A 55378-nucleotide genomic window follows, 5' to 3' on the forward strand; every position below is an offset into this window, starting at 1 on the left:
ACGTCGTCGGCGAGGCGGCCAGTCAGTTCCGCCATGTGGTCGAAGCTCGCCTGGTAGCTGGCTACACCGGCCGTCGCCGAGCGCAACTCGATGATCAGGTCGCCAATCTCCGCTTGCGGCATGGTTGCCTCCACGACGTCCCAGCCGGGCCAGTCAGCGCGAGCGTCGTAGCCGAGGATCTGGCCGCGCCTTTGTGGAATGAGCGCGATGATCCTGGCCGTCGCGTCGGAGGGTGTCACGATTTCCACCTTCATGATCGGCTCCAGCAGCACGGGTGAACAGGTCGCCATGCCTTCCCTCATCGCGAGCTTCGCAGCCATCTGGAACGCCATGTCGGAGGAATCGACGCTGTGATAGGAGCCGTCGGAAAGATTGACTGCGACGTCGACGACCGGGAAACCGAGCGGTCCGCATTTCAAGTAATCGCGCGCGCCGGTTTCGACCGACTGGATGTAGGTCTTAGGCACGACACCGCCGGTGATGGTGTCGGTGAACTGGAAGCCGCTGCCACGCGGCAATGGCTTGATCTCCAGCACCACGTCGCCGAACTGGCCGTGGCCGCCTGACTGTTTTTTGTGGCGCCCGCGCTGCTGAACCGATTTGCGGATGGTTTCGCGATAGGGCACCGCGGGTGCATGCCCCTCGACTGCGATCTGGTTCTTGCCTTCCAGCCGCTCGCGCACCACGCGCAGATGCATCTCGCCATGGCCGGACAGGACCGTCTCGGCCGAGTCCTGGTTGTGGCTCAGGCTCAGTGAAGGGTCCTCTTCGGCAAGGCGCTGGATGGCTGCCGACATCTTGACGTCATCCTTGCGCTCTTTCGGCCGCAAGGCAAAAGCAAAGACCGGCTGGGGCGGGGCGAGGTCGACGAGCGGTTTCATGCCGCCTTTTGCCGAAGTCAGGGTCTGGCCCGTGTGGGCCTCGTCGAGCTTGCCGATGGCCACAGTCTCACCAGCCTTGGCGGTGGCAAGCTTCGACTGATCCTTGCCCAGCATGCGATAGATGCCGGAAACCTTTGTCGTGTTGCCGTCCGAAAGAAAGAGTTCGGCGCCGTCGTTGATCTGCCCTGACAGGATGCGCGAGATCGAAAGCTTGCCGCCATGCGGCGTATGGACGGTCTTCATCACCTGCACGACGGTTGCCGCACCATCCGGCGCGCCAAGGCGCTTGCGGGTGGCCTCGACGTCGGGCGCATCGTGACGGATTGTCTTCAGGAGCCGCAGCACACCGTTGCCTTTTTCGGCCGTGCCGATCAGCACCGGCGTGACAGTGCCGGCACGCAGATCGGCGGCGAGGTCGTCGAAGACGGCGTCCTTCGGCGGTTCGATCTCTTCCAGCAACTGTTCCATGAGCTGGTCGTCGTGATCGGCGAGGGTTTCCAGCATGGAGAACCGCGCCTCGATCTCGCGCGCCTTGTCGTCATCTGGGATTTCGGCGACTTCGCTCTCGGCATATTCGCGGTAGATGTAGGCTCGCTCGAGCGCAAGGTCGATCGAACCAATGACGACACCGTCCTTGCGCAACGGAATCTGGCGCAGCAGCAGCGGCACGGAACTGGTCGGCTGCAGCATCTTCAGCGTCTCGCGCACACCGGCGATCGCCTTGTCGACCTTGTTCAGGAACAGGATGCGCGGCACGCCAAGATCGTCCAGCTTGCGCATGATGAGCTGCAGTGCCGGGATCTTCTTCTCATCCGCCTCGGCTACCACGACGGCGATGTCGCAACCTGCCAGGACGGGCTCGGCCTCGAAGGCGAATTCGATAGAGCCGGGACAATCGATGAAGGTGAACTCGTCACCCATGAATTCGGTGGTGGCAATGCTCGCCTCGACGCTCATGGCGTGGGCGCGGGCTTCCGCGGAATGGTCCGATACGGTGTTGCCGGACGAAACCGGGTTCTGGCGAGGAATGGCGCCCGTTCGGGCGAGAATGGCTTCGAGAAGTGTCGTCTTACCGCTTGCGAAGGGACCGACTATGGCTATGCATTTCGGTCCCGAGCGTCGTCCTCCGGCGCGATTACCCATGCTGACCTCCACTCAGGCATTCCGCTGAGAGCGGCGGCCGGCCTGTCGGCCGTCGCGGATCGAAAGCGTTTGCCAGCGACCCGGAAACATCGAAACATGGGTTCGAAAGCAGGGCAAGGAAAATAGAGCAATTCCAGCAAAAGTGGGCAGCGGTTTTGCGTCCGGAATTGCGTGAAAAAAGATAGAGCAATCCGCGCTTCAGAGAAAAGTGGAATTGCTCTAGATGACGGGCGGCTAAGCTTGGTCGACAAAGAGCCTGATTCAGAGACCTGGAAGGAGAAACCGATGAAGATCATCGCTTGCGGCAGCGTGCCGACAATCGTTGCCTCGAACGCTTATTTCACTGGAAGGGTGACACAGAATCCCATCATCGAGGCAGAGGCACCGGCACGGCTGAGGGCCACTTCGGTAAGTTTCGAGACGGGCGCGCGAACGCACTGGCACACACATCCTCTCGGCCAGACGATCCATGTCGTCTCGGGTGCCGGGCTGGCGCAAAGCTGGGGTGGGCCGATCCGGGAGATCAAGGCTGGCGACACCGTCTGGTTCGAGCCCGGTGAGAAGCATTGGCATGGCGCCGGACCGAAGACGGCCATGACCCATCTCGCCATGCAGGAGGCGCTCAACGGGTCGCCCGTCGACTGGCTGGAGCCGGTCAGCGACGAACAGTATCAGGGATAATGCAGCGCCGCTGCCGAAAAAAAGCCCGGTCATGAGCCGGGCTTTTTGCGAGTCTTCTGAATCCCTTAATGGGATCAGCTGAGGCTTCCCGTGAAGCGCTGGATGCGCGTGCAAGCCTCCTCCAGCAGCTTCTCGGACGTCGCATAGGAAATGCGGAAGTTCGGACCGAGGCCGAAGGCCGAACCGAACACCACGGCCACGCCTTCGGCTTCCAGCAGTTCAGAACAGAAGGTCTCGTCGGAATCGATCAGCTTTCCGCCTTGCGTCTTTTTTCCGATCAGCTGGGCGCAGGACGGATAGACGTAGAAGGCCCCTTCGGGTGACGGGCAGGAAATGCCACGCGCCTGGTTCAGCATCGACACCACGAGATCGCGGCGCGCCTGGAAGATCGCCTTATTCTTCTTCACGAAATCCTGCGGGCCGTTCAGCGCTTCCACCGAGGCCCATTGCGCGATCGTGCAGGCGCCCGAGGTCTGCTGGCCCTGGATCATGTCCATGGCTTTGATCAGTGGCAGCGGGCCCGCTGCGTAGCCGATGCGCCAGCCGGTCATGGCATAGGCCTTGGAAACGCCGTTCATGGTCAGCGTGCGCTCATAGAGGCGCGGCTCGACCTCGGCGATCGTCTTGAAGACGAAATCGCCGTAGGTGAGGTGCTCATACATGTCGTCGGTCAGGATCCAGACCTGGGGATGCTTCAAAAGCACCTCGGCCAGCGCCTTGAGCTCGGTCTCGGTATAGGCGGCACCGGACGGGTTGGACGGCGAGTTCATCACCAGCCATTTCGTCTTCGGCGTGATGACCTTTTCCAGACCTTCGGCCGTCAGCTTGAAACCGTTGTCGATGCTGGTCTCGGCAAAGGTCGCGGTGCCGCCGCAGATCGCGACCATCTCGGGATAGCTCACCCAATAGGGACGTGGAATGACGACTTCGTCACCAGGATTCAGCGTCGCCATGAAAGCGTTGAACAGGATCTGCTTGCCGCCGGTTCCGACGATGGTCTGCTCCGGCTTGTAGTCGAGATTGTTCTCGCGCTTGAACTTCTTGGCGATCGCGTCACGCAGCGGGACGATGCCGGAAACCGGCGGATATTTCGTCTCGCCACGGCGGATCGCTTCGATAGCGGCGTTCTTGACATTGTCCGGCGTGTCGAAATCGGGTTCTCCCGCACCGAGACCGATGATGTCACGGCCGGCGTTTTTCAACTCGCGCGCTTTCTGCGTGACCGCGATGGTCGCGGAGGGCTTTACGCGGGAAAGTGCGTCGGCGAGGAAGGCCATGACAGGATCTCCATAGAAAGCGGCCAAAGGCGGCAGCGGGGTCTCTATTGTCGTATCGGCAAAACAAGCGCAAGCTTCGTTTGCTGAGCCAGTGGCTCGGTTTTGGCTTCGCAAGGCCAATCGGGATCATTAACGCGCGGTAAAACCTTGGCCGATAGATTTGCCTGGTTTTGGCACGCGGCTAAGCGAGGAACAGTGTCGCGCAGCATCGGGCTCGCCCACATCATTCGTCACGATGATGGCACCTCGACCGGGGTGTGGGGCCTGTATACCCTCAAGAGCGCGTTCCAGCCGATCTTTGCTTTCGAGGATGGCAAGCTCTCCATTGCGGCCTTCGAAGGACTGATCCGGCCGTTCCGCGACGGCGAACCGCAATCGCCAGGCAAGTTCTTCGCCACCTGCTCACCGGCTGACCGGCTGCATGTCGAGGCCTTGACGCGAACCCTGCATCTCCTCAATGCGGGCACATGCCTGCCGGACGATGCCAATATCTTCATCAATTTCGACCCGTCCGTTTTCATCGACAGGGCCGTTTCGGACAATGCACTGCGCGAAATGCGTCTGGTGCTGCACGAAGCGGGCATCGATCCGAAGCGGGTCGTCTGTGAGGTGACGGAGCAACGCTCCGCCTCCAAGGTTGCGCTGGGCGACTTCGTCGAGGCCCTCAGGGCAAACGGATTCCGTATCGCTGTCGATGACTACGGCGCCGATGATTCCGACATCAACCGGATCAAGGAGCTGAAGCCTGACATCGTGAAGTTCGATGCGCACTGGATCACCCAGTTGATGGACTCCGGTGCCGGGTTTGCATTGCTGATGACGATGGTGGCGGCATTCGAGGGTCGCGGCATCCGGACGGTTTTCGAAGGCATAGAGGAAAGCTGGCAGCTTGATCTCGCCGAAAAATCCGGCGCGTCCATGGTGCAGGGCTTTGTTCTGGCCAAGCCTGAAATCGCGCCGACCAGTTTCCGCAGCTATGCCAAGGCCGTGCATATGCCCGAACCCGGGCCGCTGGCCGGTGGAGAACCTGGCGGCGGCATTTCCGCCCAGTCGGGGCGCCCGGCTAGAAGCTTCGGAAAGCGGATCGTTCAATGAGTGCGTGACCAGCGCACAAGCTCGCCGGCCGGATGGTCATCCAGCCGTGTTCCCGGTTCTTCCTTCATTCGTCCTTGTTTCGGGTGGCAACGCAATAGTGCTGTCTGTAACCGAAACACCTTGCTCCACGGACATATCAGCGGCGCTGATTGATATTCACCAAAAGAAATCGCTGGATGCTGGAGGTCGGCTCAGGCAAACCGCTGCTTTGAAGGGAAACGCGATGACCATTCTCTACAGCATGATCGACAGCGGCAATTGTTATAAGCCGCGCCTGCTGATGGCCAAGCTTGGCCAGCCCTTCACCAATGTCGAGGTTTCTTCCCATACGGGCGCAACACGCACGCCCGAATATATGGCCAAGAACCCGAACGCCATGGTGCCCATGCTGGAGCTGGATGACGGCAGACGGATCGCCGAATCCAACGCCATCCTGCTTTATCTCGCCGAAGGCACGCGTTTCCTGCCTGCCGACCGCTACGAGCGGGGGCTGGTCTATCAGTGGCTGTTCTTCGAGCAGTACAGTCACGAGCCCTACATCGCCGTGCGCAAGGCGCTGATCACTTTCCCCGAAAGGGCCAGGGATGCCACGCCGGAACGTCTCGCGACGACGCTGGAGCGTGGCAACAAGGCGCTCGGCGTCATGGAGCAGAGGCTCGGGCAGAGCCCGTTTCTTGCAGGTAATGCCTACAGTGTCGCCGACATAGCACTCTACGCCTATACGCACACGGCCGAACTCGGCGGCTTCGATCTCAGTGCGTTTCCGGCAATTGGTGCGTGGCTGAAGCGGGTGGAAGCGGATCCCGGCCATGTGCCTATCGAATGGCTTCCGTAACATGTGTCACTGACAGCCAGCGGAAACGGCCATCGGCGCGCGTGCGGAGGCTGGCGGCAGGACATTTCAGGAACCTTCTCGCCTCGATGTGGTTGATTGGAAATTCGAGGAGGCTTCCGTGGCCCGCGAACCCGTACCCGACCAAACCCAGAAGGATCCTTCTCCGAAGCCTCCAGGCTCCGAGCCCCATGATCAGCCTGTGAGGGATACGAGAGAAGATCCTGCTCCCAATCCCAATCAGAAAATCAAGAAGAAGCGACCGGAGCGGCGGCCCTGAGCCGTCCGGAATGCCTTCCGATTCCGACCGATCTGCAGGCACGCGCGAGCTGAGGATCTTCTGAACCTTTTGGATTTTGGGCCGTTGAGCGCGATGTCCAGAGCCGAACAGAGCCCCGCTGATGCCGTCAAACCACGTGGCTCCGCCAAGCCGCGCCGGGCCAAGCCGCGCCGGAAGGCGCACTCCACCAAGAAACCGAGCCGGAAGTCCTCACGGCAAGCAAAATCGCGGCATGAGGTTTCGCCTGTCAGCAACGCACGCGAGACGCAGTCAGGTCCGGAGCCTACCGAAGAGGTGGTTGCCGACAGGGAGCCGGAAGCTGTCGGGGAAGACGTTCCACCTCCACCCGAAGGGGATGAACCCAGTCCGGAGCTAACGCCCGAGCAGGCTGAGCGGGCGCGCAAGAAATACCTGTTCAGGCGTTTCTGGATCAGCGCGCGGGGCTACTGGAGCCTTCGCGGCGACAAGCTCGCCTGGGCGTTCACGATCGGGCTTCTGCTCCTGATCTGCATCAATGTCGGCTTTCAGTATGGGATCAACCTCTGGAATCGCTGGATCTTCGATGCCATTGAGCAACGCAATGCCCGTACCGTCTATCTGCTGAGTGCGGTCTTCATCCCCCTGGTGATGGCGAGCGGGAGCCTTGTGGTGGCGCAGGTTTATCTGCGCATGACGATTCAACGGCGCTGGCGGTCCTGGCTCACGACGGCGGTCATCGCGCGCTGGCTGGCCAACGGTCGCTACTACCAGCTGAACCTGGTCGGCGGCGATCATCAAAATCCGGAAGCCCGTCTGACGGAAGATCTGCGCATCGCCACGGAATCGCCGGTCGATTTCCTTTCCGGTGTCCTCAACGCGTTTTTGTCGGCCTCCACCTTCATCGTGGTGTTGTGGACGATCGGCGGCGCGCTGACCCTGCCATTCGGCACGTCGACCATCACCATTCCCGGCTTCCTCGTTGTTGCCGCCGTGATTTATGCTGCCATCACGTCCATCTCGATGGTCGTCATCGGCCGCAACTTCGTTCGGCTTTCCGAACAGAAGAACCAGGTAGAGGCCGAATTCCGCTATACGCTGACGCGCGTGCGTGAGAACGGCGAGAGCATCGCCCTGCTCGGCGGCGAGGAGGAGGAGCGCAGTGGCATCGACAGGACCTTCGCCGGCGTACTCGCGCGATGGGCGCAGCTAACCGGCCAGCACATGCGCACGGCACTGGTCTCGCAAGGATCAAGCTTGTTCGCTCCAGTCGTGCCGATACTGCTGTGTGCGCCCAAATTTCTCGAGGGCTCCATGACGCTCGGAGAGGTGATGCAGGCGGCCTCGGCCTTCGCCATCGTACAGGGCGCGTTTGGCTGGCTTGTCGACAACTATCCGCGCCTGGCCGACTGGAACGCATCTGCCCATCGTATCGCCTCGCTGATGATGTCGCTCGACGGTCTGGAGCGCGCCGAACAGAGCGAAAAGCTCGGGCGCATCGAACACGGCGAGACGACGGGCAACGCGATGCTCACCCTTAACGATCTCTCAGTGACGCTTGACGACGGCACCGCGGTGGTCAGGGAGACCGAAGTTGCGATAGAGCAGGGCGAGCGGGTTCTCGTCTCGGGCGATTCCGGCTCCGGTAAATCCACCCTCGTGCGGGCCATCGCCGGCCTTTGGCCATGGGGCAGCGGCAGCGTCAACTTCCATCCCGACAAGCGGCTGTTCATGTTGCCGCAGCGTCCTTACATCCCGACAGGGACGTTGCGTCGCGCCGTCGCCTATCCCGGCGCCGCCGACGATTGGACGCCAAAAACGATCAAGGCGACCTTGGAGAAGGTCGGGCTTGGCCATCTGAAAGACAGGATCGAGGAGGAGGCGCCCTGGGACCAGACCCTGTCAGGCGGTGAAAAGCAGCGCCTTGCCTTCGCGCGCCTGTTCCTGCATCGGCCCGATGTCCTGGTGCTGGACGAAGCGACGGCAGCGCTGGATGAGAAGAGCCAGGACAGGATGATGGAGGCGGTGATCCGTGAGCTGCCGAAGGTGACCATCATCAGCGTGGCGCATCGCACGGAGCTGGAAGCCTACCACACCCGCAAGATCACGTTGGAGCGGCGCAAGGGCGGCGCAAAGCTCGTCAGTGACATCGATCTTCTCCCACGCAAGGGGAGGCGGAATCTGTTCCAGCGTGCTTTGTGGGGCAGTGGGAAGCGAGGGCGACGCTAGAGCATGTCCCCCCGCTTTCTAAATCGCGGAAACGCCCCGGCTCTTTTCTTTACGCAATTCCAGACTTTTGCCCGAATGCTCCGGAGAAAAACAAAAAGGCGGGAAAAATCCCGCCTTTCGTTAAGTCTGCTAGCCTGACCCGGAGCGTTCCTGGTGGTGCCGGCGGCAATCCGCCGCTTCGACTGTCCTGCCATTTCCGCTCCGGCGCGCTTCTCGCGCGACCGTCAGTACATCCGTGACTTGCCGCGCGCCCCGGGCAGATGCCCGGCGCGCGCCTTGCGCCAAATCAGGCTGCCGACAGAGACCCAGCGGACGACTTGCCGGTACGGCGGTCCTGCTCGATCTCGTAGCTGATCTTCTGGCCATCATTGAGGGTGGTCAGACCAGCGCGCTGCACGGCGGAGATGTGGACGAAAACGTCCGCGCCGCCGGCATCAGGCTGGATGAAACCGAAGCCCTTGGTGGCGTTGAACCACTTGACCGTTCCAGTTGCCATTATCGATGTTCCTTCACATTCACTTGCGTTTTCTTCAGACCGGACCACGCCGGCCTTTGGTATCGAGATTTTGGAGAAAGACGGGAGCAAACGCGAAGATCGCGAGGCATGGGGTCAATCGGCCCAAATATCAACGTCACGCATATAAGCGACTTTTTCACCGAAAACAAGGCGGTGTTGTTTGGCACTCAATGCAAACACTGCACGACTGGCAAGCCGCAAAGCATCGGCGTAGTTTGGCCGATACGATACTTCATGCCGGAGGAGGCCATGAAAAAAACGATCCTGCTTGCCGCGTGTCTTTCGCTTGTTGCGGCCGAGGCGCAGGCGATTTCGCGCTATGATCCGAGCCGCATGAGCTGCGACCGGGTGCAGAGGCTGGTCGACCGCGAGGGCGCGGTGATCCTGCGCTACCGCTCTCCGCGCAATCCGCGCCTCACGCTCTATGACCGTTATGTTGCAAGTGTTGAATTCTGCGACATGGGCGAGTTGCGCAGCCGTGCGTCCGTGCCGAGCGCCGATACCGGCTCCTGCCCGGTGTTCAAATGCAAGCGTCCGGATTTCGACCGGCGCCGCTTCATCGTGCCGTTCGATTAGAGCAATCCAGGAAAAAAGGAAGCGCTCTAAAATTCGGGCGAGGTTCGCCCGAATTCCGACCTGAGCCTGCGAGCTTAAAAACCGAACGAAGTCTGGGCCGAGGGCGGCGGGCCGACGCGCACGCCTTCCATGGCCAGCATCTTTTCCTTGGTCGCCGAGCCGCCGGGCGCGGAGAAGCCACCTATCTTGCCGCCGACCGCGGTGATGCGGTGGCAAGGAATCACCAGCGGCACCGGGTTGGCGCCGAGGGCCGCGCCCGTCTCGCGGGCAAGCCCGGAGTGGCCGGCACGTTTGGCGAGTTCGCCATAGGTGGTGGTTTCCCCAAAGGCCAGCTTGCGCGCGGCGTCGTAGATGGCGAGGCGGAAGTCATCGATGCCGTCGAGATCGACCGGCACATCGGAGAAATCGATGGTTTCGCCAGCGGCATAGGCCTTGATCGCCTCGATCAGCTCGCCCACCCAGCCAGGAGCGGAACCGTCCTCGAAACGCTTGCCTGGCACGCTTTCCAATCGCAGCAGGCGCCGCTCGAGACTCTCGGCGCTGGATTGCGGCAGGCAGAGGCGAGTGAGCCCGCGCTCGTTCCAGGCGATGCCCATGAAGCCGAGCGCCGTGGAGAAGATGGCGTGGCCGGGCGTGACGGCGAGATTTTTTTCGACACTTTTTTCAATGGCGGTCTGCATGGTCAGGCTCCTTCCATTCCGGCGCCGGTTTCCAGGAAAGGCAACGGCGCCTTCAAGTACAAATCATGAACGATTCTGCATGTTTCGCAGCTTTCCGCCACCCGAAAACCGACAGCCGGCCATGTTGCCCGACCAAAAGTGGTGGTGTAAGGAGCATTTAACGATTTGCACGAACAGAGCGCGGCTTGCGAACAACAACCCACACCCTGTCGATCGGCATTCTCCTGGCTGCGGCCGGTGTCTCCGGTTGTACATCGACGACTGCCGTCAAGCCATCGCTGGCGCCCGCCACGACCACTGTGAGCGAGGCTGACGCTGGCTTTGCATTGGCGCTGCCCGAGGAAGTCTCGGTGCTGCCGGAACCCTCAGGTCTCACACCTGTTCAGTTCGCGGCACTTCCCGCTGAAGCGGCCGGCAATGCTTTTGCGGGTGCCACGCCGCAGCAGCACGCCGACAGCCCCGCCACGCTGGCGACGACGCCCGGCACCAGCGCCCGGCTTGCCAACGCCACGTCGGCGCCGGCTCAGCCGAGCGAGGCGACCGCTGTTTCCGCCACTGTCGCAGCCGACGGCAAACCGGCGACCCAGCCCGCGGACCAGAAAACCGCGCAGGCTGCCACCGTTCAGGCATCCGCCCAGCAACCACAGGCCACGACGACAAGCCAGACCGGCGCGCGCGTCAGCACGCTGTCGACCCGCATGGGCGGTGACCTGCCGACGCCGAAGGCCAAGCCGGTGATGGTTGCCTCCGCTGCCACCAGCCTGGTGTTCCCGGCGGCACCCGCCGCACCGAAAGCCACCGGATCGCTGCCCGGCGTGCAGCCCATCGCCTATTCCGGCCCGGTGCCCACCTATCTCATCACGCCCGAGCCGGAGGCCGAGACGCCGCGCCCGGCCGGCGCCGGCCGCAACGAGGTCGAGCGGCTGATCGCCAAATACGCCGCGCTCTACGAAGTGCCGGTGGAACTGGTGCGCTCGGTGGTGAAGCGCGAGTCGACCTTCAACCCGCTGGCCTACAACAACGGCCACTGGGGCCTGATGCAGATCAAGCATGCCACCGCGCGCGGCATGGGTTATGGCGGCTCGCCCAAGGGCCTGTTCGATGCCGAGACCAATCTGAAATATGCGGTGAAATATCTGCGCGGCGCCTTCCTGGTGGCCAATGGCGACTACAAGCGTGCCGACCGGCTCTACCAGACCGGCTATTATTACGACGCCAAGCGCAAGGGCATGCTCGAGGAAACCGGGCTTGGCCGCGACCGCAAGCGCAAACCGGCTCCCGACGCCTGAGCCGGGTGCGGCTTGAGGGAATGGGGGACCGCCGATGACGCAGGCCGAGACATCAGACGACATTGGTATCCGTTTGCGGCGCTCGCTGGCGGGTGAACTGCCGGCTCCTGTCTGGGCCGACGGTTTCACGATGCGGCCGTTCAAGCCTGCCGACGCGCGCGCGGTGCATGCCCTGCTCACCCAGACCCTGCAGAAGGAAGAGAAGAACTTCGACCTCTGGTGGGCGCAGCAATCCGGTGATGCCGAGTACGACCCGGCTTTGTGGTTCGTGGTGAACGATTCCGACGGGCAACTGGTTGCGGTGGCGCTGTGCTGGACCAGCGACTACCTCAAATATCTCGCGGTGCATCCGAGCGCACGGCGCAACGGGCTGGCGGAAGCCTTGCTGCTGCATGTCTTTGCGGTGTTCAAGGCGCGCGGCGCCAGCAACCTCGATCTGAAGACCATGGTGGTCGAAAACGCCAATGCCATCCGCCTCTACCGGCGGCATGGGATGGTCGAGGTCGACTGGAACGGCTGAGGGGAGAGCCGGCAGCCAAGTTCGGTCGTTCTCGCCCTGTGAGCAGGGCAATCGCATATGCCAGCCGGCGCGACTTGAAGCCGGGTCTGGATCGCCGCGCCTTCGTCCTCGTTCCGGAATGGATCCCCGACACTCTCCAGTCGCTTCGCTCCTTGCTAGGTCGAGGATGACGGACTTCATTTGCTGCCGGCGCTAATTGTCACCGGCAGGCACCGCCAGCATAGGCAGGCGTCAGCATTGTCCAACATTGGCACCAAACCAACATCAGGACATCTCCAATTTCGGCATGTCGCCAACGTTCGAGATTAGCCGAGGCGCCCCTCACAACCGTCATCCTCGACCTCGGAAGGAGCGAAGCGACTGGAGAGTGTCGGGGATCCATTCCGGAACGTAGAAAAGGATCGCCGCGGCCGAAGCGCGGCCATATGCGATTGCGCTGCCCCGTGAGGGAGTGGAGCGCGACCGGAAATCGTCGGCGCAGTGTCGACTGGCCGGCTTCTAGGCGCGTCGAGCTGCCGCGCTTGCCTGCCGCCGTCGCCCGCTTATCCTGCGATAAACTAGAGGAGATGGCGATGGACTGGAAACTGCCGAGGCAAGGTGCCTGCCGCTGCGGGCGCGTCAAGATCGAGGTGCGGGCCGCGCCGCTGGTGACCATGGCCTGCCACTGCACCGGTTGCCAGAAGATGAGTTCTTCCGCCTATTCGCTCTCGGCCGCCATCCCGGCCGAGGGCTTCGCGGTGACCGAGGGCGAGCCGGTGGTTGGCGGCCTGCATGGCGCCGAGGCGCACCATTATTTCTGCCCGCACTGCATGACGTGGATGTTCACGAAAGCCGAAGGCATGGACTGGTTCGTCAATGTGCGCCCGACGCTTCTGGAAGGGGCAGGCGACTTCGCGCCCTATATCGAGACATGGGTGAGCGAAAAGCTGCCCTTCGCCGAAACAGGCGCGGTGAAGAGCTACGATGCCCTGCCGCCGATGGAGGATTATGAGGGGCTGATGTCGGAGTTTAGGCAAGGATAGTCACCTGCGTAAAGAAAGTATCCTGATGGATATTCGCAGAATATCTCTTGTAAATTCTAAAACCTAATGCTCAACGTAAGAACAGTCACATTAGCAGGAGGGGATGGTGCGCGCGTTCTTATCACATAGCAGTAAGGATAAATACTTTGTCTCGCAAGTCGCCAAGCAATTGGGTGACATAAGTGTGGAGTACGATGAGAGAACTTTTGAGCACGTGCTAAACAACCAAGCAATACGAAATGCTCTACAGAGATCAGAAGTATTTGCATTGTTTGTCTCGAAGAATTCAATAAGCTCGTCGTTTGTTTCTGAAGAAGAAAGAACAGCTTTAGAAAGTAGGGCTCGTGGTCAGATAAAGCAGTGTATCATATTTGCAATCGATGATACGTCTTATCGAGCTTTGCCGGAGTGGCTGCGGGAGCTTAATATCGTCACACGTATCTCCGGCGTTAAAGCATGTGCCCGTAGAATTCAGGCGTTACTAACAGCTACCGATGCTTTGTTAACTGACGTAAATGAATTGTATATAGGGCGGGATGAGGATGACCGTGCGCTCAGGAAGGCGCTTTCTGCTCCTCAAAAAAATGCGCCGATATTCATACATGCTGTCGGTTATCCGGGGATTGGTCGCAAGACGTTCTTGAGGAAAAATCTCCAGAAGCTGTACCCGAGAATATTCTCGGTAATTGTCGACGTTACTCTTCCCCAATTTTCAGGTTTGGATGAGCTGTATCGAGGGCTCTATTCTTTGAATAATGTGGGAAGTATATCTGAAACAATTGAAAATTTTGTTAGATTTTCAAAATTAAATGAAAATGAACGCGTTGACGAAATTGCATATATAATAAACGAAATGAATGAAAATGGAGAGTTTATATGTATAACTGATGAGGGGGCTGTTTACAATGACGAAGGTGATTATCAGCCATTTTTCAAGTTAATCCTATCGAAATTGTCCGATATTAAGAGGCCTGGGCTGAGTATTGTTCAGACTCGAATGATGCCGGCTTTGATACGTCAAAGTAACGAACGTTCTTTCCATATTTATTTGCGTCCTCTTGCAGATGAGGCGGTTCAGGAGTGGTTGGGTTTAGAGTTAAAAGAGCGAGATGTTAATTTTACCGCGTCAGACCTTTCGGTGCTTAGCGGATGGCTTGATGGGCACCCGTACAATATCAAGTTCGCAATTAAATATATAGAGGCGTACGGGCTTCCTTCTATTGTTAGAGACCCCTCTGAATTAATTGAATGGAAGCGAGAAAGGGCAGAAGATTTTCTGGCTAGGATAGAGTTTTCCGAGCAGCAAGCTCATATTATGGCTGCCTTGCTTGAGTATAGATACTTGGCCACTGAAATGATATTCGAGTTGTTTGAAAGTGCACCCTCTTCGGTCGAAGTTGCTCGTGATCTGCGCAGATTGGAAGAGTTCTGCTGCATTGATCGGCGGCAGGATTTTTTTCATATTTCGGCACCGCTAAGAGAAGCTATTCGCCGCGATGATCGGTTCCATCGAACCGATAAGTGGAAGCAAAAACTTGGGGAAACTATTTGCAATGCTTTGCTTAATTACAAAGACGAAGATGCCGCCAGTGTAGAGATCCTTGAAAGTGCTACTATTGCTGCGGTGAAAGGTGCCAAGGCCCCTTCATTTTTGGCGCGTTTGATTCTTCCTTCGCATCTCTTGCGAATTGCGCGTGACTTCTATGATCGAAGAAACTGGAAAACTTGCGCTGAGTTTTGCGAGCGTGCTTGGGAAAGTCGCACTCAACTTCCTTCGGATGCGGTTATTGAGTTACTTCGGTTGTGGGGGCTATCGTCTGTCCGGATGGGCAAGCAGGAAAAATTTTCTTCAATATTGAGTGAATTGAGTGGGTTTAATTCGAAGCTTTCGCGTCGAGTTCGATATTTTTTGAAGGGTTTTTCTCATCGCTTGCGTGGGGAGCTGGATAAGGCAGAGGAGGAATTTCTTGGAGCATATTCAATATCTCCAGATAACGACAGTGTTAATAGAGAGTTAGCAAGTCTCTATTGCAAGCAAAGGAGATATATTGAGGCGGAAAAGCACGCAAGGGCGGCTTATGAGAGGTACCCCACTAACCCATTTCTCATAGATGTTTATGTGGAGTCTCTTCTTGGAAAGTTATACCAAGGTCTGAAAGTTGACCACCGTGTCCTGGAAAAGGTGTTGACGGATCTTCGAAGATACGGCGACGCACCAGGGTCATCATTCTTTCTTATCCGAGACGCTCAGCAGAAAGCGAAGAATAGAGATATTGGTGGGGCGCTTCGCTCGATCGCCAGTGCAATTGACAGAACTCCGGAATTGCTGGCTCCGTATTTTATACGAGCCGACATATTTATCTCGGTTAGCGATATTGCGGGTGCTGAGAGGGATTTGGCCGAAATCAACCGCCTTTTGAATGCAGCTGGAGGATTTTCAAGAGAGGACGAAGCCCAGTCACAGGAGCTTGAAATAAGAATATTGATGGAGAAATCTCAATTCGAGGTGGCGAAGGATAAAATCGATAGGTCTGCCTTTTTGCCTGCAAAGGTCAAAAGGAGGCTCTATACCCAACTTTCTCGTGGTATCGCCTTTAATCCCCAGAGTGCAGGTACAAAACTTCAGGCGTGGGCGAAGAAGTACAAGGAATAAATTCTCTCGATAATGCTTCGTTGGATTTCATTCGAATTTCTTGACGGTACTTTTCTTTGTCATAGACCGACGGAAGAAATCCTAATGTAAGGCTTGCGAACAACGATTTTTCTTCGCCGGCCTTTGCCTTTTTGATGGAGGCGCTTGCTCAAAAATACTCCTGCAACGGCCTGACCTCGAGCGAGCCGGCGCGTAGTGCGGCGATCGCTTCGGCCACGGCGCCCATGCCGGCCAGCGTGGTGTAATAAGGCACCTTCTGCATCAGCGTGGCGCGGCGCAGCGACTTGGAGTCGGAGACTGCCTTCTGGCCGTCTGTGGTGTTGAAGACGATCTGCACCTGGCGGTTGCGGATGGCGTCCTCGATGTGCGGGCGGCCTTCCAGCACCTTGTTGATCTTCTCTGCCTCGACGCCGTTTTCCTTGAGGTAGCGGGCGGTGCCGGAGGTGGCGAGCACCTTGAAGCCCTGGCCGGCCAGGCGCTTCACCGCCGGCAGTGCGCCGGCCTTGTCCTCGTCGCGCACCGACACGAACAGCGTGCCCGAACGCGGCAGGTCGACGCCGGCGCCGAGCTGGCTCTTGGCGAAGGCCATGGCGAAGTCGCGGTCGAGACCCATGACCTCGCCGGTCGACTTCATCTCGGGTCCAAGCAGGATGTCGACGCCGGGGAAACGGGCGAAGGGGAACACGGCTTCCTTGACCGCGACATGACCGGGGCGACGTGGATCCGGCTTTTCGCCGTAATGGGCAAAGGCGCCATCCAGGTCCTCGCCGGACATGATGCGCGCCGCGATCTTGGCGATCGGCTTGCCAACGGTCTTGGCGACGAACGGCACGGTACGCGACGCGCGCGGGTTCACTTCCAGCACGTAGATGACGCCGTCCTTGATGGCGTATTGCACGTTCATCAGGCCGCCGACATTGAGCGCCCTGGCAAGGGCCGATGTCTGCCGCTCCAGCTCGTCCACCAGTTCGGTCGGCAGCGAATAGACCGGCAGCGAGCAAGCGCTGTCACCCGAATGGATGCCGGCCTCTTCGATATGCTCCATGATGCCGGAGACGAAGGTGGCCTTGCCGTCGCAGAGGCAGTCGACGTCGACCTCGATGGCGCCCGACAGGTAGGTGTCGAACAGAAGCGGGTTCTTGCCAAGCAGCGTGTTGATCTGGCCGGTCTTGTCGTTGGGGTACTTCTGCTTTATGTCCTCGGGGACCAGGCCTGGAACGGTGTCGAGCAGGTAGGTCTGCAGCATGCCCTCGTCATGGATGATCTGCATGGCGCGGCCACCCAGCACATAAGAGGGGCGCACGACCAGCGGGAAGCCGAGTTCGCCGGCGACCGTGCGGGCCTGCTCGACCGAATAGGCGATGCCGTTCTTCGGCTGCTTGAGGTCCAATTTGTGCAGCAGCTTCTGGAAGCGGTCGCGGTCTTCGGCAAGGTCGATGGCGTCGGGCGAGGTGCCGAGGATGGGAATGCCGGCCTTTTCCAGCGCATCCGCCAGTTTCAGAGGGGTCTGGCCGCCGAACTGCACGATGACGCCGTGCAGCGTGCCGGCCGCCTGTTCGGCGCGCAGGATCTCCAGCACGTCCTCGGCGGTCAGCGGCTCGAAATAGAGGCGGTCGGAAGTGTCGTAGTCGGTCGAGACCGTCTCCGGGTTGCAGTTGACCATGATCGATTCATAGCCTGCCTCGCGCAGCGCATAGGCGGCGTGCACGCAGCAATAGTCGAACTCGATGCCCTGGCCGATGCGGTTGGGGCCGCCACCGAGGATGACGACCTTCTTACGGTCCGAGACCTTGGCTTCGTCGGCGAGGCTGCCGGCGAAAGGCGTCTCGTAGGTCGAATACATATAGGCCGTCGGCGAGGCGAATTCGGCCGCACAGGTGTCGATGCGCTTGTAGACTGGATGCACGGCGAGGGCGGCGCGGTGCTTGGCGACGGCATCGCCGTCCTGGTTGGTCAGCGAGGCCAGGCGGGCATCGGAGAAGCCCATCGACTTCAGCATGCGCAGGTTCGCGGCGTCTTCCGGCAGGCCGTGCTCGCGGATGCGCGCTTCCATGGCGATGATGCCGCCGATCTGCTCGAGGAACCACGGGTCGATCTTGGAGATGGCGTGCACCTCTTCCAGCGAAGTGCCCATGCGGATCGCCTGCGCCACCATGCGCAGCCGGTCCGGGGTCGGCGTGCCGAGCGCGGCGCGGATGGCGTTCTTGTCGTCGGCGCCGCCATTGCCGCCGAGACCCGGGATCTCGATCTCGTCAAGGCCGGTGAGGCCGGTCTCCAGCCCGCGCAGGGCCTTCTGCAGCGATTCCTGGAAGGTACGGCCGATGGCCATCACTTCGCCGACCGATTTCATGGCGGTGGTCAGAACCGGCGAAGCGCCTGGGAATTTCTCGAAGGCGAAACGGGGGATCTTGGTGACGACGTAGTCGATCGACGGTTCGAAGGATGCGGGCGTGGCGCCTCCGGTGATGTCGTTCTCCAGCTCGTCCAGCGTGTAGCCGACAGCTAATTTGGCGGCGATCTTGGCGATCGGGAAGCCGGTCGCCTTGGAGGCGAGCGCCGAGGAGCGCGACACGCGCGGATTCATCTCGATGACGACGAGGCGGCCATCCGCCGGATTGACGGCGAACTGCACGTTGGAGCCGCCGGTTTCGACGCCGATCTCGCGCAGCACCGCGAGCGAGGCGTTGCGCATGATCTGGTATTCCTTGTCGGTCAAGGTCAGCGCCGGCGCCACGGTGATGGAGTCGCCGGTGTGCACGCCCATCGGGTCGATGTTCTCGATCGAGCAGACGATGATGCAGTTGTCGGCGCGATCGCGCACGACCTCCATCTCGTATTCCTTCCAGCCGAGCACCGATTCCTCGATCAGCACTTCGGTGGTGGGCGAGGCATCCAGGCCGGAGCCGACGATCTCGAAGAATTCCGTGCGGTTGTAGGCGATGCCGCCGCCGGTGCCGCCCATGGTGAAGGACGGACGGATGATGGCAGGCAGGCCGACATGGTCGAGCGCCTGCGCGGCGATCGCCATGGCGTGGTTGATGTAGCGCTGCTTGCGGTCGCCTTCGCCAAGATTCCACTGCGTTTCCAGCGCATCGAGCGCGGCGTCGAGATTGTCGGCACCCGAGGCCTTCAGTGCGGCGCGCTCGGCCTCGTGCTTCTTGCGGTCCTCGTCCTTGACGGCCGACGCATTGGCCAGCATCGAGCGCGGCGTCTCCAGGCCGATCTTGGCCATGGCCTCGCGAAACAGCGAACGGTCCTCGGCCTTGTCGATAGCATGCGCGTCGGCGCCGATCATCTCGACATTGTAGCGGTCGAGCACGCCCATGCGGCGCAGCGACAGTGCGGTGTTGAGAGCTGTCTGGCCGCCCATGGTGGGCAGCAGCGCATCCGGCCGCTCCTTGGCGATGATCTTGGCCACGACTTCAGGGGTGATCGGCTCGATATAGGTAGCGTCGGCCAGCTCCGGATCGGTCATGATCGTGGCCGGGTTGGAGTTGACCAGGATGACACGGTAGCCTTCCTGCCTCAGCGCCTTGCACGCCTGGGTGCCGGAGTAATCGAACTCGCAGGCCTGGCCGATGACGATGGGACCGGCGCCGATGATCAGGATGGACTTGATGTCGGTGCGTCTTGGCATGGTCTCGGTCCGTTCATTCAGCCTGCGCGGAAGACCCGGGGCGGGGGATTCTCCGGTTCGCGTGTCGACGCGTCGCAGAGGCCCGGCCGGGGTGCGCAGCATGGATTCTTGTATCAGGCTAGGCGGGCCTTATAGGGGAGAGTTTTCGCCGATGTAACCCCGAAAATGCACCATATCGTTGCCGTTTGCACGATACCGGCTCGTGCCGTCGGACAACTGCCTGCTGTGGGTAACTTCGTGATGTGGTTGCAGCAAATTCATCGCTGCACGTAGAAGGAGTTTTGGTGGCTTCGGCGGGGGCTGTCGTTCCATGAGGAAATCTGTTCATGCGCATGTTGATGGCTTCCGCAGCCCTCTTTCTCGGCCTTACCGCAACGTTTGCTCAGGCAGCGTCCGATACGTTCCACGTCGCCTATAATGTCGAGCGGGCCGATGCCTCGAAACTCAGCATCGACACATGCGCCGAGATCGCCCGGCAGGAAGCCGGCGATTTTGGATATGTGCATTCGGTGGATCGTACACCGGGCCAGTTGATCGTGGTGTCCGGTGGACCAGCCGAAGGTGGAGCATCCTTCCTGGTCTATTGCATCGCGGTGGACAACAAGACCGCCTACGTCGTGCAAGGCATCGACTATCGCCGGCAGAAGAGCGACGCGGGCAAGCTTGCGGATCGAGTCCACAAGGCATTGCTCGAGGCCAGCAAATAGACGCTGACAAGCGAAGACGGCAGCGGACTCCGTCATGTCAGTATGGAGGCTCAAGTCTACTCCACGCCACGATGGCCTGTGTTAGTCTCCCCGCAACGAGGAGGCCCATGTCATGCGCGTGTCCGTCATCGTCACCATCCCCGCCAAGGCGCTGGTGCGGGAGAGAAGCCATCTCGCCTTTTCGCGGGAGCGCTACGACCCGATCGCGGCGCCGACCAAGAAGGGCGGGCTGCTGGTCGATCCCGCCTTCCCGCCGTTGCCGATCGCGGCGCGCACGCCGGCCAAGGTCAGGCTCGCGGCATCACATATCGAGAAGGCGCCGGTGTTTGCCGTGCGCGGCACGATCGAGGCCAACCGCATCGACGATGTGCGTTCGTCCGGGCGCGGCGTGCAGATCTTCGCCGATCCGCAGATCGGCATGTTCAAGGATCCTTATTGCGGGGTCGAGGCCGTCGGCACGCATGCGGATGTCGCTCGGCTGCTGAAGCTCGACCAGCTCAGGGACAAAGGGCTGGGGGGCAAGGATGTCGCGCTCGCGGTCATGGATACCGGCATCAACGTGAAGCATCTGAAGGCGCAGGGGTTGGCGCCGAAACTCGACAAGAAGATCTCCTGGGCGCCGTCCAACATCAGGAACACGCCGGGGGACTATGCGGTCGACCACGGCACGATGTGCGCGTATGACGCGCTGATCGCCGCACCATCCTGCAGCCTGCTCGATTTCCCCATCCTGCAATCGGAAACGCCGGGCGGCAGCGTGATGGCCGGTTTCCTGAGCGACGCCTTGCTGGCCTTCTCCTATCTGCACCAGCAGTTCACCGGCCCTGACTGGAAATACAAGGCGCTGGTCATCAACAACAGCTGGGGCATGTACCATCCGAGCTGGGATTTTCCGCCCGGCCATCCCGGCCGCTATGCCGACAACCCGAACCATCCGTTCAACATCATGGTCGGCACCATCGCCAGGGCAGGGGCCGATGTGCTGTTCGCTGCCGGCAATTGCGGCGCGGATTGTCCGAGCGGTCGTTGCCAGGGCGTGACGCGCCATTCGATCAGCGGCGCCAATGCGCACCCAGATGTGCTTACCCTTGCCGCCTGCGATACCGACGGCGTGCGTCTTGGCTATTCCAGCCAAGGGCCGGCCATCTCCGGCATGGCGCGCGAAAAACCCGATCTCGCGAGCTACAGCCATTTCCTGGGATCACAGGCCTTTGGCGAAGGCTCGCCCGATACCGGCACGTCGACGGCGAGCCCCGTCGCGGCAGGCTGCGTTGCGGCGATCCGCAGCGGTTTGCCGAGTAGCAAAGTCTCGCCGCGCGACCTATTTGATCGTATAAAGGCCGAGGCACAGAAGAAGCCCTGGCCGAAGTCCGGATGGAACAACGACTACGGCGCCGGGATCATCGATCCATTGCCGGTAGCCGAGCATTTCGGGCTGTAGATCAGCACTGGAGCGCGATCCGAAACGCAGGCCAGTCGGAAGTTGCGGGCTTTTCGGACAAGGATCGCGCGGCAAGCGGAAAGATAGAGCGGATATGTCCCGCGACATGGTGCTCATGACCATTGCCTGTCCCGAAGGTACGCCCGGTCTCGACCGTGCGGCCGAGTTGCTTGGCGTGCCGACCGCCGAGATGGACAGGAGCTTCGGAGTGGTCGTCCTGGATCCGCAGAAGGGGCTCTATGCCGTCCAGGTTCACGAGACCGCCATCAAGGAGCGGCCGACAGCGGACACCGGCGGGCAGGTGAAAGGCCCGTTCTCCAACCCGCGCATCGAGCCGTTCGGGCCTACACGGAAATAGACGGGGTTTTCCGATTGGCGGTTTGACGCCCTCAGTGCCGCTGCGAATAGGCTCACGCCCTACTTCCCGCCTCCACTCTTCAAGCCCTCCAGCTCCTGCTTTGCCTCGCTGAAATGCGGCATGAGGCGCAGCGCTTTTTCCAGGTCTGCCCTGGCCTTGGTGGTTTCGCCCTTCTGCCGGTAGGCCATTCCGCGACGATAGAGGACCTCGGCATCGTCGGGGCGCAGCTTTGCTGCTTCATCGTAGTCGGCAATCGCTATATCGAGCCGGTCCTTCGATGCGTGCATCACGCCACGATTGAGGCGAGCCTTGAACTGTTTCGGATTGAGCTCGAGTGCCTTGTCCAGATCGGCGATCGCCTTGTCTGCCTGGCCGACCAGGAACAGCACCAACGCGCGGCCGTTATAGCTGTCGGCATTGTTGGGATCGAGAAAGATCGCCTTGTCCATGTCGGTGAGCGCGCGGTCGAATTGCTTGAGCGCCGCGTACATGGTGCCGCGACCGCCGAAAGCCATGGCAGAGCTCGGATCGATCTCGATCGCCTTGTCGAAATCGGCGATGGCGGCTTCAGCGTGACCGGAAAAGGCGTAGGCGTTGCCCCGCGCGACATATATGATCGCGTGACCCTTCACCCGCTGATTGCCGATCAGTTCGATGGCCCGGTTGAAATCGGCAATCGCTTCATCCTGGCGTTTGAGCTGTGCGTAGGCCTTGCCGCGCGTGAAAAGTGCCTGGATGTTTTCTGGATCGAGATCCACCGCCTTGCTGAGATCGGCGATCGCCTTGTCGGGCTGGTTCACCTTGAACCAGGCGTCGCCTCGTCCTTCGTAGAACACGGCGTTGTTCGGGGCGAGCTTTATGGCCTTGTCGTAATCCGGGAAGGCGTGGTCGAATTGCCCCAACTGCGCGAAGGTCATGGCGCGGTTGCCGATGGCGTCGGCGTCGTCGGGGTTGACCTGAAGCGCCTTGTCGAGATCCGCGAAGGCAAGGTCGTATTTGTTCATCCGCGTATAGGCGGCACCGCGCCCGCTATAGGCGCCGGCATAGCCGAGCTCGATCGAACGGCTGTAGTCGGCGATCGCCTTGTCGAATTCCTCCGTGCGCAGATAGACGGTGGCGCGGTTGTTGTAGGTTTCGGCGCGCCGCGGCATCAGCCGGATCGCCTCGCTGAAATCGGCAATCGCCTTTTTGTACTCGCCTTTGCGAAACCAGATCGAAGCGCGGTTGTGGCGCGCGACGACATCGTTCGGGTCGAGGCGGAGATACATGTCCTCCTGCTCGAGCTGCTTGTCGAGGTCGGGTTGAGCCTGCTGTGCCGCGGCAGCGGATGCAAAGAGCGTCAGCGCCAGGAGCGCCAGGCTTGGCCGTCTCATTGTCGCGACCTCCCACCGATCGGCGAACACTCCCCCACGCATTCGACAGCAGGCACCCGGAGGCCCGCAAAATCAAGCCGAAAGCGGCCCTGACGATGACCTAGTACATTGCGAAAGAGGAGCGCCTTCGGTCGAAGCGCTCCTCACGGGGCCGGGCCGTGTTGCCGGCCCACAGGGTCGGACGGACCTCAGGTCAGGTTCTTGCGGCGTTCCAGTTCGGCCTCGGACGGCTCGCCCAGCGAGAAATCGCCTGTCTTGACGTCGCCGGCCGGCACATAGTTGGCCACGATCACGCCGCTCGGGTAGGACTTTGCCTTCACCAGTTTCAAGCCGGTCGGAGCGACGCCGTCGCCGAACAGTTTCTTGCCCTTGCCGAGCAGAACCGGGAAGGTCAGAACACTGAGCTCGTCGACCAGGCCGTGCTTCCACAAGGTCTGCAGGAAATCGCCGGAGCCCTGCACCAGCAGATCCGGACCGTCTTCGCTCTTGAGTTTCCTCAATGCGGCGACGACGTCCGTGCCGAGCAACTGGCTCTTCTGCCAGGCGAGCTTCGGGGTCGAGCGCGAGGCGACGTATTTGGTGATGCTGTTAAAGCTGTCCGCGATCGCCTGATCCGGGCCGTCCTTTATGAAGGGCCAGTGTGCGGCGAAAATGTCGTAGGTCTTGCGGCCGAGCAACAGATCGTAAGGCCGGCCGAAGATCTCGCCGAGTGCTTCGCCGAGCGCTTCGTCGAAATGCGACGCAACCCAGCCGCCGAATTTGAAGCCGCCGGTCGGATCTTCCTGCGGACCGCCCGGCGCCTGCATGACGCCGTCGAGGCTGACGAAGGTGGCGACGATGATCTTTCTCATGATGGTCTCCCGTGTTCTCGGCCAATTCCGAAGTCCGCCCTAGGACGGGCGGGCACGCGAGGTTCCGACACGGAGGAGGAGAAAAATCGCCGGCGAACGACAGAGGCTGAAGGCCGTCCGGTGAAACGGGCGCCGGACGGCATGCTCGCACAGCCTATCGGTCGGCGAGTTTGACCAGCATCTTGCCGGTGTTTTCGCCGCTGAACAGGCCAAGGAATGCCTTCGGCGCATTGTCGAGGCCGTCATGGACGGTGTCGCGCGACTTGACCTTGCCGTCTTTCAGCCAGCCGATCATCGCCGCAGAGAATTCCGGATAGAGATCGTAGTGGTCGAGCACGATGAAGCCGCGCACCGACAGCCGCTTGATGATGATGGCGGAGAGGTGGTGCATGGTCTCGGCGGGCTGCTCGTCGTTGTAACCCGCGATCATGCCGCAGATGACGATGCGGGCGGAATCCTTGGCGGCAGCCAGCGCCGCATCCAGATGTTTGCCGCCGACATTGTCGAAATAGACGTCGATGCCTTCGGGGGCTGCCTTGCGCAATGCGGCGGTCAGGTCCTTGGCCGTCTTGTAGTTGATGACCTCGTCGGCGCCGAGTTCGCGTACCCAGGCAACCTTCTCGTCGCTGCCTGCCGAAGCAATGACACGGGCGCCCTTGGCCTTGGCGATCTGGACGGCCATCGAACCGACCGCGCCGGCGGCGGCTGAGATGAATACGGTTTCTCCCGATTTCAGCGCGCCGAAACGTTCAAGGCCGACAAAGGCGGTGAAGCCGGGGACGCCGAGCGGCCCGAGCCAGGCTTCGGCAGGCGCCGCGGCGAGGTCGATCTTGGTGGCGGTCTGGGCGTCGATGAGGGCATGGTCGCGCCAGCCGGAGAAATGGCTCACCACGTCGCCTTTGACGAAACCGTCGCTTCGCGAGTCCTCGACCACGCCGACGGCCGCGCCTTCAAGCGGCTCGCCGACCTGGAAGGGCGCGATGTAGCTTGGCTGATCGCGCATGCGGCCGCGCATGTAAGGGTCGACCGACATCCACAGTGTGCGGACGAGCAACTGGCCGTTGCCGATGGCGGGCAGGGAACGTGTGGCCGAACGGAACGTATCAAGGGTGGGTGCGCCGGTGGGACGGCTGTTCAACAGAATTTCCTGGGCTACAACAGACATCGAGTGCCTCCTATATTACGATCAGTAAGCTACCACAGGTAACTTACGATTGGTAACATATGCGGTCGGACATGCCGTTCAAGCGGGCGGCGAAAAGAATTCGGTGCAAGACATGAGCCAAGGTGTGACGAAGAGGCTGGCCAAGGCCGACCGTCGCCAGCAATTGCTGGAGACGGCGCGCCACGTCATCGGCAAGGAAGGCACCGAGGCGCTGACGCTAGGCCATCTGGCCGAGCGCGCCGGCGTCTCCAAGCCGATCGCCTACGAGCACTTTGGTACGCGCGCGGGCCTGCTGATCGCGCTGTGCGACGAATACAACGACCGGCAGCTCGCTGCGCAGGCAAGAGTGCTGGAAGCCGGAGGGGATACGGTGGAAGCTGTCTCGCGTATCTTTGCCTCGACCTATGTCGGCTGTGTGCTCGACATGGGGCCGGAAATGGGCTCGACCTTTGCCGCGCTTGCCGCGACCGAGGAGACGGCGACCTTCCGCCAGGCGCTGCGCGACGGCTATGTCGAGCGCTACCGTCGTGCCTTCGGCCGTCTGATCGATCTGGATCCAGTCGCCGCGAACGCGCTCTACAAGGGCCTCCTGGGAGCAGCCGAGGCGCTGGCGCAAGATGCGGCTGCGGGGCGCTTGACACGCGAGGAGGCGGTGGCCGCACTGACGCGCATCTTTTCGATGACTCTGAAGCCTTACGAGCGGAAGTAGGCAAGGTCATCGTCCCCATATCGCGCCAGGCACGGCTCGGCTCAAGGCTACATCAAACGTGATTGCCCCAGCGCTTGCGACTGCTGGACAAGCGCCTATGGCAAGCTCATGCTTCGAGCACGCGTAGCGCGGAGGACAGGCCGGCCGTAATCCAACAGGAGGCCAGCCATGAAACACCAAACCATCGACCAGCTTAAACAGGTCGCGCAAATAGATGCTGCCCATCGCCTCGATATGTCGAGGGCGGAGCGCCTGACCCGCTGGGCGGAGCTTCTCGAGATGGAGCCGCATCGCCGTCTCGCCACCTTGCATCAGACCGAATACCAGGCACTCAGCGTGCGCAGCACCATGCGCTGCGCCGGTTCGCCGATTTCAATCGCATACGACGACCCTGTCCTGCGCGAGCAGGGGCTGGCCGACGATACCTATGGCGAGGCGAAGCGGTTCTTCGAGCTCACCGACGCCCAATTGCACGGTGCGCTCTGCTACTGCCACTATGGCGCGACCGTGCGGGCTGCCACCGCCGCCCGAAACGTCCGTGCCGCGATCAAGCCGGGGCTGTTCACGCGGCTGCAGGAATTCTTCGCCCGTTAGGCAGGCGGGGCGCGTGACTGGCCGGCCAGGCAAGCGCTGAAAGACCGTCGCGGGCGGGTTCGTCGAGATCGACCCCGCCTGTGGACATGCCCGTTCAAAACAGTCCACTGGCTCTGCTGCTGGCAATTGTGAGTTGCCCGGTAGCATCCTGGCGGTTAGCGTCCCGCTCCCAGAAGGAGCGAGCAATGGATTATCGAACAGCGACCCCCGCCGATCTTGCCGAGATCTTTCGCAACCTCTCCCTGCGTATGGCCGACCAGTACACCGCGGCCGGGCTGAACATCGAGGATGCGAAGGACGAATTCCTGATGAGCTTGAAGGAAGGCCGGGCCCATACCTTGCTGGATGACGGAAATCCCGTCGCCATCATCGCCTGGCGGGAAGTCGGTGACGCCGCGCAGACCGCCTTCGCGGCCCATGAAAGCTTCTTCTCGCGTGGGAGCGTTCGATTCTGCAAGGCGCATATCCGGCGTATCCAGGAGCTTTGCGGCAACCTGCCGATCGATTCGTTCAGCTGGTCCGACCGGCCCGAGATCGCCAAATGGTTCCGGATCCTGGGTTTCCGCGAAAAGGGCAGGGAGAACGGCTACACGGTCTATGAGCTGGACCGGGCCTAAGCCGGCAACTTCACGAACTCTGATGCGGGTTCTTCATTTGTGACGGCGGCAAACCAGTTCTCGCCCGTTTCTCATAGTGGAATGAAGTCTCACTTGAGGAGCCCTTACAAATGGCGAACCCGAAATTCGACCGTCCCGTACCCGTTCGCATCGACGACCCTCGCGATGTGCAAAGTGCGCGGGACGCCTACGACATCCTGACCCACTGGCAGGGCATCCCGGACCTTGACCATACCGGCGCCATCGCGGTCTGCCGCAAGGCCTTCAAGGGCCAGCGCAGCGGCAAGGAGGCACGGCTGGCCTTCCAGCGATTTGCCCTGAACAACGGCATCCTGGTCGAGGATGGAACCGCAACAGCCATATCTTCGCGCAGGTCCCGCCTGCGCTGACGATGCAGCCAGGTGCATCGGCCCGTTCTCGATCTCCAATTTTCGGGAACTTTTGGACTGTTTGGCCTGTTTTTTCAGCAAGAAGAACCAGCGATGTCAGGCAGCGTTGTGCCCGCCAGGGGATTCACGCGAAGCGTCTGCCGCGAACTCACCCGGTGACGTGAGCGCAAGCCGCACAAAACAGCGAGGTGAGGCGGAGGACCGTCGATGATCGAACTGACGGAAATGGAGCAGCGCTTTCTCAAGCGCGTGCACAAGGTCATTCATTTTCCATGGAAAAATAAGGTCAAAGCCGTGGATGCCAGCGGCAAGGCGATGCGGCTGTCGCGCGCGACGTTCGAACGGCTGCGGGATGACGGCATTCTCATCCGCTCCTCCAGCGATATCACCTCCAACACCTACAAACCGATCAATGCACCGGTCACTCCGGAAGTGGATGAGGTGCTGTCGGACGCCTGACCATCAGTGAACGAAAAGCACGATCCAGACAGGCCGCTTTGGCCGCAACTTTTTGGAACTGGGCCGTTTCGTTGCCGTTCTCCTTTTTTACAAGGGGAACACGAGAATGTCTGTGAAGCTCTACTGGACGATCTACACCGCCTGCCTGGTGGTCGGCATGGGCGTTGCGACGATGATGGTCGTCTCCTGGTAGTCGGTTCGCCGCGCCCGCTGTTTGGGAGTTCGATCCATGGATCATATCCGGCGCGGCCACTGTTTTTGTGGTGCCATCGAAGCAGAGGTGAGTGGTGAGCCGTTTTGGATCTGCTACGACCACGACGACGATTGCCGGCGGGCCATCGGTGGCCCGCTCACCATCTGGATCGGTTTCCGGCCAGCGCAGGTCAAGCTGACCAGAGGCGAACCCAAGACCTTTTCCAGGACCCAGGGCGTTGTCCGCTGCTTCTGCGGCGAATGTGGCACTTCCATAGGCTATCGCGACGAAGGCCTGCCGAACGAACTCTATCTCAGCATCGGTTTCATGGACGCCCCGGAGACATTTTCTCCGGTCGCCCATGCCTATTGGGAGCTAAGGCTGCCCTTTATCGCGATCGAGGATAGTCTTCCCAGGATTGATACTTATTCAAGGCCGCGCGATCCGGATTTCGGCAATCCGAAAGACCGGTGACGGGCCCGGTTCACAGTTTCAGCGAATGCGCGCCAACGGGGCTATGCGCTTGCGGTGGCGCAACCAGAGCAGCCCGATATTAACTGCAAATCCCCCGGCAAGTCCGGCAAGCCAGATGCCTGTGACGATCCTGGCCAGAGCCTGCGCGGCGTCGTCGCCGCTGTAGCGGTATTCCTGCCAAATCCAGAAGCAGGAAATGATGAAGGCCAAAACGGCCACGGCAAGCAAGCTCGTCAACCAGTTCCGCATAGCCAGCGTGCCGACAAACGGGATGAGAAGGATCACGATTCCCGCTATCCAGAACATTGGTTCCATGACCCGCCTCCGTGACCTTCCCATCCCGGCCCCCGCCAACGGTACTCATGCCGGGAACACGGCCCACGCCCGCCAGGGCATGTTTTGTCTACAGCAGGACGTGAAGGGTGGATGTGAACCGCTTCACGGTCGATGGGATTACCTGCGCGCCCCGTTTCGCCGGCGTCTCGGACGCTGCGCGCCGATCTGGAGCGTTTCCGTTTTTACGGAAACACGGAAATGCTCTAGCTACTTGTTTCTACGCAATTCCGGACGGAAAGCCGCTGCACGCTTTTGCCGGAAGCTGCTCTAACGGTCGGGGCAGGTCTCGGGCAGGTCGTCGAGCCCTTGCTGCGCCGTCTGGAATGTCGCTGTGGTGTCGCCATCCTTGCGCGTAAGCCGCACGACATAGATGCCGTCGAAATCGTCGCCCTTCCATTTGGGCACGGTATCGGGATCGCCGTCATGGTCCTTCATCAACTTGCGCGCCAGCTTGACCAGTTGCTTGTGCTCCCAGGCAACGACGACCAGTGCGTTTGCATAGGCCTTGTCTTCGAGCTCATCCTGGAGCTTCGAAATATCTTCGACGCCAATGCCGACATTGAGAGGCAACACGAACGCGACCGCCATCGGCTCGACCGTGGCAAGGGGCCTGACATAGTCATACGCCGTGCCCTGATCGGTTTTCTTGTCGGCCGGATTGGGCGCGAAAATAGCGGCGGGAATGCCGAAGCGGGCCTTGATCACGGCAGGTAGCCGCAACGACCTGTTGAGGCCCTGGCAACTGAGCTGTCCCAGCCCTTGCGCCGGTTTTTCGCCATGGCGGATCAGCACGATGGTCTCGACGCTTTCGGCCGCAACGGCCGTGCTTATCGAGACGAGCATGGACAAGAACGCAGGAATGGCGAGACGAGCGGTTTGTGATCGCGTCATGTTCCCAACGTTGCTTGTCCGGTCCGATACGATACGCGAGCAAGCGTATGGCTACGACCGCCCGATATTGGCAAACCGCGCCTCGCGTGCCTGCTGCAGAGCGTAGAAGGCAAGCAGGATCGCCGCGTCAAGCTCGAAGACCTCTTCCATCGCCGACAGGGCGGGCGAAGAGGAGGCGGAAATGTCGATGACCTGTGCCAGGCCGATAAAGGGAAAGTGTGCAAAAAGCAGTGTGTGGGTCGAGAGACGTTTCGGATCGCCCCTGAAACCTCTCAGGACTTGCATCGCCACAAAAGCCACCAGCGCGACGGAGGCCGCAAGCATCAGTCCCACCAGCAGCCAGGCGAGGAGCGGGTTCAGGTCACGCATCAGGCGAAAGACGACAATCAGCAGATCATGGAAGCCGTCCAGCTGCCCGCCACCATAAAGCGGCGGCGGCTGGAAGCCGAGCAGGCGCGAACCGAAGCTGGTTTCGTCCATCAGCTCGGCAAAGCCGATCAGGCCCGCCAGAAGAAGCGGCAGCCGCAGTCCCCAGGTGGCGATTGAAATGCCGGCCTCGATGGCTGCCACCGCGAAGAAGACGGCGGTGGCCATTTCGACGATGCCGTCTTCCTGCAAAAGCAACGGCCGAAAATCCGGCGCCCAAACGGCGACGAAAGCCGCGAAAGCGGTCGTCGCGCCAACGAACAGGAATGCAGTGAGCAAAAGCCCGAACTGATCCATCCCACGGGCAAGATCGACGGTTGTGGGATGTCCGCCATGAAGACCTGTCGCCACGGTTCCTCTCCTGTCGCAAAACAGTCACGAAATCGTCACGTAGATCCGGTTTCGGGCAAAGGAGGGGCGGGATTGTGAGCAGCTGAGCACATCGTGAGGCAGCTTGTAATAGAGCCGTGTTTCGGCTCAGCCTGCGTGGAGGACCCGAAAGCCGCCCGGCTCCGTCGCATTCCGTTCAACGACCTGGATTGGCGCCCAGACCCATTGCCACACGCTGATGCCTGGTGTGCGGGTGAAACGGATTTGTCCGCGGGTACCTTTCACTGTGATGCACGACCAGGCTTCGGCGATGCGATCCCGATCGACACCACAGGAACGCAGCATCTCCGCGAGGACGGCGATCGTGTCGTAACCCTCGAAGGCGACAAAGGAAGGCATTGCCGCCAGCCGCCGACGAAGAGCCACGTCAACGCGCGCACCGAGGGGGCTCAGACGCTCGGGCAGGTAGCGCAGGAACGGGATCGCGGCGCTGTCCTGGCCCAGCAATGTCGCAAATTCGGCAAATTCCGGCTGCCCCGCCGGCGCGCCGATCATGATTTCGGCGAGGCGCCGGTCGCGGCGGACGGCCTCGACAAGGGACACTGCCGGTTCGGGGTAGCCGACCAGAAGAAGCAGGGCCGTGGCGCGGTTGTCGACGAGTTCGTCGCATACCGCTGAGGGGGCGAGCGAACGCGCGTCGAGTTCGATGACGGTGCCGCTATGTCGACCGAGATGGTCGCGCAGAATACGGGCTCCGGAGGCCCAGTAGACACTCTGATCGACTGCCAATGCAATTCGGCTGTGACCTGCGCCAAGCAAGTAGTCGGCAAAGACTTGCCAGCCGCGGGACTGCGCCGGGGCGAGGCGGGCGACCCATTGCGTCGGCTGCTCGGTGAGCGCGTCGAGAACCGCGGATGAGCAGAGGAACGGCAGGCCGAGGGCATCCGCCCTGGCAGCGGCGGCGCGAGCGACGACGCTGTGATACTCTCCAGCCAGGGCACATACGCCCAGGTTCGCCAGCTCGTCCACTGCCGCCGCGGCCCTTCGGGGATCGGCCGCGGTATCCCGGATTACCAGCTCAAGTGGTCTTCCGACGATTCCGCCGGCTTCATTGACGTCGTCGACGGCCAACTCGATCCCGGCAAGCAAGTGCCGGCCCGCCTCGACCCAGCCAGGCTGGGTCAGCGGGACCAGAGCGCCGATCCGAACGGGTGATCTGTCAGCCGTGTTCATGTGCTGGTCTTACGAAAGCGGGAATGGCGTGGACAGGGACAGTGCAATACGAATCCGACAATCTGTATTGTTGCGGAGGCCAGTACAGTGGTGCGTGAACCATACGGCTCCACCGGCCGGTTCGACGGGATGAAATGCGTAAGCCATAGTCGAGTATTTCAGGTCCCGGTCGCGCCCAACGACCCCTCCCTTGATTTTCAAGCGAAGTTGCCTTCCGTTGTTTTGGCAATGGTTGGAACGGGAGCGCAAAATGGTCGCCGACTACATCGACCAGTTCATCATGTTCTGTGTTGGGCTCTGGATGTCCGGGATCGGATTCGGGCTGCTTGCGTTTCCGATTCAGGCCAATCCCGGGCAGCCGGCGTGGTGGAGCCATCTTATCAAGCATTTCAAGTGGATGGGTCCACTTCTTATCATAATCGCCATCGTCCTGGCTGTTGCCAAATAGCACATTCAGGCCGGCTGCCCTCAACCAGGAAGAGCAGCATACTGCGTGGTTTGAGGCAGGCATGCCCGTCTCTCGTCCTGCTGGACAAATTCCGGCTTGTTCGTATTGTCGCGACATGGGTGGAGCAGGCATTTCAATCGAGCTGAGCGACAAGGAAAAGCGCTTTCTCAAGCGTGTCGCGACCATCACCTATTTTCCCTGGTCGAACAAAGTCGCCGCTGCCGATTCCAGGGGCAAATCGATGCGGATTTCCCGCGCCACCTTCGAGCGGTTCAAGGAAGAGCGCATCATCATTCGCACCGGCAGCGGCCTGACTTCGAACTCCTATTCGGTCAATCCGTTCCCGATCGCCCCTGAGGTGGAAGAGATAAACGTTTCTTCCCGATAGCTGATCTCGCCGCAAGCTGATGTGCAGCGTGCCTCTTTGTCCGGGCCAGATCCCGTGACATGGTACTTTCCGGCGGGCACAGCAACGGAGACCGATCATGAGACTGCTTGCCATCGCTGTTGCCGGCCTGCTCTCCACATGGGCCGCGCAGGCCGAGGACATGCAGTTTCCCGACGCGTCCGAAACGCCTGAGGAACTGATCACGCTCTGGAAGGAGAGCAATTCAACCTGCCGCGGTGCCCCCGGTGGAGATGTCAAGGTCGCGGCGGCATGCCTTTCGCGATCGGTCTATGGTGCGGCGCTAAACGAGCGGAACTGGTGTCTTGGCAAGAAGGATCAGGCGAGCGCCGAAATGACCTGGCACAAATGCGGAGCGGATTCGCTGCGGTTCCCTCCGTTCATAATTCCCGAGCAATAGTGGTCCAAACAACGGTGAGATGAGTAAATCTCACCGGTACAGCCAGCTAAACTCCTTTGACGTGGAGATTTCACCGGACCGACAATTCCCCGGCGTTATGCCAACGCAAGAGGGAGTTGCGATGCTTACGAGACGCGAATTGCTGGTCACGGCGACATCGGCGCTGACAGTCAGCGCAATGGGCGGAAGAGCCTTCGCGGAGCCGGATGAGGCGCTTGTCGCGCGGGCCCGCGAAGAGGGTAGCATCACCTGGTATACGGGCATCGTGGTCAATCAGCTGGTACGGCCAGTGGCGGCTGGATTCAAGCAGCGCTACGGCATCGATGTGCGGTTTACCTCGGTCACCGAGGCAGAGACCGTGCTGCGCATGCGAAGTGAGGCGAATGCCGGCCAAAACCTGGCCGACCTGTTCGACTCATCAGGCGCCGTCTTTCCGCCCTTGCTGGCCTCCGGCCTTGTCGGTCAGTTCCGGCCGTCCAATGCCGCGTCGTTCTCGCCAGATATGAAGGACAAGGACGGCTACTACACTGCCATCTATTCGATCTATCTGACCACCGGCTACAACACCGATCTTGTCAGCGAGGACGAAGCGCCCAAGAGCTATGAGGACCTGCTCGATCCGAAATGGGAAGGCAGGATGGCCTGGGCCGATACGCCCGCGTTATCAGGCCCAGCCGGTTTCATCGCCAATGTGTTGAACGTCATGGGCGACGAAAAGGGCATGGAATATCTGAAGAAGCTCTCGAAGCAGAGGATCGTCAACGTTGCCGGCAACCAGCGCGTGGTTCTGGATAACGTCATTGCCGGTCAGTATCCGATCGGGCTGATGATCTATAATCACCAGACCTATATCAGCCAGGCGAAGGGAGCTCCGGTCAAGGCCGCGAGAACCGAACCGTTCGTGGGGCATCTTGGAGCCATCTTCCTTGCCAAGAACGCGCCGCATCCGAATGCAGCCAGGCTGTTCATCGAATATCTGTGCTCGCAAGAAGGGCAAGAACTGGTTCGCGAGGCGGGTTATCCGCCCGCCGATCCGCGCGTTCCACCCAAGGAGCCGGGAACCAGCCCTGTTACCGCAGACTTCAAATACAGGATGCTGACGCCTGCGGATGCGGGTGAGCCGCTGAAGAAATGGGTCGGCATCTACAACGAGCTGTTCAAGGCGTAGCCGCCTTTAGATGCCTTCTCGAAACGCCTTGCAAAATAGTTTCACGGGTCGCGAAGGTGAGACGAAAGGCGTTTTTCACGCCATTTCGACCGATTCCTCTATCTTGGGGATTGCTGCGAATTCGACGCCGGCAACGATGCTGTCGAGCAGGCCGGGGAAGCGTTGGTCGAGGTCCTCGCGGCGCAGCGTGAGGAAGCGCTGGGTGCCGACCACTTCGGTTCGGGTGACCCCCGCCTCGCGCAGCTTGGCAAGGTGGTAGCTGAGATTGGTCTTTGATCCCAGCGCCAGGAATTGACTGCAGTTCATCCGTCCCTTGCCGCCTTCGCGATGGGCGAGGTGGGCGACGATGGCCAGCCTGGTCGGGTCGCCAAGCACGGAGAGCACCAGCGGCAGGCTGATCTGATCGGTGGTCGGGTGCGGCAGGGTCATAGACACGCGCTCAATAGGGGACATGCGCTCAAGGTAGGGCCGTTTTCGGCCTGGTTCAATGCGCCGGCAAACCGTGCGCTTCGACGGTCCACTGACATGAGGCTGGCAGGAACCTTGTGCCATGGAATTGAAAAACAGCCAACCCTTGTTCAAATATTCAATGTTTTTTGAACAAAGCCTCGTCGCGGGCGATTGACAAATCGCCAAAGCAAGTTCAATTGTTCAATAATCTTTGAACTAAGGATTTCCCATGGACAAGCGCCTCTATTGGCTTGCGCTCGGTTCGTTCACCATCTCGACCGAGGGTTTCGTCATTTCCGCCCTGCTGCCGGAGATTGCGGCTGATGCCGGCATCTCAGTGCCGGTGGCGGGTGTGCTGATCACCGCCTTTGCGCTGGCCTATGCGGTTGGCGCGCCGGTTCTGGCGACACTGACCGGCGATTGGGACCGTCGTCGCATCATCCTGTGGACGCTGGCATTCTTCGTGTTCGGCAATGTCGTGGCCGGGCTTTCGTCTTCCTTCGCAGTGTTGCTTGCCGCGCGCATCGTGATGGCTCTGGCGTCAGGGCTGTTCGCCGCAACGGCACAGGCAACGGCGGTGTCGCTGGTCGACGCCCATCACCGCGCCCGTGCGATTTCCGTCGTGGTCGGCGGCACCACCGTCGCGGTGGCGGTCGGCGCGCCGCTCGGCGCGCTTTTGGGAACCTTCGCCGGCTGGCGCGGCACCTTCTTCGCGGTGGCGGCGCTCGGCGCGCTGGCGGGACTGGTGTTGGCCTGGCGCCTGCCACGTGGGCTGATCGGTACGCGATTGCCGCTTCGGGAACGATTGCGGGCAGCGTTGCGTCCCGGCGTGCTGCCGATCCTCGTCCAGACCCTGCTGATCCTGACCGGCGCTTTCACGGTCTTCTCCTACATTGCGCCACTGGCGATCGAAGGGGCCGGTCTGAGTGAGATCGCCCTGCCTGGTTTGCTGCTTGCCTTCGGCGTCGGCGCCGTCGCCGGCAACATCACCGGCGGCCAGATGGCGGACCGCTTCGGCGCGACGCGTACCGTCGCGTGGTCGTTCGGGCTGGTCACCATCGTTCTGGCGTTGATCTCGGCGGTGCCTTTGCTGCCGCATCCGTTCGCAGGGCCTGTGCTGTTCGTGTTGGTCGCTGCCTGGGGCCTGATCGGCTGGGCTTTCCCGCCGGCGCAGGCCAGCCGCATCGTCAAACTGGCACCGGATGCTGCTCCCATCGTGCTCTCGCTCAACGCGTCGGCGCTCTATCTCGGTGTGGCGCTGGGCGCGGTCGTTGGCGGTCTGGTTCTGCAATATGGCGGCACGGCCGATCTCGGTATCGCGGCGGCCCTGTTTCCTATCGCCGGCCTTGGCGTGCTGCTGCTCAGCCAGCGCGCCGCACGGCCGGTGGCCATGCCAGCCGAATAGGGGTCAGGCCGACTTTCGGGGATCAAGGCTTCGCGACGAGAACCAGACATCGCCGAAGATAGCGATGGCGGTTGCGTCCGGAGCCTTCTGTCTGGTCAGAAACACGGAACGGCTGCGCTTGGCTTGGGCGGAAGTCGGCACCTTGACGGTTGCACCGGGAGTGGTGTCCGGATGCGAGGCGCCGATGCAGGGGATAAACCAAGAGCGCATGAAGGGCTGACAGGCAAAGCCCTTTTCCTGCCGCGTCACCATGACCGCAAGACCGACCTTTTCCACCGGCCGCCAGGGAAAGACCAGCCGGCCTCCCGGTTTCAGCGCCTGCAGCCAGGAAACGGGCGGGGCAATGGCGCCGGCATTGACGTATATGACGTCCGACGGCGGCAATTCTTCGCGCACGGCGTCACCGTGGATGACAGTCACGTTCGTGTAACCGGCAAGATTGTCGACGGCACGAGCGGCAAGATGGGCCTCATATTCGTAGGCCGTTACCTTGCCGCCAGGCTCCACGAGCCTGGACAGGATGGCGCTGTAATAGCCGGTGCCGGCGCCGATATGGGTGACATGTTCGCCCGGTTTTGGCGCTATTTTCGTCATCCACATGGCGTGCAGCAGCGGTTCGCCGTTGTTGATGCCTTTATCGCGATCCAGCGCCACCAGTTGGTTCTGATAGATATGGACCGGATCTGCGCTTGGCGTCTCGACCGTGTTTCGACCGTTGCGCGCCGTCCAAGGGGTGGTGATCACCGTCCAGGGGCCGGGACCAAGGAAGGCTTCGCGCGGTATCGCGGCAAAGGCCTCCTCGAGGCGCGGATCTTGCGCTCCGGCATGCGAGGCCAGCAGGCGGGCGTAAAAACGACGGGCTTCGGCGACACGGCTCATGGATACTTAGAAAACCTTGCGGCGGCGCGGACACAATATCAGCACTGCCGCAACATAGCCGATTTCTTGGACAGCCGTGTGGCGACTGCCTCAAACGAGACCGGTGAAGGTGTCGTAGAGCAGCTTTAGGTTCAGACCAACGATCACCGCCGCTACCACCCAAGCCAGGATCGCTACTCCCCTGGGGATGGCGAATGAGCCCATTTTGTTGCGGTCCGAGACGAAGTGGACCAGCGGGATCACCGCGAAGGGGAGCTGCATCGACAGGATGACCTGGCTGAGCACCAGCAGCTCCGCCGTGCCTTTTTCGCCGTAGAGCGCCGTGACGATCACCACCGGGATGATAGCGAGGCCACGGGTGAGCAGACGGCGTGCCCATTGCGGTATGCGCAGATGAAGGAAACCCTCCATCACGATCTGGCCGGCCAGGGTCGCCGTCACCGTCGAGTTGAGGCCCGAAGCGAGCAAGGCGATGGCGAACAGGGTAGAGGCGATGCCGAGACCAAGCAGTGGCGACAGCAGCTCATAGGCTTGTCCGATCTCGGCGACATTCTGGTTGCCGCTGCCGTGGAAGGCGACTGCCGAGACGATGAGGATGGCGGCATTGACGAACAGCGCCAGCATCAGCGCGATGGTGGAATCCAGCGTCGCCCATTTGATGGCGTCGCGTTTGCCGGATTCGGTGCGCGGATAGGCGCGGGTCTGCACAATGGAAGAGTGCAGATAAAGATTATGCGGCATCACGGTGGCGCCGATGATGCCCATGGCGATGTAGAGCATGGCCGGATTGGTGACGATCTCGGACGACGGCACGAACAGGCCGTGCAGGATCGAACCCGGCTCGGGCGCCGCCGCGAAGATCTGGATGGCGAAGCAGCCGAAGATGATGATGAGCAGCGCGATCACGAAGGCCTCGAGATAGCGGAAACCCTTGTTCATCAACAAAAGCACCAGGAAAGCATCGAGCGCGGTGATGAGTGCGCCGCCAATGAGCGGAATGCCGAACAAAAGATTGAGCGCGATGGCCGTGCCGATCACTTCGGCGAGGTCGCAGGCGATGATGGCGAGTTCGCAGGCCACCCACAAGGCGTAGGCAACGGGCTTGGGATAATAGGCACGGCAGGCCTGGGCGAGGTCGCGGCTGGTGGCGATGCCGAGGCGAGCGGCCAGTGCCTGCAGCAGGATCGCCATCAGGTTTGACAGCATGATGACGAAGAGCAGCGTGTAGCCGAACTGCGCGCCGCCCGCGAGGTCAGTGGCCCAGTTGCCCGGGTCCATATAGCCAACCGAGACCATATAACCGGGACCCATGAAGGCGAACAGGCGGCGAAGCCAGGTGCCGGTGGTGGGCACGGCGATGGAGGAGTTGACTTCCGGCAGGCTCGGTCGGCCGTCGCCCATCGACCGGAAGAAGGCCTTTCCGGAGGGCATGGTTTCGGCGACGTCGGCGTCTTGCATGCGAAGTCCTGCTGGATTGCGGATTGTCTAGCAATTCAAATTTATGCCGTCGCTCAACATTATGCAATATGCTATATTTTATTGTCTCGGCTTTTTGATCGCATCTCGATTTTCGCCTAAAGGCGGCTTGGAAGGTGCTTCGGGCGATACGGCGCGCGCTGAAACGGCGGATTTTTCGACCTTTCGAACGAAAATAGAAAAGGCGCTGAAAAATCAGAGCCTGTGCTATAAAAGCAGAACGCTGGTTGAACCGGCTGTCTGCATGTCAAGGAGAAGCGATTGGCGTCGAGACCACGATCAGTCCCGCGCGACGAGCCGTTGCCGGATGCGGAGGTGCATTCAGAAGGGTTTCGGCACACTCGCGAAGCGCGCCGCAGCGCGCTGGTGGAAGACTATGTCGAACTGATCGCCGACCTGATCGAGGACGGTAACGAAGCACGCCAGGTCGACATCGCCGCCCGGCTTGGCGTGGCCCAACCGACTGTGGCCAAGATGCTGACTCGACTGTGCGCCGATGGGCTGGTTTCGCGAAAGCCCTATCGCGGCGTGTTCCTGACGGAAGCGGGGCGCAAGGTTGCCGACGAGAGCCGTATCCGTCACCAGACGGTGGAAGCTTTCCTGCGTGCACTCGGCGTGAGTGCCGAAACCGCCCGCATTGATGCCGAGGGCATCGAGCACCATGTCAGCGCCGAAACGCTGGAGGCATTCCGGCGCGCCATGGCGAAGGGATTGTAGGGCGGCTCAGTTCCGCATGGTCTTCGGTGCTGGATAGCCGGCGCTCATGTTGTGGGTGAGCGAAGACACCAAGAGGTTTTCGGCGCGACCGCCGGGCACCAGGCGAACCACCTTGTAGCCACGCTCCTTGAGATCTGCCAGCAGGGCCGGCAGCATCTTGCCGGTGCGCGCATGGATATCGTGCATCAGGATGATGCCGGAACCACGCGCTTCGACACGAGCGAGCGTGCGCTGGCGCAGCTGTTCGGGACTCGATTGGAAATAGTCCTTGGAATCGATGTCGGCGTCGATGACGGTGATGCCGCGCGCCGCCAGTTGCCGACGCTGCCGTGGCGTTGAGGTCAGGTAAGGGAAACGGAAGAAGGGCGCGGCGCGATAACGTGTCGGCACCAATGCATCCGAGACGTTCTTCATACCACTGTTGATCTGTGCTTCAGCGTCTGGCGTGCTGACCTGTGTGAGATTGGCATGGCTCTGCGTATGGGTGCCGATGGTGTGGCCGCGCATGGCCACTTCGCGCACCAGCCTGGGATAGGCATGCGCCATCTGACCGACCATCAGGAAGGTCGCTTTCACGCCGACCTTGTCAAGCGCGTCGAGCACGGCGGGCGTGCGGCCAGGCACCGGGCCATCATCGAAGGTCAGTGCCACTTCGTGCTTGCGCAGCCTGAGGTCTGAGACGCTGTCGACCGTCACCGTGCGGCCGGCGAGGCCGCCAAAGGATAGCGGAGGGGTGGCGCCGGCATCCCTGGTTGCTGTTTGCGTTGGTTCGGCGACGAAGGCGAGCCTGGTCTCACCGCCCGCCATATTGTGGCTGGCGGTACCGCAGGCAGCGCTCGTTACAACGATGAAGACAAAAGTGAAGACACGCGCCAGACGGCGTCCAAACGAAACCACAGCCAAGCTATCCCCTTGAGAATGTGGTGGTTTTATTGCGATTATGGTTACTGAATGGTTTACAAACGGTTGTTCTGGCTGGCGTTTTGACGGTCACAGGAGGAGATTTCGTGGTCCGGCAAGCGTGCTTGCACAACGAAAAATCCTGTGACTTGCCGCAACCGTTGCGATAACACTGATCATGTTCGGCCAGGCGGCCGAGGCTAGTCTATGCGAGGAGTTGCCATGCTCTGGAAGGGTCGCCGGCAGAGTGACAACATCGAGGACAACCGCAGCAATGGCGGCGGCGGTTTGCCGGGCGGTCTTGGGGGCGGACCTGGCCAGTTCCGCATTCCGATCGGTGGCCGTGCCGGTGGTGGCGGCCTGTCCACCATCATCATTCTCGTGGTGCTCTATTTCGGGCTGAAGTTCCTCGGCATCGATCCGATCCAGGTGCTGGGCGGCGGTGGCGGCAGCTTGCTGCCCGGCGACAACAGTCAGATCAGCCAATCCGACCAGCCAGGCCAGAGTGCACAAGCCAATGACGAGATGAAGCAGTTCGTCGCGACCATCCTGGCCGAAACGGAAGACGTCTGGACCGGTGTTTTCCAGGCCAATGGCCTGACTTACGAGCAGCCGAAGCTCGTGCTGTTCTCCGGTCAGATCCGTTCCGCCTGCGGCTTTGCCAGTTCTGCGTCAGGGCCGTTCTACTGCCCGGGCGACCATAAGGTCTATCTGGACACGGCCTTCTTCGATCAACTGTCGCGGCAGTTCGGCGCTTCCGGCGACTTTGCCGAGGCTTATGTGATCGCGCATGAGGTCGGCCACCATGTGCAGAACCTCACCGGTGTACTGCCCAAGTTCAACCAGATGCGGCAGCGCATGAGCGAGGCCGACGCCAACCAGATGTCGATGCGGGTCGAACTGCAGGCCGATTGCTTCGCCGGTGTCTGGGGCCGTTTCACCGCGCAGAAGGGCATTCTGGAGCAGGGTGATCTGGAAGAGGCATTGAATGCGGCCAAGCAGATCGGCGACGACACGCTGCAGAAGAAGATGCAGGGCTATGTCGTGCCGGAAAGCTTCAACCATGGCACCTCGGCGCAGCGCCAGCGCTGGTTCAAGGCCGGCTTCGATTCGGGCAAGCTGTCGTCCTGCGACACCTTCAACAATCCGATCTGACATGGCGTCGAGGCGGCACCAGGTGCCGGTCTCGCGGCATGGAAGGAAAGACGAGAGAACATTACTTCACAAAACGGCCCTTCTCCTGACGGCTGCTGTCAGGAGAGAGACTAAGTGCCCGTTCTTTCATTGTTCTTATGGCAAGCTTCCCCTATAAGAGCCGTCCCGCCGTAACGAGGCGGATGAGGGACGTGCCATCATGTTGGAAGCCAAGACCGCCAGACGAGGCCTAATCCTCGTCTTCACCACCCTTTTGCTCGACATTATCGGCTTCGGCATCATCATGCCGGTGCTGCCGGCCTATCTGCAGGAACTGACCGGCGTTGGTGTGAGCGAGGCGGCCATCGAGGGCGGCTGGCTGTTCTTCGTCTATGCCGCCATGCAGTTCGTGTTCGCACCGATCATCGGCGGCCTCAGCGATCGCTTCGGCCGTCGCCCGGTGCTGCTTGCCTCGGTGCTGACCTTTTCGATCGACAACCTGATCTGCGCCATCGCCTGGTCCTATCCGATGCTGTTCATCGGGCGGGTGCTTGCCGGCATTTCCGGTGCCAGTTACTCGACCACTTCGGCCTTCATCGCCGACATCTCGACCGATGAGAACAGGGCCAAGAATTTCGGCCTGCTCGGCATCGCCTTTGGCGTCGGCTTCGTCATCGGTCCTGTGCTCGGCGGTCTGCTCGGCACATTCGGGCCGCGCGTGCCGTTCTATTTCGCTGCCGGACTTGCCCTTCTCAATTTTATCATCGGGTATTTCCTGCTGCCGGAAACGCTGGACAAGAAACATCGCCGCCGCTTCGAGTGGAAACGTGCCAATCCGGTCGGCACGCTCATGCAGATGCGCAACTATGAAGGCATCGGCTGGATCGGACTGGTGTTCTTCCTGATGACGCTCGGCCATATGGTCTATCCGGCGGTTTGGTCGTTCGTTTCCACCTATCGCTATGGCTGGAGCGAGCAGCAGATCGGCTTTTCGCTCGGCGCTTTCGGATTGTGCGGGGCTATCGTCATGGCGACGATCCTGCCGCGTGTCATTCCCGCACTTGGCGAGTGGAAGACAGCCGCGATCGGACTGTCCTTCACGGCCGCAAGCGCCATTGGCTATTCCTTCGCCATGCAGGGCTGGATGATCTACGCCGTCATCGTGGCCGGCTGCCTGGAGGCGCTCGCGGATCCGCCGCTGCGCAGTCTTGCCGCCGCCAAGGTGCCGCCCTCGGCACAGGGCGAGCTGCAAGGTGCGATGACCTCGATCTTCTCGATCACCTCGATCATCACGCCCTTGCTCTATACGGCGATCTTCTCGTGGTTCACCGGGCCGAACGCTCCGGTGTTGTTCGGCGGCGCTCCCTATCTGCTGGCTGCATTCTTCCTGGCCATGTCGGTGCTTGTCTTCGTTACCAAGGTGGCGAAACCGACGCCGAAGGAGGTCGAACAGATGCACGCCCAGGAAGGGGCTGCTGGTGGTCATTGAAACGAAAAAGGCGGCTGAGGCCGCCTTTTCATTTATCGAAGTTGAGACGTTAAGCCCGTTCGGCCAGCGCCGGTTCGCCCTTCTTGGCGCGGATCAGGTTGGCGAAGCGGCGGAACAGATAGTGCGAATCCTGTGGACCCGGCGAGGCTTCCGGGTGATGCTGCACGGAGAAGACCGGACGACCCTTCAGCGTGATGCCGCAATTCGAGCCGTCGAACAACGAAATATGAGTCTCTTCAACGCCTTCCGGCAGTGACTTGGAGTCGACCGCGAAGCCGTGATTCATCGAGACGATCTCGACCTTGCCGGTGGTGTGATCCTTGACCGGATGGTTGGCGCCGTGGTGGCCTTGGTGCATCTTCTCGGTCTTGCCGCCGAGCGCCAGCGCCAGCATCTGGTGGCCGAGGCAGATGCCGAACACCGGGATATCGGTCTTGAGCAGCCCCTGGATGACCGGGACGGCATATTCGCCGGTGGCGGCCGGATCGCCAGGGCCGTTGGACAGGAAGATGCCATCCGGCTTCATGGCCAGAATCTCCTCGGCGCCTGTCTTGGCCGGCACCACGGTGACCTTGGCGCCTAGGCCGGCGAGCAGGCGCAGGATGTTGCGCTTCACACCGTAGTCGATCGCCACCACATGCATGGTGGGCTCGGCCTGTTCACCATACCCCTCATTCCAGGCCCAGGGTGTTTCCTTCCAGACCGAAGACTGGCCGGAAGTGACTTCCTTGGCGAGGTCGAGGCCGACGAGACCCGACCACGCGGCGGCGCGGCGCTTCAGGTCAGCGATATCGAATTTGCCGTCAGGGGCGTGCGCGATGACCGCATTGGGCATGCCTTTCTCGCGGATCAACGCGGTGAGCGCGCGCGTGTCGATGCCGGAAAGGGCGACGATGCCGCGACGCTTCAGCCACTGGTCGAGATGGCCGGCGGCGCGGAAACTGGACGGGTCGGTCACGTCGGCCTTGAAGATGGCGCCAACGGCGCCGGCGCGCACCGCGGGGTTCAGATCCTCGATGTCCTCGTCATTGGTACCGACATTGCCGATATGCGGGAAGGTGAAGGTGACGATCTGACCGGCATAGGAGGGGTCGGTGAGGATTTCCTCGTATCCGGTGAGCGCGGTGTTGAAGCAGACTTCGGCGACGGCCGAGCCGGTAGCGCCGAGGCCGCGCCCTTCGATGACCGTGCCATCCGCCAGAACCAGAAGGGCGGTCGGCTTTTCGGTGGTCCAGGGGGTGGTCGCGGCGGCCATGGCGGGCTCTCCATCAAGAGGCGGACAAGAAGCAACCGTTCCGGTTTCAGATTGCGCGCCAAAAAGCGCCGGGCAGCTTTGCCCACGCCAATCCATGTAACCAGTTTGGTTGCAAGGCCTTCCCATAAGTGAAGGGGCGGGCAGGGTCAATCGCCACAAGGCACGCCAGGGCGGGATTCGTGCCGCAAGCTTGTGATTTCGGCTGAAATGCCATTTATCAGGTCAACCAAGGAGAAGAACGATGCGCGAGAAGGTCACCGAAGAGGTCAAGGCAGCCATGAAGGCGGGCGACAAGCCGCGGCTCACCACGCTGCGGCTGATCCAGTCGGCGATCAAGGATCGCGACATCGCCAACCGCGGCAATGCCAAGGATGCGGCCAGCGACGACGAGATCCTGCAGATCCTCGCCAAGATGGTGACGCAGCGCGAGGAATCGGCCAAGGCCTTCGAGGATGGCGGCCGGCCGGAACTCGCGGCCAATGAGCGCGCCGAGATCGCCATCATCCGCGACTTCCTGCCCAGGCAGATGGACGCCGCCGAGACGGAAACGGCGATCCGCGCCGTCATTGCCGAGACAGGTGCGGCCGGCGTGAAGGACATGGGCAAGGTGATGGCCGCGTTGCGCGAAAAATTCGCCGGGCAGATGGATTTCGGCAAGGCGAGCGGCGTGGTGAAGGGGCTGCTGGGTTAGCAGCGCTGTTGCAGGAAGGCGGCGGTTCGGGCGCCTTCCGCAGGACCGGAATTTTTTCGAGAAAATTTTTCGGGCGATGTCGAATCCGTGTCGAGCCATTCGACAAGGGGCGTCAACAACACACCGCAAGGAGATGACCCGTGCGCTATATCTGCCTGATCTACTATGATGCCAAGAAGCTGTTCGATGGCAGCGCCGAATCCAATGCCGCGCTTGCCGAGTGCGCCAACCATGACGAGAAGCTGAAGGAAAGCGGCCATTTCGTTGCCGGCGAGGCACTCGAACTGCCAAGCAGTGCCATGACCGTACAGGTGCGCGACGGCAAGATGTCGTCCACCGACGGGCCGTTCATGGAAACCCGCGAGATGCTTGGCGGCATCATCGCCATCGACGCCCGCGACCTCAACGAAGCGGCACGGGTGGCCAGCACCCATCCGCTGGCCCGTATCGGCTCGATCGAGGTGCGGCCTGCGGTGGATTTCTCGACGCCGCCTCCCACCCTGGATGATCTCTGAGTGACGGAAGCCGAAGCACGCGCCACCATCGAGGCGGTCTACCGCAGCGAGAAACGGCGCGTGCTGGCAACGCTGATCCGCCTGCTCGGCGGATTCGAAGCGGCGGAGGAGGCCTTGCATGAGGCCTTTGCCGCCGCCGCGCAGCGCTGGCCAGTCGATGGCGTGCCAGCCAATCCCTATTCCTGGCTGGTCTCGACGGGGCGTTTCAAGACCATCGACCGCTGGCGACGGCAGGCCAGGCTCGCCGCGGCCATACCGGATCTCAATGCCCTGGCCGACACCACGGTGGAAACCGTGTTGCCGGAAACGATCCACGACGACGAATTGAGGCTGATCTTCACCTGCTGCCACCCGGCGCTGGCACCGGACGCGCGCATCGCGCTGACACTGCGTGAGGTCGGCGGGCTGACCACGGAAGAAATTGCACGCGCCTATCTGGCGCCGGCGCCTACGATCGCGCAGCGGATCGTGCGTGCGAAGGCGAAGATCCGCGATGAGGCTATCCCTTATGAGGTACCGGATCACGCCGAATTGCCGGCTCGTATCGAAAGCGTGCTGAAGGTGATCTATCTCGTCTTCAACGAAGGTTATGCGGCGACCGAAGGGCCGGAGCTGACCCGGACCGATCTGGGCACCGAGGCCATCCGGCTTGGGCGGCTGGTGGTGGGGTTGCTCGATGAACCGGAGCCGATCGGTCTTTTGGCGCTGATGTTGCTGCATGAGTCCCGGCGGACGGCGCGTGTCGACGCCGCGGGCGACCTCGTTTTGCTGGAAAATCAGGACCGCTCACTGTGGAACAGAGACCTGATCGCGGAGGCCTTTGGCCTTGTCGAGCGCGCGTTTGCCATGCGCCGGGCTGGGCCTTACCTGCTGCAGGCGGCGATCGCGTCGGTTCATGCCGGCGCTTCTTGCATCGAGGACACCGACTGGGCGCAGATCGTCGGCCTTTATGACATGCTATTGCGTGTCGATCCCTCGCCGGTGGCATCGCTCAACCGCGCTGCCGCCATTGGCATGCGCGACGGCCCTGCGGCGGGCCTGGCAGCGGTGGAAGCGGTGCTGGGCGAAGGTGGTCTCGACGGCTACCACCTGGCGTATGCGGCGCGCGCCGACATGCAACGCAAGCTCAAGCAGATGGAGCCCGCCAAGGCTTCTTATCGACGTGCGCTGGAATTGGCGCGGCAACCGGCAGAGCGCCGGTTCCTGGAAGCGCGACTGGCCGAAATCGAGGGCAGCTGAGCTGGTATCGCCATGGCAGAGAAAACAGCGTCGAAACGGCCCTTCATGGTCCTGCGCCATGCGCGTCCCGCCGAGCGCCAAGCACTCGAAGAGTTGCAGTGGCGGGCCTCGCTGGTGCATCCGGCCTATCGGGGTGCCCTGCTTCAGGACCGAAGCATCGTGCATCTGCCTGCCGAGCATCTTCGGGACGGTTCCGCCGTGGTTGCCGAAGTCGATGGCAAGGTAGCGGGCTTCGCCATCATACTGCCGACCGGTAACAGGGAAGCGGAACTCGACGGTCTGTTCGTCGAGCCGGAAATGGCAGGCCAAGGTATCGGCAGGGCACTGGTCGAAGACGCCAGACAGCGTGCTCGAGTGTCCGGTGCCACGGTGCTGAAGGTCGTCGCCGCGCTGGAAGTCGAGAATTTCTACCGCCGTTGCGGTTTCGAGCTGGCAGGCGAGACAGAAACCCTGCTTGGCAAGGCGTTGGTTATGGTCCAGCTGTCGCGGGATTGATCGGGCTGTTGGCAAGTGATCGTTCGAAACGCGTTTCGTGGCATTGGCTTCCGTGGTCAAGGGCGCTACCAATTTCACATTGTGAAATTTTGGCCGCTGGCCTGGGGCAGATCTGCTTGACAAGCCTCCTGCCAGCCCACAAGTTCCACGTTCTAGATAACGCGTTAACTATCGACTGTTCCAGGGAGGATAGGAATGGCCATCTCGCGTCGGAAATTCATGCAGGGTTCCGCTTCGCTTCTGGCGGCGCCGGCGCTGCTCGGCTCTACGGGCGCCCGCGCGCAGGAGAGCGTGACGCTCAAACTGCATCACTTCCTGCCGCCGGTCTCGAACGTGCATGCCAGGCTGCTGGAGCCGTGGGCGAAGCAGGTGGCCGCCGACAGCGGCGACAAGCTGAAGATCGAGATCTATCCGGCCATGCAGCTCGGCGGCAAGCCGCCGCAGCTTTATGACCAGGCGCGCAACGGCGTCGTCGATATCGTCTGGACTCTGCCCGGCAACACGCCCGGACGCTTCCCTTCGACGGAAGTGTTCGAGCTGCCTTTCGTTGCGGCACCCAAGGCAACCGCCAATGCACCGGCGGCGCAGGAATATGGCGATGCGCATCTCGCCAAGGAGACTGCGGACGTCAAGCTCTTGTCCTTCTGGGCGCATGACCAGGGCCTGATCCACACCAACAAGCCGATCGCCAAGATGGAGGATCTCGCCGGTCTCAAGCTGCGCAACCCGACCCGATTGGCCGGCGAGGCGCTTTCGGCGCTCGGCGCGGTTTCGGTGTCCATGCCCGTCCCGCAGACTCCGGAAGCACTGGCGCAGAAGGTGATCGACGGCGCCGTGATCCCCTGGGAGGTCGTGCCCTCGATCAAGGTCGACGAACTGACCCGCTATCACACCTCGGTTCCCGGCACGCCAACGCTCTATACCACCACCTTCTTCCTCGCCATGAACAAGGACCGCTATGCCGGCCTGCCGGATGACCTGAAGGCAGTGCTCGACAAGAATTCTGGCATGACCTTTGCCAAGCTTGCAGGCAAGATGTGGGACGATGTCGGAACGGAAGTGGCGGCCAAGGTGAAGGCCAGCGGCAAGAACACGCTCTCCGAGATCAGTGAGGAAGAAAAGGCTCGCTGGATCGAGGCGACCCAACCCGTTCGCGACAAATGGGTCGAGGACATGAAGGGCAAGGGGCTGGACGGCGCCGCGATGATCGAGCAAGCCAAGGCGCTGATCACGAAATACAGCGCGGCTTGATGCCTGCCATGGCCGATTGCGCCCAAGCGGACTTGCGTGGCTTCTCACGCATCGTCTGCCTGGCGTGTGTTTTATCGCAGGTTCTTATCGCAAAACCGCAAGACACTTTTGCGGAACCTGCCGGGGCGTAAATCCGGGAGAGGGAGGTTTGATGGAGGCGCAATCCGAGCCGTCGGGCCGCTTCGCCCGGGCCGTCGAAGGAATAGCGGGGGCCGTGGCGATTGCCGGCGGCATCCTGATCCTGATCGTGGCGGGCATCGTAACGACGAGCGTGATCGGCCGCTGGCTGTTCAACAAACCGATCCCCGCCGATTATGAATTCGTCGAAATCGGCATCGGCGTCGCTGTCTTCGCCTTCCTGCCTTACACGCAGATGCGCAACGGCCACATCGCGGTCGATACCTTCACGCAGCGACTGCCGGCCAGGATGAATGCAGCGATCGACGCCGTTTGGGATCTCGTGCTTGCCGCCTTCCTCGGCTTCTTTGCCTGGGGGCTGGTTTCCGGTGCGCAGGAATCCTTCCAATACAACGAAACCATGGTGCAGATTTCCTGGCCGATTTGGCCGGTCTACGCCATCTGCGCAGCACTTGCGGCGGTGGCCTTCGTCGGTGCTCTGGCGGTTGCCGTCTTGAAATTCGGAGGCCGCGCGTGAGCGGCGTCGAACTCGCCCTTCTGGGGTTCGCGGCGATGCTGGTCCTGATCGCCATCCGTATGCCGATCGCGCTCGCCATGCTGGTGGTCGGGGCGGGTGGCTACGCCTACCTCTCCGGCTGGAATGCGCTGTTCTACTATCTGCAGACCAACACCTACCGGCAGTTCGCTTCCTACACGCTGTCGGTCATACCGTTGTTCATCCTGATGGGCGCGCTGGCGGAGCGTTCGGGCATGGCGGCAACCCTGTTCCAGGCCGCGGAGCGGCGGCTGGGCAAGACGCGTGGCGGCCTGCCCATGGCCGTTATTCTCGCCTGTACCGGCTTCGGCGCCATCTGCGGTTCCTCGGTCGCGACCACGGCGACATTCGGGCGCGCGGCGATGCCGGAATTGCGCCGGGCCCGCGTCGACCTCGGCCTTGCCACCGGCACGATCGCGGCAGGGGGCACGCTGGGCATTCTCATCCCGCCCTCGGTCATCCTGGTGATCTATGCCATCACTGCCGAGCAAAACATCGCCAAGCTGTTCCAGGCGGCTCTCATCCCAGGCCTGCTTGCCGCCGCCTTCTACTGCATCGCGATTGCCGTCGTCGTTCGGCGCCGGCCGGAGCTTGCGCCGCCGGTCGAGCGCGAGGTCGAACGCCTGCCGCAACCAGCCTGGGCGCGGCCAGCCGGTGGCCTGCTCGCACTGGCCGCCGTTGGTGTCGGTTATTTTGGGCTGGTCAGCATCACGGCTGCTGTGCTGGCTGCGACTATCGGACTGGTACTGCTGGTTGCCGATTTCGCACTGGTGCCCGCGGCCGCCGTTGCGGTCATTGTCGTGGGTGGCATCTATGGCGGCGTCTTCACCCCGACGGAGGGCGCGGCGGTCGGCGTCATCGTCATGCTTGTCTTCGGGCTGGCGCAGCGCAAGCTCAATATCCGCAACATGCGCGAGGCACTGCTGCAGACGGCGGAGACCTCCGGCATGATCTTCCTGATCCTGCTCGGTGCCGAGGTGTTCGGCGCCTTCCTGGCATTGACCCGCATGCCGACCACGGTTGCCGAGATGATCGGCAATTCCGGCATGGCGCCCTATGCGGTGCTGGTCGGCATGCTGCTCGTCTATATCGTGCTGGGCGCGGTCATGGACGAACTGGCGATGATCCTGCTCACCCTGCCGGTCTTCGTGCCGATCGTGCTGGCGCTGGATTTCGGCATGAGTGCCGAGGATGTGGCGATCTGGTTCGGCATCCTCGTGCTGGTTGTGGTCGGCATCGGGCTTGCCGCGCCGCCGATCGGACTCAACGTGTTCATCATCAACAAGATCGCCGGCGACGTGCCGATCACCCGGACCTATCGCGGGGTGATGCCCTTCGTGATCGCCGACGTGATCCGGTTGGCGCTGCTCACCGCCTTGCCGATGCTCTCGCTATGGCTGGTGCGTTTGCTGAACTAGAGGGCGTTTCAGGTCGTTTCGCCACCGCGCTTGGCGCTCATGGAACGCAGCATCTCGTCCATCGCATCGCGGGCGGCGAAATTGACCCGGGCCATATCCCGCAGCCGTGACCGAACCTTGTCCGAAGGGCTGGCCTCCGTACCCTTCAGCAACTGGTTGGCCAGCGCCTCCAGCAGCCGGTTCTGCTGGGCCAGCATCTCTTCATAATTCTCGGAAACCTCGTAGAGAATGCGCTTGGTGCCCCGCACGCTGCGGCGGCGGACGAGCGTGTATTGCTCGAGCAGGCGCGCGGCGACGCTGGCGCTGCTCTTGCTGATTTCGAGATCGGCGGCGATGCGGTCGAGATCGACGGCATCGGGCATGAGAAGCATGTAGCCATAGAGGCGAGCGGCCGTCATCGGCACGCCCCAGGGCACGAAAAGCCGGGCGATGTCGTCAATGAAGCGCTGCCGAGGACCATCCATAATTGACATATTCGACATTTTCCGAATATACTTGATATGCTGAAAATGTATACCGGTTCGGCCGGTTACGGCAATCCGGCTTGCGGCAGCCTCGTCCGCACCTGTCGGCTTTCCAGGAGGCATTCCATGCCAAGCCCATCTGTTGCTGAAATACGCACGCGGGCGTTCGCTCGCGTCATCGGTCCCTATGTGGCGATCGCCACCGGCGCCATCATCTACCGCGCGCCGACGATGGGGCAGACGCTGTCCGGGTTCTTCGAGAACGGGATCGTCGTCTGGATGACCGGAGGACTTTTGCTGCTGTGCGGCCTCGTCATCATCGCCTTCCACCAATATTGGCGCAGCCTCGCTGCCATCCTGATTTCGGTGTTCGGCTGGTTCCTGGCGCTACGTGGGGCCGTGCTGATGGCGGCACCGGAATTGATCGACCATGGCGCGGCAGCCGCGATGCCGCATCTCGGTCTGGTCCAGGCAGGTTTCGGCCTGCTCACGCTAGTGGGGCTTTATCTGACGTATGTCGGCTGGATCGCCGCACCACGTGGCGGCGCCGTGGGACAATGAGGTTCTGACATGACATCGCAAGCCAAAGGCCAGAGAACGCTGGTCGGCTACTATCTGCAGCTGTTGCTGTGGATGGTCTTCATGGCGGTGGTCACCTTCCTGGCTGCCGGCACGCTCGCCTATCCCGCGGGCTGGATCATGATCGTCCTGTTTGGGGGCGGCGGTGTCGCCCTTATCGCCTGGCTCTCGCGACGCAGTCCGCAACTGCTGCGCGAACGGATGAGCTCGCCGATCCAGAAGGGGCAGGAGGGATGGGACAAGGTCTGGCTTTCACTGTTCGTGCTCGCCTTCTGCCTGTGGTTCGCCTTCATGCCATGGGATGCGGCGCGTTCGAACTTCACTGCCGTGCCACTCTGGTTGCAGGTGGTGGGGGCTCTCCTGGTCCTCGCGAACTATGCGGGCTGCTTCTGGACCTTCAACGTCAATACTTTCGCGGCACCTGTGGTGAAGATCCAGGAAGGCCAGACGGTGATCGATACCGGACCCTACGCGCTGGTGCGCCATCCCATGTATTCGAGCGCGCTGCTCCTGTTCTTCGGCATGCCGCTGCTGCTCGGGTCCTGGACCGGTCTCTGGGGCGCGCTCGTGCTCAGCATCGCCCTGGCATGGCGTTCCGTTAACGAGGAAAAGGCACTGCGGCGCCAGTTCGTCGACTATGACGACTACAGCCGCCGCGTGCGTTATCGGCTGATTCCATACATCTGGTAGGCAGGCACCTTCTCGCGATTACTCCGCGGCACCCGCGGGCAGGGGTGGCCGCAGACCGCTGCGGCGTTCAGCAGCGAAGGAGGTGACCGCTACGGCAAAACCCACGACCATGGCGACAATACCGAGTACCGGCAGAATGCGATAACCGTAGCCGGCACTGAGGACCACTGCGCCGAGCGAAGAGGCAAGCGCGATGCCGATGTTGAAGCCTGACGGGATCAGCGAAGAGGCGAGATTTGAGGCATCCGCCGTCCAGGACAGAATACGGGCCTGGATCGGCGCGCCGATGGAGAAGTTGAGCGCTCCCCACAGCGTGATCGCGACGATCATCGGCAGCGGGTAGGGGCTGACCAGATAGATGATCGTCAGCATCACTGCTTGCAGCGCGAACATGGTTATGAGCGACGGCATCAGCTTCCAGTCCGCCAATCGCCCGCCGACGAAAACGCCAATGGTGGCGCCGACACCGTTGAGCAGAAGCACCCACGGTATCTGCGCCTTGGTCAGGCCGGTCACTTCCTCGAGGAAAGGGGTGATGTAGGTGTAGAGTGTCATCTGGCATAGCATCAGCATCAGCATGAGGATGAGCGAGGTCCACACCTGCTGACGGCCCAGCGCACGCACTTCCTGCGCCAGGCCTGCCGGTCTCTTGGAAGACCCGGTGGCGCGGGGAACGAGAACTGCCATTGCCAGAAGGGAGGCGACACCCAACAGGCTCATCACCCAGAAGGTGGCGCGCCAGCCCCAGAGATTGCCGATCGCGGTGCCGACCGGCACGCCTATGACGTTGGAGACGGTGAGGCCGGACAGGACGAGCGCGATCGCCATGCCGCGCTGTTCAGGGCGCACCAGGCCAACGGCAACCACCATGGCGACGCCGAAATAGGCGCCGTGCGCGACGGCGACCGCTACGCGCAGCGCCAGCATTGACAGGAAATCGGGCGCCACGGCGCAGGCAACCTGGCCGATGGTGAAGGCGACCGCCAGTGCGATCAAAAGCGTCTTGCGCGAGACCCTCGAGGTAGCGAGTGTCAGCAACGGCCCGCCGATGGCGATGCCGAGTGCATAGCCGGAAACGAGATAGCCGGCGCTCGGCACCGAGACGTTCAAACCTTCGGCCACTTGCGGCAGCACGCCTGCGATGACGAATTCGGTCGTGCCGAAAGCAAAGGCGGCAAGGAAAAGGGCAATCAGCGGAAGCGGCATGGCACTGCTCAAAAAGGCCTTGTGAAGGGCCTCTGAACATGTTCAGGCCCGACAGGCAATCCAGAAATCGTGGATCAGGGTTTAGTTTTTCTGGATAGTCCCGACTGTCAGCTTGCCCGCAACCGGGAATCGCTGAGCAGGCCGCGCTTTTCCAGCACCGGATAGGCGATGGAGGCGAGCAGCGAGTTGATCTGCTTCAGGTCGCGGATGGTGTCGAGATGGATGGTGCTGGTCTCGATGCTGTTGGGCGAGCCGTCGCGCAGGCGCAGGAAATGCGCCTGACTGGTCTGCTTCTCACGGTCGCGCAGCCGGTCTTTCTCCTCGACGATCTGGCGCGCGGTTTCGGCGTCGCTGGAAACCAGCACGTTGAAGGCAAGCCTTGCATTGGCAAGCACCGAAGCGTGGAAAGCGGTAAGCTCACGCCAGCCCTCGGGTGTGAACTCCAGCCCACGTTCCATCTTCTTGCGGACCAGGGGCAGCATGTTGCGCACGATGATGTCGCCGACCTGCTCGAGCTTGACGCAGGCGCCGATGAGTTCCTGGCAGCGTAACGCCTCGTCTTCGGTCAGCGAGTTCTTGGTGACCTTGGCGAGATAGAGCTTGATGGCGGCGTGTTTCTGGTCGACCCGGTCATCGAGCGCCGCAAGCGCCCTGATCTTGTCTTCGTCGGCCTGTTCGTAAAGGTCGATGACACGCTTCAGCATGATCTCGACGGTTTCGCAGACGCGCACGACTTCGCGGGTGGCGTTGCCGAGCGCCTGTGAGGGCACATTGAGCGCGGCCTCGTTGAGTGCCGAAAGTTCGGTCACTTGGAAGGCATCCGCCGGAGCATTCTTCGCACCCAGCGCGACGATTTTCCGAGAGACATTGTACACGAGGCCAGCCAGCGGCAGACCTGCGAGCAGGATGATGACGTTGAACAGAATATGGGCGTTGACGATCTGGTTCGGCCCGGTGCTGCCCAGGAACGTCACCGGCGGCTTGAAGGAGAGAAACAGCGCCAGCATGACCAGCGAGCCGAGACCGCGCATCAGAAGATTGCCGACCGGCACGACGCGCACGGCTGGCTCGGCATTGCGGGTGAGCAGAGGGGCGATGATCGAAGAGCCGAGGTTGACGCCCAGAATCAGCACGATGCCGAGTTCCGGCGGGATGAAACCACGTCCTGCCAGCGTGGTCATCAAAAGCACGGCCGCGATGCTTGACTGGAACAACCAGGTGGCGAGCGCAGCCAGCAGATAGGCGGTGACGGGGTCGCCCTTGAAATAGTCGATGATGACGGGCAGCAGCTCGCTTTCGCGCAGCGGCTCGGAAGCCTGGCCGATCATCTCCAGTGACAAAAGCAGAAGCGCGACGCCGATGAGGATGCGGCCGATCTGGCGCCAGTCTCGCCGTTCGGTGGCCATGAACATGATCGTGCCGGTGATCAGGCAGATCGGTACGATCAGCGAGAGATCGAAGGTAAGCAGCTTGACGACCAGTGCCGAGCCGATCTCGGCGCCGCGCACGGCAAGCTGTCCCGCCATGCCCGAAACGATGCCGGCTCCGGCGAACGAACCGACCAGGAGCGTGACGGCGGTAGAACTCTGCAGCGCGATCGCCAGCGCCGTGCCTGCCAGTACCGCCAGCAGCGGATTCTTCATCGTGCCGCGCAGCTTCAGCCGCAGGACGTCACCATAGGCGCGCTCGACCCCGGTCTTCACCATGCGCGTGGCAAACAGCATCAGCGCCACAGCACCGGCCAGATGCAGAAGAACGACCGAGCCGCTCATGGGCACGTCCTCGGTGCACAATTGGCAGCGCATCGCAATCCGCATGCGGATGAATGCGTGGCCGGTGGCGTCAAACTGGCGTCGGCCCGATCTGAAATGGCGCGGGTCATGAGGTTCACATATAGGGCAAAACAGCCGATTCTTACATTAGCCGGATAATAAATTTCTGTTGACGTCGCCACGCTCCGACAAGCGGCGACCGGTGTCGGATTTGAACATGGACAGAGCGCGGGGCGCCATCGTGAAACGTGAAACGCGTAAGCCGGCCAGGCGTTGCAAATGGTTGCTTCACGGAGCAACGACCGAGTTGATATTGAGAAACGTGCGAAACATGCCCTAAACGCCTATGTTCATTACGAAATTGTAATGCTGGCATTCAGTTTTGGTTCATGTTGTGAGCTCTATTCCGTTATGCGAACAAACG

General features: G+C 61.4%; 55 protein-coding genes (1 of these 55 only partly in view). 35 read left to right on the forward strand and 20 right to left on the reverse strand.

The window, feature by feature from the left end:
* On the reverse strand, positions 1-2024 hold the 5' portion of the coding sequence (locus tag ACFWXH_RS08350) for an elongation factor G (protein WP_054310735.1). It extends 28 nt beyond the left edge of the window; the window shows 2024 of its 2052 coding nt (coding positions 1-2024); the start codon lies at positions 2022-2024; its stop codon lies beyond the left edge, outside the window.
* Positions 2025-2309: 285 nt separating this feature from the next.
* Between ACFWXH_RS08350 and ACFWXH_RS08355 the strand changes: the two genes are divergently transcribed.
* On the forward strand, positions 2310-2705 hold the full coding sequence (locus ACFWXH_RS08355; RefSeq protein WP_379119188.1) for a cupin domain-containing protein: 396 nt from the start codon (positions 2310-2312) through the stop codon (positions 2703-2705).
* Between the two features lie 74 nt (positions 2706-2779).
* Here the strand turns inward: ACFWXH_RS08355 and ACFWXH_RS08360 are convergent, their stop codons facing one another.
* Positions 2780-3982, reverse strand: coding sequence for a pyridoxal phosphate-dependent aminotransferase (locus ACFWXH_RS08360; protein WP_054310733.1), 1203 nt, complete (start codon positions 3980-3982; stop codon positions 2780-2782).
* Between the two features lie 195 nt (positions 3983-4177).
* Here ACFWXH_RS08360 and ACFWXH_RS08365 point away from each other — a divergent pair, with 195 nt between their 5' ends.
* The 3 genes from ACFWXH_RS08365 (at position 4178) to ACFWXH_RS08375 (ending at position 8394) form a co-directional block, all read left to right on the forward strand.
* Positions 4178-5077 carry an EAL domain-containing protein gene (locus ACFWXH_RS08365; protein WP_054310732.1) on the forward strand — a complete coding sequence of 300 codons (900 nt, stop codon included), beginning with the start codon at positions 4178-4180 and terminating at the stop codon, positions 5075-5077.
* Between the two features lie 223 nt (positions 5078-5300).
* Positions 5301-5912 (forward strand): glutathione S-transferase family protein, encoded by a 612-nt coding sequence (locus tag ACFWXH_RS08370; protein WP_054310731.1) that lies wholly within the window; start codon positions 5301-5303, stop codon positions 5910-5912.
* A gap of 370 nt (positions 5913-6282) precedes the next feature.
* Positions 6283-8394, forward strand: coding sequence for an ATP-binding cassette domain-containing protein (locus ACFWXH_RS08375; RefSeq protein WP_379119191.1), 2112 nt, complete (start codon positions 6283-6285; stop codon positions 8392-8394).
* Between the two features lie 286 nt (positions 8395-8680).
* On the opposite strand, the gene ACFWXH_RS08380 is transcribed toward ACFWXH_RS08375, so the two are convergent.
* Positions 8681-8890 (reverse strand): cold-shock protein, encoded by a 210-nt coding sequence (locus ACFWXH_RS08380; RefSeq protein WP_054310730.1) that lies wholly within the window; start codon positions 8888-8890, stop codon positions 8681-8683.
* Between the two features lie 270 nt (positions 8891-9160).
* Between ACFWXH_RS08380 and ACFWXH_RS08385 the strand changes: the two genes are divergently transcribed.
* Entirely contained in the window at positions 9161-9487 is a 327-nt protein-coding gene (locus ACFWXH_RS08385; protein WP_379119193.1) for a hypothetical protein, read from the forward strand.
* Between the two features lie 74 nt (positions 9488-9561).
* Here the strand turns inward: ACFWXH_RS08385 and ACFWXH_RS08390 are convergent, their stop codons facing one another.
* Positions 9562-10167, reverse strand: coding sequence for a methylated-DNA--[protein]-cysteine S-methyltransferase (locus ACFWXH_RS08390; RefSeq protein ID WP_054310729.1), 606 nt, complete (start codon positions 10165-10167; stop codon positions 9562-9564).
* A 185-nt stretch (positions 10168-10352) separates the two neighbouring features.
* Between ACFWXH_RS08390 and ACFWXH_RS08395 the strand changes: the two genes are divergently transcribed.
* The 4 genes from ACFWXH_RS08395 to ACFWXH_RS08410 all read left to right on the forward strand — a co-directional run bounded on the left by ACFWXH_RS08395 (position 10353) and on the right by ACFWXH_RS08410 (position 15651).
* Positions 10353-11456: a transglycosylase SLT domain-containing protein gene (locus tag ACFWXH_RS08395; protein WP_379119195.1), complete on the forward strand. Its 1104-nt coding sequence runs from the start codon at positions 10353-10355 to the stop codon at positions 11454-11456.
* 34 nt (positions 11457-11490) lie between these two features.
* A complete protein-coding gene (locus tag ACFWXH_RS08400; protein WP_379119197.1) occupies positions 11491-11976 on the forward strand; it encodes a GNAT family N-acetyltransferase in 486 nt (161 codons plus the stop codon).
* A gap of 572 nt (positions 11977-12548) precedes the next feature.
* Positions 12549-12998 (forward strand): GFA family protein, encoded by a 450-nt coding sequence (locus tag ACFWXH_RS08405; RefSeq protein WP_379119199.1) that lies wholly within the window; start codon positions 12549-12551, stop codon positions 12996-12998.
* Positions 12999-13101: 103 nt separating this feature from the next.
* Entirely contained in the window at positions 13102-15651 is a 2550-nt protein-coding gene (locus tag ACFWXH_RS08410; RefSeq protein WP_379119201.1) for a TIR domain-containing protein, read from the forward strand.
* A 148-nt stretch (positions 15652-15799) separates the two neighbouring features.
* On the opposite strand, the gene carB is transcribed toward ACFWXH_RS08410, so the two are convergent.
* Positions 15800-19288 (reverse strand): carbamoyl-phosphate synthase large subunit, encoded by a 3489-nt coding sequence (carB, locus tag ACFWXH_RS08415; protein ID WP_379119203.1) that lies wholly within the window; start codon positions 19286-19288, stop codon positions 15800-15802.
* Between the two features lie 326 nt (positions 19289-19614).
* On the opposite strand from carB, the gene ACFWXH_RS08420 reads away from it, so the two are divergent.
* The 3 genes from ACFWXH_RS08420 to ACFWXH_RS08430 all read left to right on the forward strand — a co-directional run bounded on the left by ACFWXH_RS08420 (position 19615) and on the right by ACFWXH_RS08430 (position 21794).
* Positions 19615-19995: a DUF6180 family protein gene (locus tag ACFWXH_RS08420; RefSeq protein ID WP_379119205.1), complete on the forward strand. Its 381-nt coding sequence runs from the start codon at positions 19615-19617 to the stop codon at positions 19993-19995.
* Positions 19996-20107: 112 nt separating this feature from the next.
* Entirely contained in the window at positions 20108-21436 is a 1329-nt protein-coding gene (locus ACFWXH_RS08425) for a S8 family serine peptidase (protein WP_379119207.1), read from the forward strand.
* A gap of 94 nt (positions 21437-21530) precedes the next feature.
* Positions 21531-21794: a hypothetical protein gene (locus tag ACFWXH_RS08430; RefSeq protein WP_054310723.1), complete on the forward strand. Its 264-nt coding sequence runs from the start codon at positions 21531-21533 to the stop codon at positions 21792-21794.
* Positions 21795-21853: 59 nt separating this feature from the next.
* Here ACFWXH_RS08430 and ACFWXH_RS08435 read toward each other — a convergent pair whose 3' ends face one another.
* The 3 genes from ACFWXH_RS08435 to ACFWXH_RS08445 form a co-directional block, all read right to left on the reverse strand.
* Positions 21854-23167, reverse strand: a complete 1314-nt coding sequence (locus ACFWXH_RS08435; protein ID WP_379119209.1) for a tetratricopeptide repeat protein — start codon at positions 23165-23167, stop codon at positions 21854-21856.
* A gap of 188 nt (positions 23168-23355) precedes the next feature.
* The gene (locus ACFWXH_RS08440; protein ID WP_054310721.1) at positions 23356-24018 is read right to left on the reverse strand and encodes a dihydrofolate reductase family protein; all 663 of its coding nucleotides are present in this window, start codon (positions 24016-24018) and stop codon (positions 23356-23358) included.
* Between the two features lie 154 nt (positions 24019-24172).
* Entirely contained in the window at positions 24173-25183 is a 1011-nt protein-coding gene (locus tag ACFWXH_RS08445) for an NADP-dependent oxidoreductase (RefSeq protein ID WP_379119212.1), read from the reverse strand.
* Positions 25184-25307: 124 nt separating this feature from the next.
* On the opposite strand from ACFWXH_RS08445, the gene ACFWXH_RS08450 reads away from it, so the two are divergent.
* From ACFWXH_RS08450 to ACFWXH_RS08475, 6 genes are all read left to right on the forward strand, one after another.
* Positions 25308-25892, forward strand: a complete 585-nt coding sequence (locus ACFWXH_RS08450) for a TetR/AcrR family transcriptional regulator (protein WP_379119214.1) — start codon at positions 25308-25310, stop codon at positions 25890-25892.
* 168 nt (positions 25893-26060) lie between these two features.
* Positions 26061-26486, forward strand: coding sequence for a hypothetical protein (locus ACFWXH_RS08455; protein WP_379119216.1), 426 nt, complete (start codon positions 26061-26063; stop codon positions 26484-26486).
* Between the two features lie 185 nt (positions 26487-26671).
* The gene (locus ACFWXH_RS08460) at positions 26672-27103 is read left to right on the forward strand and encodes a hypothetical protein (RefSeq protein ID WP_054310718.1); all 432 of its coding nucleotides are present in this window, start codon (positions 26672-26674) and stop codon (positions 27101-27103) included.
* Positions 27104-27213: 110 nt separating this feature from the next.
* On the forward strand, positions 27214-27492 hold the full coding sequence (locus ACFWXH_RS08465; protein WP_379119219.1) for a DUF982 domain-containing protein: 279 nt from the start codon (positions 27214-27216) through the stop codon (positions 27490-27492).
* A gap of 207 nt (positions 27493-27699) precedes the next feature.
* Positions 27700-27951, forward strand: a complete 252-nt coding sequence (locus tag ACFWXH_RS08470) for a hypothetical protein (RefSeq protein ID WP_379119221.1) — start codon at positions 27700-27702, stop codon at positions 27949-27951.
* A gap of 229 nt (positions 27952-28180) precedes the next feature.
* A complete protein-coding gene (locus ACFWXH_RS08475; protein WP_379119224.1) occupies positions 28181-28618 on the forward strand; it encodes a GFA family protein in 438 nt (145 codons plus the stop codon).
* An 18-nt stretch (positions 28619-28636) separates the two neighbouring features.
* Here ACFWXH_RS08475 and ACFWXH_RS08480 read toward each other — a convergent pair whose 3' ends face one another.
* The 4 genes from ACFWXH_RS08480 to ACFWXH_RS08495 all read right to left on the reverse strand — a co-directional run bounded on the left by ACFWXH_RS08480 (position 28637) and on the right by ACFWXH_RS08495 (position 31834).
* The gene (locus ACFWXH_RS08480) at positions 28637-28933 is read right to left on the reverse strand and encodes a hypothetical protein (protein ID WP_379119225.1); all 297 of its coding nucleotides are present in this window, start codon (positions 28931-28933) and stop codon (positions 28637-28639) included.
* Between the two features lie 288 nt (positions 28934-29221).
* Positions 29222-29845 carry a hypothetical protein gene (locus tag ACFWXH_RS08485; RefSeq protein WP_379119227.1) on the reverse strand — a complete coding sequence of 208 codons (624 nt, stop codon included), beginning with the start codon at positions 29843-29845 and terminating at the stop codon, positions 29222-29224.
* 51 nt (positions 29846-29896) lie between these two features.
* Positions 29897-30622, reverse strand: a complete 726-nt coding sequence (locus tag ACFWXH_RS08490) for a hypothetical protein (protein ID WP_379119229.1) — start codon at positions 30620-30622, stop codon at positions 29897-29899.
* A 126-nt stretch (positions 30623-30748) separates the two neighbouring features.
* Entirely contained in the window at positions 30749-31834 is a 1086-nt protein-coding gene (locus ACFWXH_RS08495; RefSeq protein WP_379119231.1) for an ABC transporter substrate-binding protein, read from the reverse strand.
* 250 nt (positions 31835-32084) lie between these two features.
* On the opposite strand from ACFWXH_RS08495, the gene ACFWXH_RS08500 reads away from it, so the two are divergent.
* From ACFWXH_RS08500 to ACFWXH_RS08515, 4 genes are all read left to right on the forward strand, one after another.
* Positions 32085-32282, forward strand: coding sequence for a hypothetical protein (locus ACFWXH_RS08500; protein ID WP_054310710.1), 198 nt, complete (start codon positions 32085-32087; stop codon positions 32280-32282).
* A 115-nt stretch (positions 32283-32397) separates the two neighbouring features.
* Positions 32398-32670 carry a hypothetical protein gene (locus tag ACFWXH_RS08505; protein WP_054310709.1) on the forward strand — a complete coding sequence of 91 codons (273 nt, stop codon included), beginning with the start codon at positions 32398-32400 and terminating at the stop codon, positions 32668-32670.
* Between the two features lie 97 nt (positions 32671-32767).
* Positions 32768-33088, forward strand: a complete 321-nt coding sequence (locus ACFWXH_RS08510) for a hypothetical protein (protein WP_054310708.1) — start codon at positions 32768-32770, stop codon at positions 33086-33088.
* A gap of 121 nt (positions 33089-33209) precedes the next feature.
* Positions 33210-34256 carry an ABC transporter substrate-binding protein gene (locus ACFWXH_RS08515; RefSeq protein WP_161808071.1) on the forward strand — a complete coding sequence of 349 codons (1047 nt, stop codon included), beginning with the start codon at positions 33210-33212 and terminating at the stop codon, positions 34254-34256.
* Positions 34257-34331: 75 nt separating this feature from the next.
* Here the strand turns inward: ACFWXH_RS08515 and ACFWXH_RS08520 are convergent, their stop codons facing one another.
* Positions 34332-34685 carry a helix-turn-helix transcriptional regulator gene (locus tag ACFWXH_RS08520; RefSeq protein WP_054310706.1) on the reverse strand — a complete coding sequence of 118 codons (354 nt, stop codon included), beginning with the start codon at positions 34683-34685 and terminating at the stop codon, positions 34332-34334.
* Between the two features lie 250 nt (positions 34686-34935).
* On the opposite strand from ACFWXH_RS08520, the gene ACFWXH_RS08525 reads away from it, so the two are divergent.
* Positions 34936-36111: an MFS transporter gene (locus ACFWXH_RS08525; protein WP_054310705.1), complete on the forward strand. Its 1176-nt coding sequence runs from the start codon at positions 34936-34938 to the stop codon at positions 36109-36111.
* Between the two features lie 3 nt (positions 36112-36114).
* Here ACFWXH_RS08525 and ACFWXH_RS08530 read toward each other — a convergent pair whose 3' ends face one another.
* On the reverse strand, positions 36115-36990 hold the full coding sequence (locus ACFWXH_RS08530; protein WP_054310704.1) for a protein-L-isoaspartate O-methyltransferase: 876 nt from the start codon (positions 36988-36990) through the stop codon (positions 36115-36117).
* Between the two features lie 90 nt (positions 36991-37080).
* The gene (locus tag ACFWXH_RS08535) at positions 37081-38448 is read right to left on the reverse strand and encodes an Nramp family divalent metal transporter (RefSeq protein WP_379119235.1); all 1368 of its coding nucleotides are present in this window, start codon (positions 38446-38448) and stop codon (positions 37081-37083) included.
* Between the two features lie 279 nt (positions 38449-38727).
* Between ACFWXH_RS08535 and mntR the strand changes: the two genes are divergently transcribed.
* The gene (gene mntR, locus ACFWXH_RS08540) at positions 38728-39183 is read left to right on the forward strand and encodes a manganese-binding transcriptional regulator MntR (protein WP_379119237.1); all 456 of its coding nucleotides are present in this window, start codon (positions 38728-38730) and stop codon (positions 39181-39183) included.
* A gap of 6 nt (positions 39184-39189) precedes the next feature.
* Here the strand turns inward: mntR and ACFWXH_RS08545 are convergent, their stop codons facing one another.
* Positions 39190-40080 (reverse strand): polysaccharide deacetylase family protein, encoded by an 891-nt coding sequence (locus ACFWXH_RS08545; RefSeq protein WP_379120876.1) that lies wholly within the window; start codon positions 40078-40080, stop codon positions 39190-39192.
* A gap of 225 nt (positions 40081-40305) precedes the next feature.
* Here ACFWXH_RS08545 and ACFWXH_RS08550 point away from each other — a divergent pair, with 225 nt between their 5' ends.
* Both ACFWXH_RS08550 and ACFWXH_RS08555 read left to right on the forward strand, forming a co-directional pair.
* Positions 40306-41238 (forward strand): neutral zinc metallopeptidase, encoded by a 933-nt coding sequence (locus tag ACFWXH_RS08550; protein WP_379119239.1) that lies wholly within the window; start codon positions 40306-40308, stop codon positions 41236-41238.
* A gap of 199 nt (positions 41239-41437) precedes the next feature.
* On the forward strand, positions 41438-42706 hold the full coding sequence (locus ACFWXH_RS08555; RefSeq protein ID WP_379119241.1) for a TCR/Tet family MFS transporter: 1269 nt from the start codon (positions 41438-41440) through the stop codon (positions 42704-42706).
* A gap of 49 nt (positions 42707-42755) precedes the next feature.
* Here the strand turns inward: ACFWXH_RS08555 and carA are convergent, their stop codons facing one another.
* The gene (carA, locus tag ACFWXH_RS08560) at positions 42756-43961 is read right to left on the reverse strand and encodes a glutamine-hydrolyzing carbamoyl-phosphate synthase small subunit (RefSeq protein WP_379119243.1); all 1206 of its coding nucleotides are present in this window, start codon (positions 43959-43961) and stop codon (positions 42756-42758) included.
* A gap of 241 nt (positions 43962-44202) precedes the next feature.
* On the opposite strand from carA, the gene ACFWXH_RS08565 reads away from it, so the two are divergent.
* The 7 genes from ACFWXH_RS08565 to ACFWXH_RS08595 all read left to right on the forward strand — a co-directional run bounded on the left by ACFWXH_RS08565 (position 44203) and on the right by ACFWXH_RS08595 (position 50243).
* Positions 44203-44652, forward strand: a complete 450-nt coding sequence (locus ACFWXH_RS08565) for a GatB/YqeY domain-containing protein (RefSeq protein ID WP_379119245.1) — start codon at positions 44203-44205, stop codon at positions 44650-44652.
* 140 nt (positions 44653-44792) lie between these two features.
* The gene (locus tag ACFWXH_RS08570) at positions 44793-45167 is read left to right on the forward strand and encodes a YciI family protein (RefSeq protein ID WP_054310696.1); all 375 of its coding nucleotides are present in this window, start codon (positions 44793-44795) and stop codon (positions 45165-45167) included.
* Positions 45168-46406, forward strand: a complete 1239-nt coding sequence (locus tag ACFWXH_RS08575) for an RNA polymerase sigma factor (RefSeq protein ID WP_379119247.1) — start codon at positions 45168-45170, stop codon at positions 46404-46406. It begins immediately after the preceding gene.
* A 12-nt stretch (positions 46407-46418) separates the two neighbouring features.
* The gene (locus tag ACFWXH_RS08580; protein WP_379119249.1) at positions 46419-46901 is read left to right on the forward strand and encodes a GNAT family N-acetyltransferase; all 483 of its coding nucleotides are present in this window, start codon (positions 46419-46421) and stop codon (positions 46899-46901) included.
* A gap of 195 nt (positions 46902-47096) precedes the next feature.
* Entirely contained in the window at positions 47097-48152 is a 1056-nt protein-coding gene (locus ACFWXH_RS08585; RefSeq protein ID WP_054310693.1) for a TRAP transporter substrate-binding protein, read from the forward strand.
* Between the two features lie 151 nt (positions 48153-48303).
* Positions 48304-48807 (forward strand): TRAP transporter small permease, encoded by a 504-nt coding sequence (locus ACFWXH_RS08590; protein WP_054310692.1) that lies wholly within the window; start codon positions 48304-48306, stop codon positions 48805-48807.
* Complete coding sequence (locus tag ACFWXH_RS08595; protein WP_379119252.1) at positions 48804-50243, forward strand: TRAP transporter large permease; 1440 nt, start codon at positions 48804-48806, stop codon at positions 50241-50243. Before ACFWXH_RS08590 ends, ACFWXH_RS08595 begins: the two co-directional genes overlap by 4 nt.
* A gap of 8 nt (positions 50244-50251) precedes the next feature.
* On the opposite strand, the gene ACFWXH_RS08600 is transcribed toward ACFWXH_RS08595, so the two are convergent.
* Positions 50252-50716 (reverse strand): GbsR/MarR family transcriptional regulator, encoded by a 465-nt coding sequence (locus ACFWXH_RS08600; protein ID WP_379119254.1) that lies wholly within the window; start codon positions 50714-50716, stop codon positions 50252-50254.
* A 117-nt stretch (positions 50717-50833) separates the two neighbouring features.
* Between ACFWXH_RS08600 and ACFWXH_RS08605 the strand changes: the two genes are divergently transcribed.
* Positions 50834-51268: a hypothetical protein gene (locus ACFWXH_RS08605; RefSeq protein ID WP_379119256.1), complete on the forward strand. Its 435-nt coding sequence runs from the start codon at positions 50834-50836 to the stop codon at positions 51266-51268.
* A gap of 9 nt (positions 51269-51277) precedes the next feature.
* Positions 51278-51976, forward strand: coding sequence for a methyltransferase family protein (locus tag ACFWXH_RS08610; protein ID WP_379119258.1), 699 nt, complete (start codon positions 51278-51280; stop codon positions 51974-51976).
* Positions 51977-51994: 18 nt separating this feature from the next.
* On the opposite strand, the gene ACFWXH_RS08615 is transcribed toward ACFWXH_RS08610, so the two are convergent.
* Positions 51995-53182 carry an MFS transporter gene (locus tag ACFWXH_RS08615; RefSeq protein ID WP_379119260.1) on the reverse strand — a complete coding sequence of 396 codons (1188 nt, stop codon included), beginning with the start codon at positions 53180-53182 and terminating at the stop codon, positions 51995-51997.
* 107 nt (positions 53183-53289) lie between these two features.
* A complete protein-coding gene (locus ACFWXH_RS08620) occupies positions 53290-54954 on the reverse strand; it encodes a Na/Pi cotransporter family protein (RefSeq protein ID WP_379119262.1) in 1665 nt (554 codons plus the stop codon).
* Between the last annotated feature and the right edge of the window lie 424 nt (positions 54955-55378).

This window comes from Mesorhizobium sp. NPDC059054 (genome assembly GCF_042739215.1).
Classification (GTDB): domain Bacteria; phylum Pseudomonadota; class Alphaproteobacteria; order Rhizobiales; family Rhizobiaceae; genus Mesorhizobium.

Bases quoted from the DNA above. Each gene is read 5' to 3' on its own strand.
- ACFWXH_RS08355 (WP_379119188.1), top strand. From the start codon at position 2,310: ATGAAGATCATCGCTTGCGGCAGCGTGCCGACAATCGTTGCCTCGAAC.
- ACFWXH_RS08360 (WP_054310733.1), bottom strand. From the start codon at position 3,982: ATGGCCTTCCTCGCCGACGCACTTTCCCGCGTAAAGCCCTCCGCGACC.
- ACFWXH_RS08370 (WP_054310731.1), top strand. From the start codon at position 5,301: ATGACCATTCTCTACAGCATGATCGACAGCGGCAATTGTTATAAGCCG.
- ACFWXH_RS08375 (WP_379119191.1), top strand. From the start codon at position 6,283: ATGTCCAGAGCCGAACAGAGCCCCGCTGATGCCGTCAAACCACGTGGC.
- ACFWXH_RS08380 (WP_054310730.1), bottom strand. From the start codon at position 8,890: ATGGCAACTGGAACGGTCAAGTGGTTCAACGCCACCAAGGGCTTCGGT.
- ACFWXH_RS08385 (WP_379119193.1), top strand. From the start codon at position 9,161: ATGAAAAAAACGATCCTGCTTGCCGCGTGTCTTTCGCTTGTTGCGGCC.
- ACFWXH_RS08390 (WP_054310729.1), bottom strand. From the start codon at position 10,167: ATGCAGACCGCCATTGAAAAAAGTGTCGAAAAAAATCTCGCCGTCACG.
- ACFWXH_RS08400 (WP_379119197.1), top strand. From the start codon at position 11,491: ATGACGCAGGCCGAGACATCAGACGACATTGGTATCCGTTTGCGGCGC.
- ACFWXH_RS08405 (WP_379119199.1), top strand. From the start codon at position 12,549: ATGGACTGGAAACTGCCGAGGCAAGGTGCCTGCCGCTGCGGGCGCGTC.
- ACFWXH_RS08410 (WP_379119201.1), top strand. From the start codon at position 13,102: ATGGTGCGCGCGTTCTTATCACATAGCAGTAAGGATAAATACTTTGTC.
- carB (WP_379119203.1), bottom strand. From the start codon at position 19,288: ATGCCAAGACGCACCGACATCAAGTCCATCCTGATCATCGGCGCCGGT.
- ACFWXH_RS08420 (WP_379119205.1), top strand. From the start codon at position 19,615: ATGCGCATGTTGATGGCTTCCGCAGCCCTCTTTCTCGGCCTTACCGCA.
- ACFWXH_RS08425 (WP_379119207.1), top strand. From the start codon at position 20,108: ATGCGCGTGTCCGTCATCGTCACCATCCCCGCCAAGGCGCTGGTGCGG.
- ACFWXH_RS08430 (WP_054310723.1), top strand. From the start codon at position 21,531: ATGTCCCGCGACATGGTGCTCATGACCATTGCCTGTCCCGAAGGTACG.
- ACFWXH_RS08435 (WP_379119209.1), bottom strand. From the start codon at position 23,167: ATGAGACGGCCAAGCCTGGCGCTCCTGGCGCTGACGCTCTTTGCATCC.
- ACFWXH_RS08440 (WP_054310721.1), bottom strand. From the start codon at position 24,018: ATGAGAAAGATCATCGTCGCCACCTTCGTCAGCCTCGACGGCGTCATG.
- ACFWXH_RS08445 (WP_379119212.1), bottom strand. From the start codon at position 25,183: ATGTCTGTTGTAGCCCAGGAAATTCTGTTGAACAGCCGTCCCACCGGC.
- ACFWXH_RS08455 (WP_379119216.1), top strand. From the start codon at position 26,061: ATGAAACACCAAACCATCGACCAGCTTAAACAGGTCGCGCAAATAGAT.
- ACFWXH_RS08460 (WP_054310718.1), top strand. From the start codon at position 26,672: ATGGATTATCGAACAGCGACCCCCGCCGATCTTGCCGAGATCTTTCGC.
- ACFWXH_RS08465 (WP_379119219.1), top strand. From the start codon at position 27,214: ATGGCGAACCCGAAATTCGACCGTCCCGTACCCGTTCGCATCGACGAC.
- ACFWXH_RS08470 (WP_379119221.1), top strand. From the start codon at position 27,700: ATGATCGAACTGACGGAAATGGAGCAGCGCTTTCTCAAGCGCGTGCAC.
- ACFWXH_RS08475 (WP_379119224.1), top strand. From the start codon at position 28,181: ATGGATCATATCCGGCGCGGCCACTGTTTTTGTGGTGCCATCGAAGCA.
- ACFWXH_RS08480 (WP_379119225.1), bottom strand. From the start codon at position 28,933: ATGGAACCAATGTTCTGGATAGCGGGAATCGTGATCCTTCTCATCCCG.
- ACFWXH_RS08485 (WP_379119227.1), bottom strand. From the start codon at position 29,845: ATGACGCGATCACAAACCGCTCGTCTCGCCATTCCTGCGTTCTTGTCC.
- ACFWXH_RS08495 (WP_379119231.1), bottom strand. From the start codon at position 31,834: ATGAACACGGCTGACAGATCACCCGTTCGGATCGGCGCTCTGGTCCCG.
- ACFWXH_RS08500 (WP_054310710.1), top strand. From the start codon at position 32,085: ATGGTCGCCGACTACATCGACCAGTTCATCATGTTCTGTGTTGGGCTC.
- ACFWXH_RS08505 (WP_054310709.1), top strand. From the start codon at position 32,398: ATGGGTGGAGCAGGCATTTCAATCGAGCTGAGCGACAAGGAAAAGCGC.
- ACFWXH_RS08510 (WP_054310708.1), top strand. From the start codon at position 32,768: ATGAGACTGCTTGCCATCGCTGTTGCCGGCCTGCTCTCCACATGGGCC.
- ACFWXH_RS08515 (WP_161808071.1), top strand. From the start codon at position 33,210: ATGCTTACGAGACGCGAATTGCTGGTCACGGCGACATCGGCGCTGACA.
- ACFWXH_RS08520 (WP_054310706.1), bottom strand. From the start codon at position 34,685: ATGACCCTGCCGCACCCGACCACCGATCAGATCAGCCTGCCGCTGGTG.
- ACFWXH_RS08525 (WP_054310705.1), top strand. From the start codon at position 34,936: ATGGACAAGCGCCTCTATTGGCTTGCGCTCGGTTCGTTCACCATCTCG.
- ACFWXH_RS08530 (WP_054310704.1), bottom strand. From the start codon at position 36,990: ATGAGCCGTGTCGCCGAAGCCCGTCGTTTTTACGCCCGCCTGCTGGCC.
- ACFWXH_RS08535 (WP_379119235.1), bottom strand. From the start codon at position 38,448: ATGCAAGACGCCGACGTCGCCGAAACCATGCCCTCCGGAAAGGCCTTC.
- ACFWXH_RS08550 (WP_379119239.1), top strand. From the start codon at position 40,306: ATGCTCTGGAAGGGTCGCCGGCAGAGTGACAACATCGAGGACAACCGC.
- ACFWXH_RS08555 (WP_379119241.1), top strand. From the start codon at position 41,438: ATGTTGGAAGCCAAGACCGCCAGACGAGGCCTAATCCTCGTCTTCACC.
- carA (WP_379119243.1), bottom strand. From the start codon at position 43,961: ATGGCCGCCGCGACCACCCCCTGGACCACCGAAAAGCCGACCGCCCTT.
- ACFWXH_RS08565 (WP_379119245.1), top strand. From the start codon at position 44,203: ATGCGCGAGAAGGTCACCGAAGAGGTCAAGGCAGCCATGAAGGCGGGC.
- ACFWXH_RS08580 (WP_379119249.1), top strand. From the start codon at position 46,419: ATGGCAGAGAAAACAGCGTCGAAACGGCCCTTCATGGTCCTGCGCCAT.
- ACFWXH_RS08585 (WP_054310693.1), top strand. From the start codon at position 47,097: ATGGCCATCTCGCGTCGGAAATTCATGCAGGGTTCCGCTTCGCTTCTG.
- ACFWXH_RS08590 (WP_054310692.1), top strand. From the start codon at position 48,304: ATGGAGGCGCAATCCGAGCCGTCGGGCCGCTTCGCCCGGGCCGTCGAA.
- ACFWXH_RS08600 (WP_379119254.1), bottom strand. From the start codon at position 50,716: ATGTCAATTATGGATGGTCCTCGGCAGCGCTTCATTGACGACATCGCC.
- ACFWXH_RS08605 (WP_379119256.1), top strand. From the start codon at position 50,834: ATGCCAAGCCCATCTGTTGCTGAAATACGCACGCGGGCGTTCGCTCGC.
- ACFWXH_RS08610 (WP_379119258.1), top strand. From the start codon at position 51,278: ATGACATCGCAAGCCAAAGGCCAGAGAACGCTGGTCGGCTACTATCTG.
- ACFWXH_RS08615 (WP_379119260.1), bottom strand. From the start codon at position 53,182: ATGCCGCTTCCGCTGATTGCCCTTTTCCTTGCCGCCTTTGCTTTCGGC.
- ACFWXH_RS08620 (WP_379119262.1), bottom strand. From the start codon at position 54,954: ATGAGCGGCTCGGTCGTTCTTCTGCATCTGGCCGGTGCTGTGGCGCTG.